At 52.3% G+C, this 53021-nt stretch carries 65 protein-coding genes and 1 tRNA gene (2 of these 66 cut by a window edge); 39 read left to right on the forward strand and 27 right to left on the reverse strand.

What is annotated here, in order from left to right:
* Positions 1–54 carry the 3' end of a hypothetical protein gene (locus A3K92_RS01590; RefSeq protein WP_088884602.1) on the forward strand. It extends 1113 nt beyond the left edge of the window, so only the last 54 of its 1167 coding nucleotides appear in the window; the start codon falls outside the window, past its left edge; its stop codon occupies positions 52–54.
* Positions 55–222: 168 nt separating this feature from the next.
* On the opposite strand, the gene gdhA is transcribed toward A3K92_RS01590, so the two are convergent.
* Both gdhA and A3K92_RS01600 read right to left on the reverse strand, forming a co-directional pair.
* Positions 223–1488 carry a glutamate dehydrogenase gene (gene gdhA, locus A3K92_RS01595; RefSeq protein ID WP_088884603.1) on the reverse strand — a complete coding sequence of 422 codons (1266 nt, stop codon included), beginning with the start codon at positions 1486–1488 and terminating at the stop codon, positions 223–225.
* 333 nt (positions 1489–1821) lie between these two features.
* Positions 1822–1898, reverse strand: a tRNA-Thr gene (locus tag A3K92_RS01600).
* 100 nt (positions 1899–1998) lie between these two features.
* Here A3K92_RS01600 and A3K92_RS01605 point away from each other — a divergent pair.
* On the forward strand, positions 1999–2436 hold the full coding sequence (locus A3K92_RS01605; RefSeq protein ID WP_088884604.1) for a Tfx family DNA-binding protein: 438 nt from the start codon (positions 1999–2001) through the stop codon (positions 2434–2436).
* On the opposite strand, the gene A3K92_RS01610 is transcribed toward A3K92_RS01605, so the two are convergent.
* Both A3K92_RS01610 and A3K92_RS01615 read right to left on the reverse strand, forming a co-directional pair.
* Complete coding sequence (locus A3K92_RS01610; protein ID WP_088884605.1) at positions 2398–3072, reverse strand: CidB/LrgB family autolysis modulator; 675 nt, start codon at positions 3070–3072, stop codon at positions 2398–2400. The genes A3K92_RS01605 and A3K92_RS01610 overlap by 39 nt on opposite strands.
* A complete protein-coding gene (locus A3K92_RS01615; RefSeq protein WP_088886004.1) occupies positions 3069–3416 on the reverse strand; it encodes a CidA/LrgA family protein in 348 nt (115 codons plus the stop codon). Before A3K92_RS01615 ends, A3K92_RS01610 begins: the two co-directional genes overlap by 4 nt.
* An 80-nt stretch (positions 3417–3496) precedes the next feature.
* Here A3K92_RS01615 and A3K92_RS01620 point away from each other — a divergent pair, with 80 nt between their 5' ends.
* Positions 3497–4963, forward strand: a complete 1467-nt coding sequence (locus A3K92_RS01620) for a DUF2139 domain-containing protein (protein ID WP_088884606.1) — start codon at positions 3497–3499, stop codon at positions 4961–4963.
* Between the two features lie 7 nt (positions 4964–4970).
* On the opposite strand, the gene A3K92_RS01625 is transcribed toward A3K92_RS01620, so the two are convergent.
* Both A3K92_RS01625 and tes read right to left on the reverse strand, forming a co-directional pair.
* Positions 4971–5288, reverse strand: coding sequence for a DUF3213 domain-containing protein (locus A3K92_RS01625; RefSeq protein ID WP_394335179.1), 318 nt, complete (start codon positions 5286–5288; stop codon positions 4971–4973).
* On the reverse strand, positions 5288–7060 hold the full coding sequence (tes, locus tag A3K92_RS01630; protein WP_088884608.1) for a tetraether lipid synthase Tes: 1773 nt from the start codon (positions 7058–7060) through the stop codon (positions 5288–5290). The genes A3K92_RS01625 and tes overlap by 1 nt, the downstream gene beginning before the upstream one ends.
* A 164-nt stretch (positions 7061–7224) precedes the next feature.
* On the opposite strand from tes, the gene A3K92_RS01635 reads away from it, so the two are divergent.
* The 3 genes from A3K92_RS01635 (at position 7225) to A3K92_RS01645 (ending at position 10136) form a co-directional block, all read left to right on the forward strand.
* Entirely contained in the window at positions 7225–7575 is a 351-nt protein-coding gene (locus A3K92_RS01635) for a hypothetical protein (RefSeq protein ID WP_088884609.1), read from the forward strand.
* A 5-nt stretch (positions 7576–7580) separates the two neighbouring features.
* Positions 7581–8168, forward strand: coding sequence for a type-4 uracil-DNA glycosylase (gene udg, locus A3K92_RS01640; protein ID WP_088884610.1), 588 nt, complete (start codon positions 7581–7583; stop codon positions 8166–8168).
* 309 nt (positions 8169–8477) lie between these two features.
* Positions 8478–10136 carry a Na+/H+ antiporter NhaC family protein gene (locus tag A3K92_RS01645; RefSeq protein WP_088884611.1) on the forward strand — a complete coding sequence of 553 codons (1659 nt, stop codon included), beginning with the start codon at positions 8478–8480 and terminating at the stop codon, positions 10134–10136.
* Positions 10137–10179: 43 nt separating this feature from the next.
* On the opposite strand, the gene A3K92_RS01650 is transcribed toward A3K92_RS01645, so the two are convergent.
* The gene (locus tag A3K92_RS01650) at positions 10180–10644 is read right to left on the reverse strand and encodes a LuxR family transcriptional regulator (protein ID WP_088884612.1); all 465 of its coding nucleotides are present in this window, start codon (positions 10642–10644) and stop codon (positions 10180–10182) included.
* Between the two features lie 184 nt (positions 10645–10828).
* Between A3K92_RS01650 and A3K92_RS01655 the strand changes: the two genes are divergently transcribed.
* Positions 10829–11251 (forward strand): hypothetical protein, encoded by a 423-nt coding sequence (locus A3K92_RS01655; protein WP_088884613.1) that lies wholly within the window; start codon positions 10829–10831, stop codon positions 11249–11251.
* Here the strand turns inward: A3K92_RS01655 and A3K92_RS01660 are convergent.
* Positions 11248–12249 carry a TIGR00341 family protein gene (locus A3K92_RS01660; protein ID WP_088884614.1) on the reverse strand — a complete coding sequence of 334 codons (1002 nt, stop codon included), beginning with the start codon at positions 12247–12249 and terminating at the stop codon, positions 11248–11250. The genes A3K92_RS01655 and A3K92_RS01660 overlap by 4 nt on opposite strands.
* Before the next feature lie 149 nt (positions 12250–12398).
* Between A3K92_RS01660 and A3K92_RS01665 the strand changes: the two genes are divergently transcribed.
* Both A3K92_RS01665 and A3K92_RS01670 read left to right on the forward strand, forming a co-directional pair.
* Entirely contained in the window at positions 12399–13052 is a 654-nt protein-coding gene (locus A3K92_RS01665; RefSeq protein WP_157722402.1) for a hypothetical protein, read from the forward strand.
* Between the two features lie 428 nt (positions 13053–13480).
* On the forward strand, positions 13481–14806 hold the full coding sequence (locus tag A3K92_RS01670; protein ID WP_088884616.1) for a TrpB-like pyridoxal phosphate-dependent enzyme: 1326 nt from the start codon (positions 13481–13483) through the stop codon (positions 14804–14806).
* Positions 14807–14820: 14 nt separating this feature from the next.
* On the opposite strand, the gene A3K92_RS01675 is transcribed toward A3K92_RS01670, so the two are convergent.
* The 4 genes from A3K92_RS01675 to A3K92_RS01690 all read right to left on the reverse strand — a co-directional run bounded on the left by A3K92_RS01675 (position 14821) and on the right by A3K92_RS01690 (position 17302).
* Complete coding sequence (locus A3K92_RS01675) at positions 14821–15504, reverse strand: Ribonuclease P protein component 3 (protein WP_088884617.1); 684 nt, start codon at positions 15502–15504, stop codon at positions 14821–14823.
* A complete protein-coding gene (locus A3K92_RS01680; protein WP_088884618.1) occupies positions 15501–15956 on the reverse strand; it encodes an RNA-binding protein in 456 nt (151 codons plus the stop codon). Before A3K92_RS01680 ends, A3K92_RS01675 begins: the two co-directional genes overlap by 4 nt.
* A 92-nt stretch (positions 15957–16048) precedes the next feature.
* On the reverse strand, positions 16049–16633 hold the full coding sequence (locus tag A3K92_RS01685) for a 50S ribosomal protein L15e (RefSeq protein ID WP_088884619.1): 585 nt from the start codon (positions 16631–16633) through the stop codon (positions 16049–16051).
* 99 nt (positions 16634–16732) lie between these two features.
* Positions 16733–17302, reverse strand: coding sequence for a hypothetical protein (locus A3K92_RS01690; RefSeq protein WP_088884620.1), 570 nt, complete (start codon positions 17300–17302; stop codon positions 16733–16735).
* A 100-nt stretch (positions 17303–17402) separates the two neighbouring features.
* Between A3K92_RS01690 and A3K92_RS01695 the strand changes: the two genes are divergently transcribed.
* Together A3K92_RS01695 and A3K92_RS01700 are read left to right on the forward strand one after the other, a co-directional pair.
* Entirely contained in the window at positions 17403–18110 is a 708-nt protein-coding gene (locus tag A3K92_RS01695; protein ID WP_088884621.1) for a PrsW family intramembrane metalloprotease, read from the forward strand.
* 7 nt (positions 18111–18117) lie between these two features.
* Positions 18118–18333 (forward strand): hypothetical protein, encoded by a 216-nt coding sequence (locus A3K92_RS01700; RefSeq protein WP_088884622.1) that lies wholly within the window; start codon positions 18118–18120, stop codon positions 18331–18333.
* 172 nt (positions 18334–18505) lie between these two features.
* On the opposite strand, the gene A3K92_RS01705 is transcribed toward A3K92_RS01700, so the two are convergent.
* From A3K92_RS01705 to A3K92_RS01730, 6 genes are all read right to left on the reverse strand, one after another.
* Entirely contained in the window at positions 18506–18853 is a 348-nt protein-coding gene (locus A3K92_RS01705; RefSeq protein WP_088884623.1) for a DUF1667 domain-containing protein, read from the reverse strand.
* Positions 18850–20115, reverse strand: a complete 1266-nt coding sequence (locus tag A3K92_RS01710; RefSeq protein ID WP_232460927.1) for an NAD(P)/FAD-dependent oxidoreductase — start codon at positions 20113–20115, stop codon at positions 18850–18852. Before A3K92_RS01710 ends, A3K92_RS01705 begins: the two co-directional genes overlap by 4 nt.
* Positions 20115–21605 carry an NAD(P)/FAD-dependent oxidoreductase gene (locus tag A3K92_RS01715; protein WP_088884624.1) on the reverse strand — a complete coding sequence of 497 codons (1491 nt, stop codon included), beginning with the start codon at positions 21603–21605 and terminating at the stop codon, positions 20115–20117. Before A3K92_RS01715 ends, A3K92_RS01710 begins: the two co-directional genes overlap by 1 nt.
* Before the next feature lie 159 nt (positions 21606–21764).
* Complete coding sequence (locus tag A3K92_RS01720) at positions 21765–22862, reverse strand: M20/M25/M40 family metallo-hydrolase (protein WP_088884625.1); 1098 nt, start codon at positions 22860–22862, stop codon at positions 21765–21767.
* Between the two features lie 49 nt (positions 22863–22911).
* The gene (locus A3K92_RS01725; RefSeq protein WP_088884626.1) at positions 22912–23613 is read right to left on the reverse strand and encodes a 6-hydroxymethylpterin diphosphokinase MptE-like protein; all 702 of its coding nucleotides are present in this window, start codon (positions 23611–23613) and stop codon (positions 22912–22914) included.
* On the reverse strand, positions 23610–24074 hold the full coding sequence (locus tag A3K92_RS01730) for a Mut7-C RNAse domain-containing protein (RefSeq protein WP_088886006.1): 465 nt from the start codon (positions 24072–24074) through the stop codon (positions 23610–23612). The genes A3K92_RS01725 and A3K92_RS01730 overlap by 4 nt, the downstream gene beginning before the upstream one ends.
* Positions 24075–24125: 51 nt before the next feature.
* Between A3K92_RS01730 and A3K92_RS01735 the strand changes: the two genes are divergently transcribed.
* The 20 genes from A3K92_RS01735 (at position 24126) to infB (ending at position 41756) form a co-directional block, all read left to right on the forward strand.
* The gene (locus A3K92_RS01735; RefSeq protein WP_088884627.1) at positions 24126–24551 is read left to right on the forward strand and encodes a HEPN domain-containing protein; all 426 of its coding nucleotides are present in this window, start codon (positions 24126–24128) and stop codon (positions 24549–24551) included.
* Positions 24514–24882, forward strand: a complete 369-nt coding sequence (locus A3K92_RS01740) for a nucleotidyltransferase domain-containing protein (RefSeq protein ID WP_088884628.1) — start codon at positions 24514–24516, stop codon at positions 24880–24882. The genes A3K92_RS01735 and A3K92_RS01740 overlap by 38 nt, the downstream gene beginning before the upstream one ends.
* A 52-nt stretch (positions 24883–24934) precedes the next feature.
* A complete protein-coding gene (locus A3K92_RS01745; RefSeq protein WP_088884629.1) occupies positions 24935–25684 on the forward strand; it encodes an MBL fold metallo-hydrolase in 750 nt (249 codons plus the stop codon).
* A 105-nt stretch (positions 25685–25789) separates the two neighbouring features.
* Positions 25790–27010 carry a bifunctional 3-hexulose-6-phosphate synthase/6-phospho-3-hexuloisomerase gene (hxlAB, locus tag A3K92_RS01750; RefSeq protein ID WP_088884630.1) on the forward strand — a complete coding sequence of 407 codons (1221 nt, stop codon included), beginning with the start codon at positions 25790–25792 and terminating at the stop codon, positions 27008–27010.
* 42 nt (positions 27011–27052) lie between these two features.
* Positions 27053–27805, forward strand: a complete 753-nt coding sequence (locus A3K92_RS01755; RefSeq protein WP_088884631.1) for an FtsZ/tubulin family protein — start codon at positions 27053–27055, stop codon at positions 27803–27805.
* 1 nt (position 27806) lies between these two features.
* Positions 27807–28457, forward strand: a complete 651-nt coding sequence (locus tag A3K92_RS01760) for a TIGR02253 family HAD-type hydrolase (RefSeq protein WP_088884632.1) — start codon at positions 27807–27809, stop codon at positions 28455–28457.
* A complete protein-coding gene (locus A3K92_RS01765) occupies positions 28454–28645 on the forward strand; it encodes a hypothetical protein (protein ID WP_088884633.1) in 192 nt (63 codons plus the stop codon). The genes A3K92_RS01760 and A3K92_RS01765 overlap by 4 nt, the downstream gene beginning before the upstream one ends.
* Positions 28642–29454: a glutamate cyclase domain-containing protein gene (locus A3K92_RS01770; protein WP_088884634.1), complete on the forward strand. Its 813-nt coding sequence runs from the start codon at positions 28642–28644 to the stop codon at positions 29452–29454. The genes A3K92_RS01765 and A3K92_RS01770 overlap by 4 nt, the downstream gene beginning before the upstream one ends.
* Positions 29455–30075, forward strand: coding sequence for an HD domain-containing protein (locus A3K92_RS01775; protein ID WP_088884635.1), 621 nt, complete (start codon positions 29455–29457; stop codon positions 30073–30075).
* 94 nt (positions 30076–30169) lie between these two features.
* The gene (locus A3K92_RS01780; protein ID WP_088884636.1) at positions 30170–30682 is read left to right on the forward strand and encodes a KH domain-containing protein; all 513 of its coding nucleotides are present in this window, start codon (positions 30170–30172) and stop codon (positions 30680–30682) included.
* Positions 30683–30746: 64 nt separating this feature from the next.
* Positions 30747–32063 carry an aspartate--tRNA(Asn) ligase gene (gene aspS, locus A3K92_RS01785; RefSeq protein WP_088884637.1) on the forward strand — a complete coding sequence of 439 codons (1317 nt, stop codon included), beginning with the start codon at positions 30747–30749 and terminating at the stop codon, positions 32061–32063.
* 65 nt (positions 32064–32128) lie between these two features.
* The gene (locus A3K92_RS01790; protein ID WP_088884638.1) at positions 32129–33631 is read left to right on the forward strand and encodes a COG1361 family protein; all 1503 of its coding nucleotides are present in this window, start codon (positions 32129–32131) and stop codon (positions 33629–33631) included.
* A 53-nt stretch (positions 33632–33684) separates the two neighbouring features.
* The gene (gene pth2, locus A3K92_RS01795) at positions 33685–34044 is read left to right on the forward strand and encodes a peptidyl-tRNA hydrolase Pth2 (RefSeq protein WP_088884639.1); all 360 of its coding nucleotides are present in this window, start codon (positions 33685–33687) and stop codon (positions 34042–34044) included.
* 3 nt (positions 34045–34047) lie between these two features.
* Entirely contained in the window at positions 34048–35298 is a 1251-nt protein-coding gene (gene truD / locus A3K92_RS01800; RefSeq protein WP_088884640.1) for a tRNA pseudouridine(13) synthase TruD, read from the forward strand.
* Positions 35299–35376: 78 nt separating this feature from the next.
* Positions 35377–35748 (forward strand): 50S ribosomal protein L7Ae, encoded by a 372-nt coding sequence (gene rpl7ae, locus A3K92_RS01805; protein WP_088884641.1) that lies wholly within the window; start codon positions 35377–35379, stop codon positions 35746–35748.
* A gap of 80 nt (positions 35749–35828) precedes the next feature.
* Positions 35829–36041, forward strand: a complete 213-nt coding sequence (locus A3K92_RS01810; RefSeq protein WP_088884642.1) for a 30S ribosomal protein S28e — start codon at positions 35829–35831, stop codon at positions 36039–36041.
* Positions 36042–36043: 2 nt separating this feature from the next.
* Positions 36044–36247, forward strand: coding sequence for a 50S ribosomal protein L24e (locus A3K92_RS01815; protein ID WP_088884643.1), 204 nt, complete (start codon positions 36044–36046; stop codon positions 36245–36247).
* Between the two features lie 125 nt (positions 36248–36372).
* Positions 36373–37524, forward strand: coding sequence for a hypothetical protein (locus tag A3K92_RS01820; RefSeq protein ID WP_088884644.1), 1152 nt, complete (start codon positions 36373–36375; stop codon positions 37522–37524).
* 173 nt (positions 37525–37697) lie between these two features.
* Positions 37698–38222, forward strand: coding sequence for a nucleoside-diphosphate kinase (ndk, locus tag A3K92_RS01825; RefSeq protein ID WP_088884645.1), 525 nt, complete (start codon positions 37698–37700; stop codon positions 38220–38222).
* A 102-nt stretch (positions 38223–38324) separates the two neighbouring features.
* Positions 38325–41756 (forward strand): intein-containing translation initiation factor aIF-2, encoded by a 3432-nt coding sequence (gene infB, locus A3K92_RS01830; protein WP_088884646.1) that lies wholly within the window; start codon positions 38325–38327, stop codon positions 41754–41756.
* Between the two features lie 2 nt (positions 41757–41758).
* Here the strand turns inward: infB and A3K92_RS01835 are convergent, their stop codons facing one another.
* The 4 genes from A3K92_RS01835 to rlmD are packed head-to-tail and all read right to left on the reverse strand — an operon-like array spanning position 41759 to position 45536.
* Positions 41759–42490: a hypothetical protein gene (locus A3K92_RS01835; protein WP_157722403.1), complete on the reverse strand. Its 732-nt coding sequence runs from the start codon at positions 42488–42490 to the stop codon at positions 41759–41761.
* A 35-nt stretch (positions 42491–42525) separates the two neighbouring features.
* Positions 42526–42795, reverse strand: a complete 270-nt coding sequence (locus tag A3K92_RS01840; RefSeq protein WP_157722404.1) for a hypothetical protein — start codon at positions 42793–42795, stop codon at positions 42526–42528.
* A 3-nt stretch (positions 42796–42798) separates the two neighbouring features.
* Complete coding sequence (locus A3K92_RS01845) at positions 42799–44211, reverse strand: ATP-binding protein (RefSeq protein ID WP_088884649.1); 1413 nt, start codon at positions 44209–44211, stop codon at positions 42799–42801.
* A 59-nt stretch (positions 44212–44270) separates the two neighbouring features.
* A complete protein-coding gene (rlmD, locus tag A3K92_RS01850; protein ID WP_088884650.1) occupies positions 44271–45536 on the reverse strand; it encodes a 23S rRNA (uracil(1939)-C(5))-methyltransferase RlmD in 1266 nt (421 codons plus the stop codon).
* Positions 45537–45611: 75 nt separating this feature from the next.
* Between rlmD and A3K92_RS09375 the strand changes: the two genes are divergently transcribed.
* The 7 genes from A3K92_RS09375 to A3K92_RS01880 all read left to right on the forward strand — a co-directional run bounded on the left by A3K92_RS09375 (position 45612) and on the right by A3K92_RS01880 (position 49937).
* On the forward strand, positions 45612–45797 hold the full coding sequence (locus A3K92_RS09375) for a hypothetical protein (RefSeq protein ID WP_157722405.1): 186 nt from the start codon (positions 45612–45614) through the stop codon (positions 45795–45797).
* 46 nt (positions 45798–45843) lie between these two features.
* Positions 45844–46848 carry a glyoxylate reductase gene (gene gyaR / locus A3K92_RS01855; protein ID WP_088884651.1) on the forward strand — a complete coding sequence of 335 codons (1005 nt, stop codon included), beginning with the start codon at positions 45844–45846 and terminating at the stop codon, positions 46846–46848.
* A 129-nt stretch (positions 46849–46977) separates the two neighbouring features.
* Positions 46978–47799: a carbohydrate kinase family protein gene (locus A3K92_RS01860; protein WP_088884652.1), complete on the forward strand. Its 822-nt coding sequence runs from the start codon at positions 46978–46980 to the stop codon at positions 47797–47799.
* Positions 47800–47883: 84 nt separating this feature from the next.
* Positions 47884–48387, forward strand: a complete 504-nt coding sequence (locus A3K92_RS01865) for an NUDIX domain-containing protein (protein ID WP_088884653.1) — start codon at positions 47884–47886, stop codon at positions 48385–48387.
* Positions 48388–48392: 5 nt separating this feature from the next.
* Positions 48393–49064 (forward strand): nuclease-related domain-containing protein, encoded by a 672-nt coding sequence (locus A3K92_RS01870; RefSeq protein WP_088884654.1) that lies wholly within the window; start codon positions 48393–48395, stop codon positions 49062–49064.
* A complete protein-coding gene (locus tag A3K92_RS01875; protein WP_088884655.1) occupies positions 49061–49417 on the forward strand; it encodes an Mth938-like domain-containing protein in 357 nt (118 codons plus the stop codon). The genes A3K92_RS01870 and A3K92_RS01875 overlap by 4 nt, the downstream gene beginning before the upstream one ends.
* 58 nt (positions 49418–49475) lie before the next feature.
* Positions 49476–49937 (forward strand): 6-pyruvoyl trahydropterin synthase family protein, encoded by a 462-nt coding sequence (locus A3K92_RS01880; RefSeq protein WP_088884656.1) that lies wholly within the window; start codon positions 49476–49478, stop codon positions 49935–49937.
* On the opposite strand, the gene A3K92_RS01885 is transcribed toward A3K92_RS01880, so the two are convergent.
* Entirely contained in the window at positions 49934–50515 is a 582-nt protein-coding gene (locus A3K92_RS01885; RefSeq protein ID WP_232460887.1) for a hypothetical protein, read from the reverse strand. The genes A3K92_RS01880 and A3K92_RS01885 overlap by 4 nt on opposite strands.
* 47 nt (positions 50516–50562) lie before the next feature.
* On the opposite strand from A3K92_RS01885, the gene A3K92_RS01890 reads away from it, so the two are divergent.
* Positions 50563–50985 carry a PPC domain-containing DNA-binding protein gene (locus A3K92_RS01890; RefSeq protein ID WP_088884657.1) on the forward strand — a complete coding sequence of 141 codons (423 nt, stop codon included), beginning with the start codon at positions 50563–50565 and terminating at the stop codon, positions 50983–50985.
* A gap of 2 nt (positions 50986–50987) precedes the next feature.
* On the opposite strand, the gene A3K92_RS01895 is transcribed toward A3K92_RS01890, so the two are convergent.
* From A3K92_RS01895 to A3K92_RS01910, 4 genes are all read right to left on the reverse strand, one after another.
* A complete protein-coding gene (locus A3K92_RS01895) occupies positions 50988–51551 on the reverse strand; it encodes a DUF998 domain-containing protein (RefSeq protein WP_088884658.1) in 564 nt (187 codons plus the stop codon).
* Positions 51552–51593: 42 nt separating this feature from the next.
* On the reverse strand, positions 51594–51902 hold the full coding sequence (locus A3K92_RS01900; RefSeq protein ID WP_088884659.1) for an antibiotic biosynthesis monooxygenase: 309 nt from the start codon (positions 51900–51902) through the stop codon (positions 51594–51596).
* Positions 51903–51974: 72 nt separating this feature from the next.
* Entirely contained in the window at positions 51975–52766 is a 792-nt protein-coding gene (locus A3K92_RS01905; RefSeq protein ID WP_088884660.1) for an SDR family oxidoreductase, read from the reverse strand.
* Between the two features lie 87 nt (positions 52767–52853).
* Positions 52854–53021: the 3' portion of a diphthine--ammonia ligase gene (locus A3K92_RS01910; protein ID WP_088884661.1), read on the reverse strand. The gene runs 507 nt beyond the window's last position; only the last 168 of its 675 coding nucleotides appear in the window; the start codon falls outside the window, past its right edge — the gene reads right to left on this strand; it ends in the stop codon at positions 52854–52856.

Here is a 53021-nt window from a genome sequence, read left to right on the forward strand (position 1 = left end):
GACGAGATGATAAGGGCGATGGTAGAAGAGAAAGAATACTGGACAAAGGCCTGACCGTTCTGGCTATCCGCTACGGTTACTTTAAAAGCTTCAAAAGTAGCGGATAACATTCCTCAATCTAACTTCCATCGGGGAGCTTTCGGACAGTAACTTCTCACGTCTTCAGGGCTTCCGCAACTAAAATAAAACTCAGTCAAAATTTTAAACAGAAAAGAGAGAAAATCACTTCTTGACCCATCCGCGGTGCTTCATGGCCTCGTAGACCCTGCCAACGGCGACGACGTAGGCAGCGTCACGCATGTGGATGTTCTTCTCCTTGTGGGTGTTAAAGACGTCCCAGAAGGCCTTGGTCATCTTGTCGTCGAGCCTCTTCCTGGTCTCTTCAACCGTCCAGTAGTAGCCGTTGATGTTCTGGACCCACTCGAAGTAGCTGACGGTAACACCACCGGCGTTACAGAGGAAGTCCGGAATCTGGAGGATACCCTTCTCGTAGAGTATCTCGTCGGCCTCGGGTGTAACAGGTCCGTTGGCAACCTCGGCAACGATCTTGGCCTTGACGTTGTCGGCGTTCTTTTCGGTGATGACCTCCTCTATTGCCGCGGGAGCAAGGATGTCCACCTCAAGCTCGAGGAGCTCCTCGTTGGTTATCGGCTGGGTTCCGGGCATGTCTTTGACTGAGCCGTGCTCCTTCTTCCACTTGAGAACCTCGTCAGCCGGCGGGAGCCCGTCGGGGTTGTAGATACCACCCTTGCTGTCGCTGACCGCGACGACCTTCATGCCGTACTCCTCACTCATTATCTTGTGGAGGTAATAACCTGCGTTACCGTAGCCCTGTATGGCTATGGTCTTGCCCTTGAGGTCGTCCCAGCCGAGGGCCTTGGCGGCCTCTCTGATGGTGAACGCCGCACCACGGGCGGTTGCGTCCATTCTGGCGACGATACCACCGACTCCGGGCGGCTTGCCTGTGATAACACCAAAGGCTGGGCCTTTGCGCCTCATTATGGTCTCGTACTCGTCCATCATCCAAGCCATGATCTTCGGGTTGGTGTAAACGTCAGGGGCTGGAATGTCGGTCCATGGACCGATGACGTCGTAAACGGCCCTTATGTATGAGCGGGCAAGCCTCTCCTGCTCCCTCTCGGAGAGCTTCTTCGGGTCAACGATGATACCACCCTTACCTCCACCGTAGGGGAGGTCAACGACTGCAACCTTCCAGGTCATCCATGTTGCCAAAGCCTTAACGGTGCTGAGGGTCTCGGCCGGGTGCCAGCGAATGCCACCCTTGGTCGGACCGCGGGCCCAATTGTGCTGAACGCGGAAACCAGTGAAAACCTTGACAGAACCGTCGTCCATCTCGACGGGAACGCTAACCTCAACAATCCTCATGGGCCTCTTGAGCCATTCAAGGGCCTCTTCACTTATGTCCATGAACTGGGCAGCCCTCTCAAGCTGCTGAACTGCCATCTCAAAGGGGTCAATCTCGACCATTCTTACCACCTCAAATTTCGGTAATCTGCGAGGTTACCTTAGGCGTTTGCATATATAAACCTTTCGATAAACGGGCAGGAAAACGGTCTGTTTAAAACAAAAAGTGAATTACTGAAATTTTCTGGAAAAAGAACCTTTCTCGTTAAATATTCGGCCAAAAGAAGTGATGTGCATCGAGAATTTTTTATACATTAAAGCTCATAGTGGGGCATTGAAGTAGTTAAATGGAAAAGTGCCGTCCTCAGCGAGAAGTCGGTCATCACCCTTCAGCTCACTCTCGTTTCAATCATCGGACAAGAATGGTAGAGTCTATCGGGTTAAAATAGTTTTGGCTGGAGCCCCGGGCGGGATTTGAACCCGCGACCTGCGGATTACAAGTCCGCCGCCCCGCCAGGCTAGGCTACCGGGGCACCGGCTCTAGAAGGAGATAATAGCATATAAATTTTTCGACGTCATCTACGTCAAAAAAGTTTTTAATAATCTTTGAATTGTTAAACTATGGTGTTCAAGATGAAAACTTTCTTAACGGAACAGCAGATTCGGATCCTTCGTCTCCGCGCGAAGGGCCTGAAGCAGAGTGAGATTGCCGAGATGCTGGGTACGAGCAGGGCAAACGTGAGCATCCTCGAGAGACGGGCACTTGAGAAGATAGAAAAGGCCCGAAATACGCTATTGCTCTGGGAGCAGATTAACTCGAAGATAAGCCTCGAAGTCAAAGCCGGTGAGGACATCTTCACCGTACCGGAAAAGCTGTTTAAGAAGGCCGACGAGCTCGGGGTTAAGGTCCCCTACAGCACTGCCGAGATAATAGCTTTCCTCGTGGAGCACGCTCCCGTCGAGGACAGGCTCGCCAAAAGGGACTTCACGCTCTTCCTCGACGCCAGAGACCGGCTTAGGATAAGCGAGTGCTTACTTGAGGACTTCGATGAGGTAGGGAAGAAGGAGTGAGGTGAAGACCCCGTTTAGGGCCATGGCTAAACCACTCACCGCTCCCGCCAGTTCATCATCGAGGATTATTCTGGCTGTGCCAAGGCCGTGCGAGGTAACGCCCATCGCAAGCCCCTTTGCTATTCTGTCCCTAACCCCTGCCGCGTTCAGGAGTTCAACTCCGACCGCGTTGCCTAGTATCCCCGTCAGAATGACCAAAACCGCTGTTAGCGCCGGGATTCCGCCTATCTTCTCACTTATCCCTATCGCTATCGCCGTGGTCACGCTCTTCGGGGCCATGCTGAGGAGGACTTCCTCCGTTCCGCCGAAGAGCTCCGCGGTGTAGAAGGCGCTCAGAATCGCAACCATTCCGCCGATGACTATCCCAGCGGTTATCTCGCGCGCGTAGGCTTTTATCGTCTCCCTACCCTTGTAGACGGGAACCGCGAGACTCACCACTGCTGGCCCAAGGAGGAACTTGAGTATAGCCGCGCTCTCCATGTAGGACTCGTATGAGTATCCACCCGCCCACAGAAGAACCGCTATCGTGGTTATCGAGAGCAGAACGGGGTTTGTGTAGAAGGCCCTTTTCCTTTGGTGAACCTCTGAGAAAGCATAGAAGACCACTAATGTGAGCGCTATTCCGTAGGGGTTCATTCCTTCCCACCCCTCAGCAACTCGACGATCTTCGCGGTGACGAGGAGTGTTATCAGGAAGCTGATTATCAGCGCACCGAAGACCGGAACCGCCTGGCTCTTCAGCAGGCCGATATATGTGATTATCCCAACCCCTGGCGGCACGAACATGATGCTCATATTCCTCACGAATAGCTCGGCATCGTTCTCCACCCAGTCGAGCTTCACCGCGCCGCCGAGCAGGGCGGCGAGTAGGTAGAGCATCCCCAGCACGCTTCCAGGAATGGGAAGGTCCAAGGCCGAGCTCGTGAACTCGCCCAGTGCGTAGAAGCCGAAGATTATCGCCAGTCCGCGGTAGGGCTTCATGATTCCAATTATGACCTTGAAGTATAAAAGCTTCCCGAAAGGGCAATAAACCCCAAGCACGTAACACCAGCGGTGATATCATGTTCCTTAGAAACTACCTCTTTCCCGGCAGATACGGCCCCGAATGGGGCAGTGGGGGAATATTCGGGCTGAGGTACCACAACGGGACGCTTTACTTTACCCTCGCCTTCGAGGCGGAGGCTCACTTCATCGACGTTAGTAGCGGTGAAGAGAAGACCTACGACTTCACGCTCCTCGGTGAGGCCCCAACGAGCGGCGGCGACACCTACAACGCGGTCGAGACGGTTGACGAGTTCATTTACTTCGGCGGCTGGGTTCACGCCCCGGCCGTTTACAGGGAAGACCGGAGGATACTCTTCAACAACAAGTATTCCCACGTTCACGCCTACGACACCGAAGAAGGCTCGGTAAAGCTCCTATGGAAGGACTCCATCCACCACGAGACCGACTGGGCCGGTGAGGTGAGCGATATAATCTACGACCCCTACGGCGATAGACTTTTGCTCGCGAGGGAGGACGGCCACGCGAACCTCGGCGTTTACTCCCTCGACAGAAAAACCGGGAGGGCCGAGGCCCTAATCCACGAGCCGTCTCCAAAGGGAACCAGGGTGCACGATACCGCCTTCTTCGGAATCGGGAACAACTTCACGGAAGGGCTGAGGGAGTTCATGGCGCTGGATTTAATAAGCGGAAAGTGGGAAACCTTCAAACCCGGTGAAAGCGCCGATGGAAGGCCCTACATACGGCCGGAGCTCGGGGCTATGAGTTCAGCCTACAACCGCGCTTTCGCCTTTGTCCGCGGTGGAATCCTCGCCGGAAACCCGTTCATGGGTGAGGAGTTCAGCTTTTACCGCCTCTTCGACTTCTACACCTTCTACGCGCCCTTCAGGGTGAACGCTATCAACGTCGGCGGGGGAATTTTAACGGCATTCAACGCCCACCACGACGCAGTTTACAGGCCGGATTCAAACGATTCTGGAATCGGCTGGACAAGCACGAACACGATAGCTGGCCCGAGCGTTCTGGTTTACATCGCTCCCCCTATGGTCAAGATAGTCGGAGCCTTTGGGGCGAGGGTTACCAGCATCGAGAAGATGGGCGGGAAGCTTCTTGTTGCCACTAACAGCGCACCAAACACCGGCGCTAGGGAGGCGACGCCCTTCGACACCGGCAACAGGGACATCGTGATTCTCGACGAGAAGATACTTCAGGAAAGGCCCCCCGCGGTGAGCTTCTCCCTACCGCTGGCACTGCCGAGCATGGCGAAAGAGCTTGGCGCCGGAACCTTCGGTGGCTTTCCCCTCGACGGCTACCGCGATCCGAGAGCCCTCTTCTACCTCAGCGGGGACAACAGACTGACCGTTTACGAGTACGACCTCTCGCTTCCAGCGGGAGAAGCGACGGTTGAAACCTTCGAACTCAAGGCGGGCAAAAACATCCTCGACCTTAGTTCCTTCAGCGGGATAGTGAGCTTCGAGCTTGAAAAACTAGAGAAGAAGGGAAAGGTAAGGGTGGAGCTCCGCTGAGCTCTCTTTATGATTCCATTTTTCCAAAGATGTTGTTCCATGAATAGCTGGACTCTATGAGCTCGCTCACTGTGAGTTCCTTTTCCTCCACTATTACTGGCTCAAGCTCATGGAGGACCTCCATGATTTTCTCTCGGGAGATGGTTTCCTCGTCAAAGACAACGAAACCGTTCTTGGCGTAGCCGTTGAGGAATATCCTCCAGACGCCGAGTTCTTTCTCAAGCTCGTACTGCTTTATCGTGGCCTTCTCCCAGTTGATGTTCCCGAACTTGAAGTTGAGTCTCGTGAGCTTTTTGTTGAAGACCCTCTCCGTCGTCATCTTCATCACCCCTTGTTCAGGCCGAAGTAGTCCTCGATGTCGATGTAGGTCTTCCTGTAGAGCTCGCTGTTCCTCATCTTTTCAACGAACTCCTTGCTCCTGAAGTACTTGTCCTTCTTGTAGTCCCAGTCCGGGTGAAGGGCCTTCCACTCGTCCCAGGTGTAGCTGAACTGAGCTTGGACCTTGTCGCGGTAAAGCTCCGGAATCACGTTGAAGGTACAGAACGGGACGATTCTTCCGTCGGGCATCGCGTAGTGGATGACACAGCGCTCAACCCTCTCAACGTCGTAGTTGTACTCGTCCATGAAGTGCATCATGCCCACGAAGAGCGCGTTCTCGTGGAACTTTCCAAGGGCATCGTAGTTGCCGTGCATGAACGCGTTCTTTATGAGGTCTAGGACGCTGATGCCCTTCGGGGCGTACTTGTCGTCGTAGAAGCTCTTGAACTTCATGAATATCTCTGCACCAAGTTTGAGCTTCCTGAGCTTGCCCATGGTCTTCCACTGCTCTATCTCCTCTGCCTTGCTCTCAAGGTACTCAACGAAGCCCTCAACGTCTATGAACCTCGGGATTGGAACGACGCGCTTGTTCTCCCGGTCGAGGAAGACGTAGGTTGCCGCACCGCATCCAAAGTGGCTGGTCATGTAGTATCTGCTTCCTGTGAAGGCCTCAAAGAACCTGGCTATATGGCCTGCTATCGGAATCGGGTACCAGTCTTCCTTCGCGATGGCACCGTTGGTCTGCTCCTCAATCCTCTTGATGGCGCCGGGTATTGTTATCCTAAAGCGCTGGCGCTCCTTCTTCGGAACCCTTCCGACCTGGGAAATCGGCTGGAAGTTCACACCGCGGACGATGTCGAGGTGGTTGAGGCCGAAGTTGATTATGGCCCCAAGTTCGTGGTCGTTGACGTTCCTTATGGTCGTCGGCACGAGAACTATTCCAGGTCCGCCGGCCTTCCTCACGTTCTCAAAGATGAGCGGGATTTCCCAGTGGTTCTTCCAGTTTGTCTGCGGGGTCATTCCGTCGTAGCTCAGGTAGAGGGTGTTGGTTCCGGCCTCGCGTATCTTCTTGACGAGTTCCGGATCAAAGGCAAGCTTTATACCGTCGGTGTTGAGCTGAACGTGGTCGTAGCCTTCCTCCTTGGCGATTTTGATTATCTCGATGAGATCCTCCCTAAGGGTGGGTTCACCGCCCGTGAACTGGACAGCGTTAGCACCTATCGGGTGCTCCTTCTTGGCATTTCTGAGCATCATGCGTATCTGCTCAAGCGTTGGCTCGTATATCGGCTGGCCCTCTCTGGCGTAGAAGAAGCAGTACCAGCAGCTCAGGTTGCAGCGGTTGGTGAGGACGATGTTAAGTAAACTTGTATGTGAGCGGTGCCTCGGGCAGAGACCGCAGTCCAGGGGACAGTTAACACCCGTGTTTTCAACGTTTGCACTGAAGAGTTCTTTCTCCGGCCAGAGCCACTTCTTAAAGCGGTAGTACATCTCAACGTCTTCATAATAGAGATCAGTTATCATTCCCTCCGGGCACTTCTTGGTTATCCATACCTTGCCATCCTTTTCCCACACAAGGGCAGGGACGACTCTCCTCGTCTCAGGGCAGAGCGAGTACGTCCTGTGGGGAAGATCACCGCCATAGGCCCTGCTGGCTTTCTTGAGAAGTGCGTGGAATTCCTCCTCGCTTATCTCAGGGAACTCCACTATATCCCTGACTCTCTTAGTTGATTCCGCAAACTCTTTTTCGCCACTGGGGATTTCACCAAGATTTTCAGCCATGTCTATCACCCGTTTCAACAACTTATACTTCTGGTTGTGGTTCCATCCAGAAGTATAAAAGCTTTTGCGTAAATATGAAGATTTTCCTTCATAGGTATGGGGCAAAGTGAGAAATCTGCAGGTTAAGGTTAAAAGGGAACCAGAAAAGTATTGCCGGTGGTTGAATGCCGGCCAGGGACATGAGAATGGAGATGTTCGTGAGGGCCATAATGAGGAGGGACCTAACTAAGGCAAAGAACCACATGGAGAAACTTATCAAGATGGTTGGAAGCGACGACTGGGGAAAAGGCTACTCTAGGGCCGTTGAGGGAATAATGAACGCAATAAAGGACAACGACACCGACTCGTTAATAGTCCAACTCCTCAACAGCCATGATAGGGTAAAGGCAAAAGAGCTCTTGGAACTTTACTCTGAGATGGCAACCCAAGACTTTAGGGATGAATACGAGAAGGGCTACTACACCGCCTGGAGTGAATTTCTTAAAGCGTATCTCGGCCAGAGGACGTTAACGTGATGCATATGGGTAAAGAAGAACTAATGAAAAAACTTGAGGAAAAGATCAGAAACTGTCAGAAATGCCCACTGGGTCAGCTCAGAACCAATGCAGTCCCCGGTTCTGGAAGCTACGACGCCAAAGTGATGTTTGTCGGGGAAGCACCGGGCTACTGGGAGGACCAAAAGGGGCTTCCTTTCGTCGGCAGGGCAGGAAAGGTGCTCGACGAGCTTTTGGCTGAGATTGGGCTTACCAGAGAGGAAGTTTACATAACCAATATCGTCAAGTGCCGCCCACCAAACAACCGAGACCCGACGGAGGAAGAAATTAAAGCCTGCTCGCCCTACCTCGACATGCAGATAGACATAATCCGGCCGAAGGTCATCGTTCCGCTTGGCAGGCATTCGATGAACTACATCCTGAGAAAGTTCGGATTTGAGCCAGAGCCGATAAGCAAGATCCACGGAAAGACCTTTGAAGCCTACACGCTCTTCGGGAAAGTCATCATTATGCCGACCTACCACCCGGCTGCAGCCCTTTACAAGCCGCCGATAAGGGAGGAGCTCAGAAAGGACTTCATGAAGCTTAAGGAACTTATAGACTCTTCTCCATGAATCTCCCTTCACGTTTCAATTACTTTTTCGGATGTGTGGAAAAACATCTGGCGTTTTTAAAAGCCCATATCGAATTTATCTAAAGCTTTTCTGGGAAAGGTTTTTATGGTAGTAGTGAGCATTATTGTACTTGAGAGTATCTATAATGCCAGTGAGGCATAATCATCACCGAAAGGCAGAACTGGGGTCAGTAAAATACAGGGAAGAGCAACGGTATTTTCGAAGAACTGCAAAAACGCCAAAATTATTTCCGAAAAATTTATATTTCCTCGATTATTGTTGGGATAAAACCCCTCTGGAGGTGAAAGCATGTCGGACTTTGGTATACTGTCCTTGTTGCCGCCGTTGGTGGCAATTATTCTAGCGATATGGACGAAGAGAGTTATACTGGCTCTGTTCGCTGGAGTCTGGATTGGTGGCTTAATGGTGGAGGGATGGAACCCTATAACTGGAACCACCCAGAGCCTAGAGTGGGTAGTTGGCAGCGTGACGAATGACTGGAACGCCAGGATACTGGTATTCGACTTCCTCATAGGTGCGGGAGTTGGATTGGTCTACAAGTCCGGTGGAGTCCATGCCCTGGCCAGGGCGCTCTCCAAGCGGGTGAAGACCAGCAGAGGTGCCTCCGTTCTCGGATGGCTCATGGGAATTCTGGTTTTCTTCGACGATTACACCAACACAATCATAGTCGGAAACACGATGAGGCCGATAACAGACAGGACCAGGGTTTCTAGGGAGATGCTGGCCTACATAGATGATTCAACCGCCGCTCCAGTTGCGGGACTGGCATTTATCTCGACCTGGATCGGCTACGAGCTGGCTATGATAGGAAGGGGTTTTGACGGCGCTAAAGTGACCTACAACTCCTACGACGCGTGGCTCTCAAGCGTTCCCTTCAGGTTCTACTCGATACTGGCCATAATCCTCGTTTTCATCGTCGCCTACACCCACAGGCACTACGGTCCGATGCTCAAGGCCGAGTACCGGGCCAGGACTACCGGAAAAGTCCTCCGCGACGGGGCAAAACCGCTGATGACGACCGAGGTCGACCTCGGCATGCCAAAAGAGGGCGGAAGCCTCTGGGACTTCGTCATACCGATTCTATCTTTAGTCGTTGTGTCCCTGCTGGGGCTCTGGTATACCGGTGCGGCGAACCTCTACGCCTACAGCCAGGACTTGGATTGGTGGACCGATTTGGAGAACCCGTTTGGCGTGAACTTCCTCAACTACAGCTTTGTGGACTCATTCCGCGAGGCCGACGCGGCAACTGCTTTGCTGTGGGGAAGCTTTACCATGGTTCTAGTCGCCAGCATAATGCTCCTCGGAAAGAAAAAGATGACCGTGGATGAGTGGGAGGACACGGTTATTAGGGGAATGAAGCAGATGCTCTTTGCCAACACCATCTTAGTTCTCGCCTGGAGCCTTGGAACAGCAGCCGAAACCGTTGGAACCGGCACCTACATAATCAACCTTGCCACGAGCTCCGGTGCCAACCTCGGCCCGTGGATGCCGCTGATAATGTTCCTCGCAGCAATGTTCGTGGCCTTCACCACTGGAACCAGCTGGGGTACCTTCGCAATAATGGTTCCCCTCGGCGTCCAGCTCAGCCTTGCTTTCACCAACGGCCAGGTCAACGAGATAGTCTTTGCCACCATCGGCGCTACTTTCACCGGTTCGATCTTTGGCGACCACTGCTCGCCTATAAGCGATACAACCATCATGAGCTCCATGTTCAGCGGTTCCGACCACATAGACCACGTTACAACGCAGATTCCATACGCCTTCACGGTTGCAGCAATAGGCGCGGTGCTCTACGTGCTCTTTGGCCTCGGGGTCAGGAGCTGGGTCATTCTTCTGCCTCTGGGAATAGTGCTCCTAGTGGCCGCTTGGTATGTCCTCAGCGAGTGGTACGGCAAGAAGTACGGCATCCCGCACGGCAAGGTGCCGGTATACGTTGTCGAGGAGTGATCCGCTCTTTTTCTTTTTTGATCCAGAAAAGCGGGGTTTGGGACTATTTTGAGACCACAGCCGATACCAGTCCCACCGAGAAGCCAACCCACGCAAGCAGATAGCCGAATCCTATTCTAAGGCTTACCTCCTCGCCGCTCCCGTACACTAGGGAGAGCGTGAAGATCACCATCCCGATCAAGCCTATCGCATGGCCGAATTTACCTTTAAACAGACCTATAAATGCTCCCAGGATGATGAGGGGAAACGCAACAAGTGAGAGGAATATATTCGATACTCCCTTATTCCCACCGATCATAAGATCCTGCTTGAGGACGTCCTTTTTGAGATAGACATCCCTGACGATATCGACAAAGCTCAACCCCTGGTTACTCTCTTCCGCGGAACTCCTTTCGAGCGAGGTTATCCCGAACATCTGCACCTCTGGGTTCTTTGACTCAGGGGTGAACCACGGCATAGTCATTGCAACGATGACCAGGAGTGCTGCCATGAATGGTACTGGTTTCATCCTCTATCACCTCCCTGCTGAACCCTAATTTAGCGGGCTGTTTATGAGTTTTTCGGCCTGGTCGTTACTCGTTTGATCTTTGAGAGAAATACTAAGCCTTAGAGTTTTAATCGGTACACAGGAAACGTAGTTTACATCCAAAACACTTTTATTGGCCAGCATTTTCATTCCTACTGGTGGGCATATGAAAAAAGTCCGGGAGGCGCTCATGGGTCTGCTCTCGGCTGTGGATCCAGAAGAGACCGGTCTCCGACTGGTCGGTGTACTTGTGACCCATGAAAAGAGGCCAGCTTACAACTTCTCCCTTTTCGACGTGACCGAGAATGAGATGGTCTTAATGCTCCAAATCGGGGACACCGTTGTCTACCTAGCTTTCGAAAGTGAGGAGGAGATCGATGAAGATGAGTATCCGGAGCTGGTAGAGGAACTCATAAAACTCACTTTACCTGGAGTCAAGGATCTCATCAAGGCTGTTAAGGAAGAGAACCTTCCAAAACCGGGGATAGTGTACGATGAGATGAGCCCCGAGCTAAAGGAATTCCTCTATGACATCCTTATGAAACATATGCACGGCAGGTCGGTCTACGACCAGACCGAGGCTGCCTAAACGACCAGCTCCAGCAGGACGAGTGCAAAGATCATCAGCGCGAGCACCGCCATCGTCCTCTTTGTGTATATTTTCGCCGCCCTCTTCTCGTAGTAGCTCCTGGGGGAGACGTTGAGGACGTAGAGGCCCAGCAGGGAGCCTGTCAACAGGCCAAGGATGTTCTCCAGGGTGAGGACGAGAGAGCCCTTAAAGATTCCCCACCAGCCCATCGCAAGTGAGATTCCTATCACGGTCGTTGGCGGAACCAGCGCCGCCGCTATCGAGACGCCGGCCAGTATCTCCGGAATCCTGCTCACTATCGCCACTATCCCGGCGTAGCCAAGAATGATGGCCAAGAGTATGTAGACAATGCCGGACTGGCCGCGGATGAGTATCTCGTGGGTCGGCTCTCCCGGCATAACCCCGAAGACCTTCAGGAGGAGAGAAACTATGAGGGCTGATGCAAAGATGACCCCGAGGAGCTTGAGGATGGAGTAGACGGCACCCACCGCGTCCCTGCCTTTGCCCATGACGATGTTGATGGAGAAACCGTAGAGTGGGCCAAGTATTGGCGAGAGCAGCATCGCGGAGATTATCATGACTATGCTGTCTTGTATAAGGCCGAAGAGCGCTATGATCGACGCGACTGCGCCGAGTGTGAGCTGAATAGGGTCAACGCGGGCCTGGTTGTTGGCGTTCTCGATTAGGCCCTCTATATCTGCGAGCGTCCAGCGGCGCTTGTACTTGGCCAGCGACTTGACGGAGCTGGAGTATTTGACGGATTTTCCGCTCACTGACGCCCAGGTTATTGAAGAGTAGCCCTTTCGAAGGTCTATAGCCTTCATGAGGTCGTCTGCTATGTCGTTTATGACGAACTCCGGAACGAGGGCGGTGAAGCGCAGAACTTTTTTCCCGTTGCTCCGAACCTCCTCGGTGTAGTACTGCACGTTCCACTTCCTCAGGACTTCCTCTACCCTCTCCCCCTCATCCTCGTCGCAGTTGACCTCAAGCCGGAGCATGCCTCATCAGGATTCCTACGCCTCCCCCACTAATAACCTTTCCGGAAATGCTTCAACCGGGTTTGAAGCCGTGGAGAGGCTTTTAAGTGGAATGCCGTACTTCAGAGGGGGATGAAACCATGGGCTGGAAGCTGCCCCTATCGGTGCTAATGTCAGCAGTCATCTCATTCTTTGCGTGGATAGCCGTCCAGCTCAACCGCCCGCTGGGGCTTGCGACGTTCGTCCTGGCGTTTCTCCTTCCGGTTGTCACGTTCAGGCGGTACTACTCACGGAAACCCAGGATGCTCGTCCCCTTCGGGATTCTTGCCATCTTAATCGCAATCTTGCTGGCTCCACCTCGGGCAACAAGCCTGAACCTCGTCTCGGGGCTCCATCTCGAAACCGGATGCTGGGGCGTCGAGGGCAGCCTCTGGCCACTCAACGGGAGCGCCGACGTTTCACAGTCCTGCTCCTACCTCGTGGAACCTGCCGGAAAAGTCGTCCACGTCTCCGGAATGGCCTGGAAAAATCTGGAGGTTAGAATGCCAGTAACCAGCTACCCTATCATCCTGAGGAGACCTGCAGAGAATGCTGATGGAGCATACCTCAACGGGGTTCAAAATGCCCTGGAAAATGGTTATATGGAGGCCCCCAGTGACTTCGGATCACGGGAAAGCGTGGTTCGAGAGGCCCTGATGAGAAAGGGAAACCACTGCGTTTACATCGCAGAGGTGAGAATAGCTGGTGGCCTCGCGGTTGTATCTGCCAGGGGAGATTGCAGGGCTGTTGATGAGTTCGTTCAATCGCGGGTGAGAAGGTTTTAGCTCGCGGCTTTTCTGATGTGCCCACGAGTCTCGGCGTGGCCCCCTAGTCACGAAGCACGGCTGGTGGCAGTGGGGCCGTAAGCCCAATCTTTGGACTAGTGACGATTTCAAAGCGAATACCGAAGAAAGTTCGTCAGATCTTCAAGGCACTGGCCGAAAACCCTATAAGGTATGCACTTCCCCTATGTCCGATGCCCCATGATATGCAGAAGTGAGTGTTTTTGGCCCCTGTAAGGGTTTCGTGAATAACGTGGTTAGTCCACTAATTTTAGGACGGGATTGCTTTTGGCATGATTGAAAGGGGGGACCGTTTTTGGTCGGGCCGTTCTCCCACTTGAACTTGGCTTAGCCCTCACGCTAATTATTCCCTCGCTTTTGGGATTTGTTGAGACGGTTAGTGTGGAGGTTCTTGAAAAGGAGGTGTTAGAATGAAAGCTGTTCTTCCCGATTCGAAGATTCCAAAGAAGTGGTACAACATCCTGCCAGACCTGCCAGAGCCTCTGGCGCCTCCCCTCGACCCGGAGACGGACGAGCCAATGGAGCCTGAGAAGCTTCTGAGGATTTTCGCGGCAGAGTTGGTTAAGCAAGAGATGAGCAACGAGCGCTACATTGAGATTCCAAAGAAGGTCAGGGAACTTTACGCCAAGATTGGAAGGCCAACGCCGCTTTTCCGGGCCACCAACCTTGAGAAGGTCCTCGGAACTCCAGCCAGGATTTACTTCAAGTATGAAGGAGCAACCGTGACGGGGAGCCACAAGATAAACACGGCATTGGCACAGGCCTATTATGCCAAAGAGCAGGGAATCGAGAGGCTCGTCACAGAGACGGGAGCCGGCCAGTGGGGAACTGCCTTGAGCTTAGCAGGAGCGCTCCTTGGCCTGAAGGTCAGGGTCTACATGGCGAGGGCGAGCTACCAGCAGAAGCCATACAGGAAGACGATAATGCGCCTCTACGGTGCCGAAATCTATCCAAGTCCGAGTGACAGGACAGAGATAGGAAGGAAGTTTTTAGCCGAGGATCCGAACCACCCCGGTGGCTTGGGTATAGCGATAAGTGAGGCCATCGAAGACGTTTTGGGGGATGAGAAGGCCCGCTACGCCCTCGGAAGCGTGCTGAACCACGTTCTCATGCACCAGACGGTCATAGGGCTGGAAGCCAAAGAGCAGATGAAGGAGTTCGAGGGGCCGGACGTTATAATCGGCTGCGTCGGCGGCGGGAGCAACTTTGCCGGCTTAGCTTATCCGTTCGTGAAGGACGTCCTCGGGGGCAAAGCCGACTACGAGTTCATAGCGGTCGAGCCAAGGGCCACGCCAAGCATGACGCGCGGTGTCTACAAGTACGACTACGGCGATTCTGGCGGCTACACTCCAAAGATGAAGATGCACACCCTCGGTCACACCTACTGCGTCCCGCCGATTCATGCCGGTGGTTTACGCTACCACGGCTTAGCGCCGACACTGAGCGTTCTGATAAACCACGGAATCGTCAAACCAGTCGCCTACCACCAGAACGAGGTCTTTCAGGCGGCCGAGCTGTTCGCGAAGACCGAGGGTATAATACCCGCTCCGGAGAGCGCCCACGCGATAAAAGGAGCAATAGACAGGGCCCTGAAAGCCAAGGAGGAAGGGAAGGAAGAGGTAATACTCTTCAACCTCAGCGGGCACGGCTTCCTCGACCTCCAGGGCTACGAGGACTACTTAAATGGAAAGCTCAAGGACTACGAGCCGGACTACTTCCCGGCCTTAGAGGAGTGAGCTTTGCTTTTTCCTTACTCCAGCTTTCTTAGAATCCTCCTCGGATGGAAGTTCAAACTCGCCCTCGCTTCGGGGATGTCCATTCCCAGGTTTATCCCTAAACTCATCAAATCCCTCGGCCCGCGAACTTCCCACTTACTCTCGGCGGAACTCGTTATAAAGCGCGGAACGTCGTACTTCCTCACGAGCTGCCACGTCTTGGTCATGAAACGGAGGAGTTGAACCCTCTCGTAGGAGTTGATCCTCAGGAGCGGTGAAAGGGAAAACCCCACCGCAACCCCTCTCCTCGCGGCTATTCCCGCTAAGATGTGATCAAAGCCCGGATCCTTCCTCCCGAGCCAGGGGCTTATCAGAGCATCGACGCCTGTTTCAAGAGCGGCACGGTTCACTCGCATGTCGCCGCCCTGAACGTAGATTAAAGCACGGAGATTTCTGTTTTTGACTTCCCGAATGAGGCTCGGCTTTTTGGTAACGATCAGGAGGGCAACTTTGCCGTAGGTCTCACGGAGGGCCTTCAGCTCTTCCTTGAGCGCGCCCCAATCGGGAGAGCTTTCAAGGACGAGCTTTTTAGTGAAGACCACTTCGTCGAACCACTCGCTCGCGAGTTCGTAGGCTTCCCCACTCCTCACGTCCATCTCGACGAAGTAGTCCCGCGAGAATGAAAGCTCCTCTGCTTCACTTATTTGCTCTGCGCTCATTCCTCCAGCCACTCCCTAACGGCTTTAACGACGGCCTCTTTTCTCATAGGAAAGGCTTTGACCTTTATCCTGACCTGTATCACGTCGGGGCCTTCGTCAACTTCCGCCTCGCCAAGATATGCCTTCTGCTTGTTGAAACGGACGTAGAGGGTTCCCTCTTCATCAACCTTCTCATCGAGGTGGTCGAGGAGGTACCTCTTGTCTTCATCGCTCAGCAGTTCCTTGAAGTGTTTGAGAAAAGCTCTTACTGCCTTGCTCCTTTTTATCTCGACGTTGACGACCTTGATTGGGTTGCCGAAGTACCCTTCCGTCTCAACGACGTCGAAAATAATGTCTTCCTCGTCTATCTCCTCAGGAATAAAGGCCGCTATCGCCTCGAGAACCTTGTCCTCGTCCTCGGTCGCCTGGATGAAAGTGGTGAGCCTAACGTGGTGTGCCCTTATCTCTGCCATTACTCTCACCGAAGAATTGAACCGCTAAAGGGTTTAAAAAGTTGGCCAAAACGAGGATTCCAGTTGAGAGAAATGGAATGGAAGCAGAGCCTTCACTTGCCCTTGCCCTTGTTGGCCCTTATGCTGGGCCTTATCTTTTCGGCGCCCTTGCCCTTGTTCAGCAGGCCGCGGCTCCTCTTTCCAGCGCTGGTAAGTCCTCTAAAGACCCTACCCTTGTGGGCCTTGCCGGCTATCCAGGCTATCTTCGGGTCGCTCTTTATGACCGGGTGGTGCGGGTCAACGAGAATGACCTCAAACCACTTGTACATACCGTCCTCTCCGACCCAGTAGGAGTTGAGAACCTCAAGGTTCGGGAACTTTCTCGCTGCCTTCTCCTCGGCAATCCACTGGAGGCTCTTCTTTGGTGAGTACTTGACCATACCCATCTTGCTCGGCTTCCTTCCGCCCTTCCACCTGGGCCTCTTCCTTCCTCCGCGCCTGACCCTCACGCGAACGACGACGTACCCCTGCTTGGCCTGGTAGCCTAGACTCCTAGCACGGTCAAGCCTTGTCGGCCTCTCGATTCTCTTAACTACCGGGTCCCTTCTCCACTGGATCATCCTCTTCTTGAGGAGCTCACCGACGTAGCTCTTCTTGGGGCTCTTCCAGGCTTCCCTAATGTACTTGTACATTCCCATCTTTCACACCTCTTCCTCGTTTGTGGTTCCCCCTCCCGGGGACATCCCGCGGGTTCGCCCCGCCAAGTCGAGCCGAGTTCGAGAATTGGTTTTTAAGGATTATGGTTTCACGACAAAGAGGCCGTTCTCTTCTACGAATTTTTTTAGATCTGAGAGGCTCATGACTTTTGAATCTTCGCTGGGATTCGGGTGTATGAAGATCACAGTCTGGTTTTTTGTTATCTGCCATGTTCCAATGAGCTGAAACCACACGTTTTCTCCGTTGTATGCTGTTTTCCCCACCCATATGGAAACCGAAAGCGATTCCAGTGGCTGATCGAACTCCAGTTTTACTGTTCCATCCATCATGGAGTGTGAGCAGTTGATAGTGATGTTCTTTCCGGTAAGCAATTTATACGCCTCAGCGTCTAGCTCATATACGTTTACTACACCAACATCGGGGACATCATATGTGTAGGCAGCGGCGCAGTCCGAGAGTACGGGCCCCTCAATGAAGTACGTGCCATCTGTTTCGGCCTCTTTGGACAGGCCCTTCTGTACTGAAAGGTTCAGAAGCTTTGGATAGGATGGATTGGCCGTTTCAAGTATGTCATTCCAGAATATGCCAAGTAGAAGAATAGTAGTGAAGAATCCAAGGGTGAGAGCTACAACTTTCTTTTCCGTGCCCATGCTCGCGTCCCCACCAAACATATTTTAAGGCGGCGAAATAAATATACTTTACGGCGCACTGCTTAAAAAGGGATGATGTTGAACACCTCGAGGTGATAGCATGAATCTGCTGACACAGCTGGTGTTTTTCGCTTACACCCCGGCATTGATTCTCCTGTGGTACTTCTACCATGAGGACAGGCTTGAACCCGAGCCCAAGAAGTACGTTATAGGGACGTTCTTTCTTGGGGCAACGCTCTCGGTGGGCGTGGCTTTTATAGTGGAAGTATTGCTAACGCCTAGATGGGGTATCGGGGGTTATATACTGCCTGCTGGAGCATTCTACATGGCTCTGGTTGCCGGTGTAGTCGAAGAACCTTCCAAGGCCCTTGCTATTCTGTTCCCCTTCAGGGCTGGCCAGATGGACGGCATAATGGACGGCGTTGTCTACGGTGTAGCGGCTGGCCTTGGCTTTGCGGCAACCGAGAATCTCCTCTACGGGCTCGGTTATGGGCTTCAAGTCACGGTATTCAGGGCGTTCTTAACGCCCTTTGCCCATGGGACCTGGAGTGCTATAGTTGGCGTCGGCTATGGGCTAGTGGCAGAGGGAAAGGTAGATTCGGCTGGGGGATTTCTTCTGACAGCTATGTTCCTTCACTTCCTATGGGACTACTTTGCCTTCCTGAGTACGGCTGTCCCGGCGTACGACATCATGCTGATCCTCCTGCTCTTCGTTAACGTCGCCATCTTGAGGTACCTGCTGATCATGGGCCGTGCCGAGGACGAGCAGAAGATGTGGTACTACGTTTTGAGGGGGCTGTGGAGGTGATGGCATTATGGATAACGCTGAAAAGCTTATAGATGAGGCACTCTTTGAAGCCAGGCCTTACGTTGAGTACTACGACAGGCTGAAAAGCCTTGTGAGAAACCTTTGGGAGAAGTCAAGGGACATGCAGGATTTCCTTCGTCTCCTGCAAGAAGAGCTCAGAAGGGCGGAGGAGCCCTTCAGGACAGATATTAGGATATTCCTCCAAAAACTCGAGGTCATCTAGTTTTTTCTTATCCTGGATGTCTAGATTATTGTTGAGTATTTCCAGTGAAAATTAGGATGTACAAAATTGTCCATAACCTGTCGCTCTCTCAAACATCAACGAGCCCATTGAAATCGCTGCATCCCAGGGCTCGAGAACGCCGGGGACTTTGAGGAAATATTCTGGTGAGGGGCTAGGCGCCCCTCGTTGCCACTATTTTTATCCCCTCCCACTCGGCAACAACGTCCCCTATCTTCACCGGCGCCTTTACCTTTATCCCAGCGAGGAACTTCATCAGCTCTGGTATCTTCTCCTTTGGAACCGGCTCTGCCGTTTTGACGCTCACCGTCGGAAGGGCGCCCCCTTCAACGGGAACAACGCTCATAACAACCCTCCTGGGATTCGTGACCTCCTGAACCGCCCACTCCTTACCGCGCGGGCAGGTGTGCCCCTTGACCTCCAGGACTTTTCCGTCCTTGACCTCGACCTCAATGGCACAGCTCAGGGGGCAGACGATGCAGATAAAGCGGTAGGTGGTCATGCCTTAACCACCTCCACGGTTAGCTTTTTGTTGGCCTTCTGAATCTCCTCTGCCTTCAGCTTGAGCCTTATCATCTCCGCAGGCTTGACCACAGGGAGCTTGAGCCTCTTGCCTATCTCTGGAATCCTCAACTCAACGTCCTCCATTGGCCTTGCAACGCGGAGGTATAGATAGACATCTCTCTCCCCGCTCAGGTAGTGAGGCACGACAAGACGGACGTTGGAGCCTTTCTCAACTTTTATCCACTTCCTGCTCTCGATTCCACCGTTGTCTATGAACTCCTTGGTCCCTTCGGCGGCAAGCTCGCCCTGCTCTGCAACGTAGTCCACGAGGTCGTTGATTACCAGCGAATTCCCGGCCACGAATATTCCGGGAACGGTTGTCTCAAGCCTGTCGTTGACCACCGGGCCACCTGTTGCGGGGTCTATCTCGACGCCGATCTTCTTCAGCTTCTTCACTGCCGGAACCAAACCCGCTGAAATCACAAGCGTGTCGGCCTCTATCCAGAGCTCACTTCCCGGCACTTCGTTGATATTCTCATCAACCTTGACCACCTTAACGCGCTGAACGCGGCCCTTTCCGCGCACCTCAACGACCTTGTGGCTCAGGTAGAGCGGAATGTTGAAGTCCTTGAGTATCATAACGTTCCTCGCAAGTCCGCCGGGATAGGGCATAAGCTCTATCACAGCCTTCACCTTCGCCCCCTCGAGGGCAAAGCGGCGCGCCATGATGAGGCCAACGTCGCCAGAACCGACTATGACTACCTCCTTGCCCGGAAGAACTCCGTAGATGTCCATCAGCGTCTGCGCCTCTCCGGCCGTGTAAATGCCCGAAACTCTATCGCCCACTATGCCTATCTCGAAGGCGTGCCTTTCTCTCGCTCCGGCCGCGTAGATTACCGCCTTCGCCCAGACCTGATATACACCGCTTGGAGAGGTGAATATCACGACCTTTTCGAGGTCAGAGTAATTCCTGATTTCGAGCACACGGGCGGCCGTCCTGTACTCCACTCCAAGCTCAACGAGCCTCTTCGCGAGCCTTGCTGCGAACTCCGGCCCGGTAAGTTCCTCCTTGAAGTAGTGTATTCCAAAGCCGGAGTGGATGCACTGCGGGAGGATTCCTCCGAGGTAATCGTTCTCGTCGAGCAGGAGAACGCTCAAACCAAGTTCCTTGGCCCTGGCAGCGGCGGCCATTCCCGCGGGCCCGCCCCCGATGACGACGACGTCATAGCCCAGCATCGGGATTTCTGGGAAAGGCTCCATCATGCCTCATCCCTCCTGAGAAGGGCCTTGACGTCCCCTATTCCGATCTCGCTTCCCTTACCCTTCAAAGTGATCTTCCACGGCTCGACGCCGTATTCTCTTGCCAAAAGCTGGACTATCCTCGGCCTGCAGAAGCTTCCCTGGCACGTTCCGGTGGTTGCCTTCGTCCTGAACTTGACGGAATCGACGCTCGGCGTCTTAACTCCTATGAACTTCATCCTTTCTATTGCCTCAAGGATGTCGCCCTCGCTCACGTTGTTGCACCTGCAGACTATCTTTCCGTAGGATGGGTTCTTCTTCACCATCTCGTTGGCCTTCTCCGGCGGGAGCATGAAGAAGTGCGTGATTTCCCTTCTGTAGGGGTTCCACTTCTCTTTCTCCACGAGCTTTATTCCAAGGTCGCGCTGGATTATCTCCGCGACCTCGTAGGCTATCGCCGGAGCGCTCGTGAGTCCCGGAGAGCGTATTCCTGCGACGTTTATGAAGCCCCAGACTTCTTCCTCTGCCTTTATTATGAAGTCCCCACCGGTTGGCTCGGGTCTCAGGCCGGCGAAGGTTCTTATCACCTTGCTCCTTGGGGGTAACTGTGGCCAGAGCTTCTTTGCTCCTTCCCAGACCTCCTCAAGCCCTTCCTTCGTTGTGGCGAAGTCCTCCTTCTTCTCCGGTGGCAGATCCTGGGCGTTCGGCCCTATCATGAGGTGCCCGCTTATCTCGGTTGTAACGACGATTCCCTTGCTTATTGGGGTAGGCGTCGGGAAGAGAACCCTCCTCGGACCGGGAACGTCGTCGTCAAAGAGGAAGTACTCGCCCTTTCTCGGGTGAATCTCAAAGTAGTCTATCCCTGCCATCCTCGCTATCTCATCAGCGTGGAGACCAGCCGCGTTGATGACTATGTCGGCCTCTATGAAGCCATTGTTGGTCTCAACCCCCTTGACCTCGCCGCCCTCGACTTTTATTCCCCTGACCTCGGTCTCGAGGTGGGTCTTTACTCCGTTCGCCACGGCGTTCTCAACGAGCGCTATAACCGCTGGAATTGGCCCTATCTGGCCGACTATCGGTACCCAGAGGGCGCCTATTGCCTCCCTTGTGAGTCCCGGCTCAAGGTGGAAGAGCTCTTCCCTGTCAACAATCCTCATCTCCGGCACGCCGTTCCTTCTCCCGCGCTCCAGAAGCCTCTCCAGCTCGTCGAAGTCTTCCTCTTGCAGAGCAACTATAAGCGCCCCATTCCAGACGTGGGCTATCTGGAGCTCTTTAACCCACTGGTGCCACAGCCTGTTTCCCCTGATGCAGAGCTTTGCCCTCATAGGGTATTTATCCGGGTCGTCGTCGTAACCCCCGTGGATCAGGGCAGTATTGGCCTTGCTCACGCCCCAGCCCACATCTGGAGCCTTTTCAATGAGGTGAACCTCCAAGTTCTCGTATTTGCTCAGGACGCGCGCTATGCTCGCACCGCTTATTCCAGCCCCTATTATGGCGACTTTTATTTTCATGTCTACACCCCCGAACTAAAAGGAGAAATCGCTTATGTCATTTTAAAGCTTTCTGTAACCTTTAGTTTCCTGTAGAAGGGATTAGGGAACAGTTAAGGACATAAAAAGGAAGGACAGTGGCGGACATAAGCTCAGTGAACAAATCTGTCCATTAATCTTTCATTTCTTGTCTGAGATAGCCTCAAGCTCCCTCTCGACGCGTTCAATTCCCTCTGCGTACACTTCGTTTAGCACCTTGAGGAACTCGCTGGCAGTAACAACATCTCTGACGTCTATCCGCTCATGTTTTGTGTGTGAAATATCAAGGTTGCCCGGTCCGAAGACTATCGTTTTAGTGCCGTTGTACATGAAGTTTATGGCATCTGTCCAGCTTCTCATCCCGCCGAACTCGTCGAGGCCCACCCTGTCCATGGCTACTTTTGCCAGCTTAACAATCTCCTCGTCCTCGCTAAGCTCGTAACCGTCCCATATCTCGGTGTATTCGTACTTCAGTGTGTATTCATCGAGTATAGGATCCATGAGGTCAAGAACGTCCTCAACTTCTTGATTGGGTAGAAGCCTCGCCTCAAGCCTGCCTCTGCAGAGGGCGGGGATTAGATAAACTGGGTTCTCGCAGACGAGCTCCTGTATTCCAATGTGGGGGTCGAAGTATTTCCCCTTCTGCTTGAAGGGTTCGAGGTTCTTTAGGTCGTTGAGCATCTTGTAGGTTTCCTCTATGGCGTTGACTCCGCTTTCGGGACACGCTCCGTGGGCCTCTTTTCCGTCAACCTCGAAGTAAGCCTCGATGTTACCAGCGTGGGCTATGTGGACTTCCAGATCGGTCGGCTCCAGAACGACGGCCATCTTTGGCCTGTAACGCTCCATGAAGAGTGCACTTCCTCTTCCCCCAAGCTCCTCGTCGCTGACGAAAACAACGCCAACGTTGAGGTCTTTTCCTTCCTTCTTCAGGCTCTCCATCATGAGGAGTATTGCCGCTGCTCCCCCTTTTATGTCGCTCGACCCGGTTCCGTAGATTATGTTGCCCCTGACGAAGGGTTCTGCTCTAACAGGAATCGTATCAACGTGAACCTCGTAGAAGAGGTCGGCATCGGGGTTTACAACAAGGTCGATTATCTCGCCGTCGCTCTCGATGTGGACGTCGTAATCGAGCCTGTGGAGGAACTCCATGATGTGGAGCATTATCCTGTCCTCTCCGCCAGAGGGGGAGGGTATTCTCAAAAGCTGAAGGAGTATCTCCTTCGCGCGTTCGGTCTTCATTTGGGTCACCTAATTAACTAAAGGGAAACCGGTTTATAAACACTCCCTCCTAGGGGTGAAGGTATCTCAGCCTCGCCCTTCCGTTTTTCTCCAGCCAGTTGAGGAGCTCCCGGGCAAAGGCAAACTTCTTCCTCTTGCTTTCCCATACCGGTGAATGGTCCTTAAGGCCCGGCTTGCTCCACTTTCCAACCACATCGCCGAAGTCGAAGCCAACCATGATTATATCCCTTGCCCCCAGAGCTTCCGCAAGAAATACCGCCCTGTCGCCGTCGGTGAAGCCGCCGAAGTTGTAGACGATGTCCAGCGGTTCAGTCTGGCAGGTTCCGAGGATCCTTGAGAGGAAGGGCACGTAGGAGACTAGTTTATCCATGTTGTCGCCGTGGGCGTGGACGACCATGAATGAACCTTTGTCATTGGCTATCTTGATGTCGGAAATCCTCCCGTCAAGGTCAGTAACTATTACATCGGGCAAAAGGCCGGCGTCGAGCAGAGCGGAGGTTGCACCATCTGCCGCTATGAGTGTTCCGTCTGAGAAGTCGAACCGCTTTAGAGCATCTTCCAGGCTCGGGCCGGCGCCGAAGACGTAGGCTTTTTTCCCAATAACGGCCTCAAGCTCCTCCCTGGTTATGTAGTCATCGCCCTCAAGCAGGAGAGCCCGTAAAAGCTCCGCAGATTTTCTGTCCTGTTCAATTGAGTAACCCATCTCGCGGACTATGCGGAGGTAGAAGGGCTTCCATTGCTCCCAGTTCATTTCTCATCCCTCAGCTTTTTGTCCATCTTAAGCATTTCTTCCCATTGCCTCCCGGGCCAGTAGATTTGACCACAGTCCTGGCAGATGTAAAACTCGTCGTAGAGCTCGTAAACCTTTGGAGGAACTTTCCCCCTGACTTCTTCCTTCGGGACTGGTCTTATAAGACCATTGCACTTAGGACAGCGGGCGTTTGGTGGAAAAAGTTCTCTAAACTCAATTCCAAGGTTTTTGAGCTCCCTTACCTGCTCTTCGAGGGAATTCGATGAGATGAGAATTACATCCGCACCGAGCTTTTTAGACTTTTCCGCTAAGCCAGAGTCCCTCGTCAGGATTATTCTGTCTTCTCTGAGTGCTACACTGACTATCTCATCGTCGTCTTTCACACCATAGAGGGTGTCGTAGCCGTAGAGACGCAACCAACGGGCCAGGCGGCCCAGCATCATGTCCGCTATAAAGCGCATGGGCATCGAAAGGTATTAATTCGATTGAGTTAAAGTGTTTCCGGTGGTGGAATGCACTACGAGGAAGTTGAGACGCTCCTGAGGCGCTCAGTGGATTACCTGGAACTTGCGAATTCCGCTTTTGAAAGTGAGAAATACGACGCCGCAATATTCCTCGCGGAACAGGCCCTTCAGCTCCACCTAAAAGCCCTCTTAATCAAATATGCCGACCTGAGGATAAGGAGCCATTCACTGAGAGAGCTTTTGTATCGCCTTGGACAGGTCTTTAAACTGGAAGACCGCGTCGAGGAGTTCATAAGGGCTAACAGGAAGCTCTTGCGGGAGCTTGAGGACGCTTACATTGGAACAAGATACGAGGCCAAGTCATATTGCCGGGAAGATGCAGAGGAACTTATCGAGTTCGTTACCAGAGTTATGGACTTCGTGGAGGGCCTGGCGGATGAGTTCGAGAGAGGCAGTAATCTCCAGGATGATTGAGGAGGGAAGAAAGCGCTACCTGATGATAAAGCACTACAGGCGATACCTCCCCGCGATAAAGCGCGCCTGTGAGGAGGTTTTCGGCGAGTGCGAACTCTACGTCTTCGGAAGCGTCTTAACAGGTAAGTTCACAGCCGGGAGCGACGTTGACCTCCTGATAAAGGTGAGAAAGGCCCCAAAAAGCCTCCGCGAGAGGGCCGAGCTTGAGGTTAAAATCGAGGAGCTCGCAAACCTCCCCTACTATCATCCTTTTGAGTTCCACATAGTTGATGAGGAGGGCTTCAGGCGGTACGTCGAGGTTCTCAAGGTGAACCCCGTTAAAGTCGAGTGAGGGAATGCTTTTTAAGCGGAAATATTTCACAGCCATAAAACAGGTGGTAGCTATGCTGGTTTATTTCATCGGCACCGGCGGGAGCGAGGGAATTCCGGCCCATCTGTGCACCTGTTCGACCTGCAACGAAGCAAGAAAGTTCGGCTTCGCCCAGAGGAGGCCCTCAACTCTCGCTGTAATCACCGAGAACAAAAGAGCAGTTCTCTTCGACGTTGGGACGGATATAAGGGACTTCCTCAACGTCCCTCTAGAGGCCATCTTCCTGACCCACTGGCATCACGACCACATTTACGGCCTCTATAAGCTCCGCTGGATGGCGAAGGAGACGAGGCTCTATGCTCCAGAGGGGCACGCCGATGCCCTAATCCTCAACGACCCGAAGAACCTGAGGCCCAACGTGATAAAGCCCGGTCAAACTCTGAAGGTTGACAGCCTGAAAATCACTCCCATAAGGCTCAATCATCAGATCGAGACCCTGGGTTATCTGGTAGAGGAAGATGGAAAGAGCGTTGCAATCCTCTACGACACGAAGGGCCTTCCAGAGGAGACGAGGGAGTTTTTGAAGAGCAAAGTCCCACTGAGGCTGGTGATAATCGATGCCACATATCCACCCGATTTCAACGACCCCTATCACAACAACGTCGATGAGGCTGCTGAAATAGGCCTTTCTCTCGCTGAGAGGACTGTTTTGAGCCACATATCCCACAAGAACCTGCCCTTCCTTGAGCTCGTGGAGTACGTGAGGAAGAGATGGAAAAATAAAGTCCTCGTCGCCTACGATGGGATGGTGTTCTACGTCTGAGAACCATTCACTTCGTGCTTTTACATTTGGATGTCAAAAATAATCCAGGAAAGCTTTAAAAGCAGCCATCCAAGTTTCAACTGAAAAATTTCCGGGGGTTTTGCTATGATACTCCAGGTGGCACTTGATTTGACCGATATTGAGCAGGCCATTTCTATAGCTGAGAAAGCCGCTCGCGGTGGCGCCCACTGGCTTGAGGTTGGAACTCCTCTCATCAAGAAGGAAGGCATGCGTGCCGTTGAGCTTCTCAAGAGGCGCTTCCCTGACAGGAAAATCGTTGCCGATCTCAAGACGATGGACACTGGAGCACTGGAGGTGGAGATGGCAGCCAGACACGGTGCCGACGTTGTCTCAATCCTTGGCGTTGCCGACGACAAGACGATAAAGGACGCGGTTGAGGTTGCAAAGAAATATGGAATACGGGTCATGGTTGACCTCATAGGAGTTAAGGACAAGGTGAAGAGGGCCAAAGAGCTTGAGAAGATGGGGGTTCACTACATACTCGTTCACACGGGCATAGACGAGCAGGCCCAGGGTAAGAACCCTCTCGAGGACCTTGAAAAGGTCGTAAAGGCCGTTAACGTCCCGGTTGCAGTTGCAGGTGGGCTTAATCTCGAAACGATTCCGAAGGTTATTGAGCTCGGTGCAACTATAATAATCGTCGGAAGTGCAATAACGAAGGCAAAAGACCCTGAGGAAGTCACCAGGAAGATAATAGACCTCTTCTGGGGGGAGTACATGCAGACGATCAAAAAGGCCATGAAGGATATCGTGGAGCACATAGACAACGTCGCCGACAGCCTCAAGCTCGAACAGGTTAGGGGCTTCGTTGATGCCATGATAGGGGCAAACAAGATATTCATCTACGGCGCCGGAAGGAGTGGTCTCGTTGGCAAGGCTTTCGCGATGCGCCTCATGCACCTAGACTTCAACGTCTACGTCGTTGGAGAGACCATAACGCCCGCCTTCGAGCAGGGTGACCTCCTCATAGCGATCAGCGGTTCCGGGGAAACCACGAGCATCGTTGATGCGGCGAAAATAGCCAAAAAGGAAGGTGGAAAGGTCGTCGCAATAACCTCCTACGCGAACTCGACCCTTGGAAAGCTTGCCGATGTCGTCGTTGAGATACCGGGCAGGACGAAGGCCAACATCCCCACCGACTACATAGCCAGACAGATGCTCACGAAGTACAAGTGGATTGCTCCAATGGGAACCCTCTTCGAGGACTCCACGATGGTCTTCCTCGACGGCATAATAGCCCTCCTAATGGCGACCTTCCAGAAGACCGAAAAGGATATGAAGAGGAAGCACGCGACCCTTGAGTGAAAGGTTTATTAGTTCCCTTTCATTATCCTTTCGGGGAATGGCATGCTTAACTTTACCCACGTTTTCGTTGGAATAGGGAAAGCCGGCGGAAGCGTCGTGGATGGAATAGAGAGCGACGTTGTTAAGGTTCGAATAAATCCGGGCTATTATATTCTTCGTACCGAGGCCTATTCGGAAAAAATAGCTTCCTTTTTTTCCAGGCTCCCGGAGAACTCCTTAGTGTGGATTGTCTTCGAGGACAAGCCGGTGAACGTTGAGATAGTTGAGCTCATATCCGAAAACCTCCCTGAAGGCACGATGAGCTTGGCCTATGCCTTTACTCCCTCCCGGGAGCTTTTTGAGGAGAGCAAGCCTTCATGGGCCGAGAATTTTGAGACCGTTTTCTACGACTCCCTGTGGGAGTTCCTGAAGAGAGATATTCCCCTGCTCGAGGCATATGAAGAAGCCTCTACGGTTATTTCCCGCGCTCTTACTCTGCTCCACAGGAGCCTTGAGGGGGAGATGGTCATAAACGTTGATTACGCTGATTTCTTTTCAACTGTCAAAGGAGGTAACGTTGGAATTCTGCGCCTCCTGAGCAGGATTGACTTCGACTGGCACTGGGGAGTCTGGGACAGGGGGATAGTTATAACTATAGTCGATGAAGGGGTAGCGCTCAGGGATGCCCATACCGTCCTGGAGAGGTTTCACGATCTTTTAAAGGAGAAGGACATAATATGGGGGATGATCTCGAGAAAAACTGCCGGGACAGGGATTGAGACTCTCACACTGCTCGTTAGAAAATGGGGGGAGTAGAATGGTACAGGCCCTGCTCTTTGACATAGATTACACCCTACTCACCGAAATGCCGCTTATACAACTTTTCCTCCCTCAGGTTTACGAGAAACTTGCAAAAAAGCTGGGAGTAAATAAGGAGGAGGCCAGAAACAGGTTTCTATCGGAGATATTTTTAAGAAAGGACACCTATGAGTGGCATGACTGGAACTTCTTTTTCAAGCTCTTTGATCTCGACATGAAGTATGAAGAACTGATTGAGAGATATCCCCACAAGATAACCGTCTACCCTGACGTTCCCCCCGTTCTTGAGTGGCTTAAGGAGAGGGGTTATCTCCTGGGGGTAGTTACCAGCGGTCCAGAGTACCAGAGGGTGAAGCTAAAAATAACTGGTCTGGATCGTTATTTTGACGTCGTGGTTACTCGTGATGACGTTGGTGAGATAAAGCCGAATCCAAAAATTTTTCTCCACGCCCTCGAAATGTTGGGAGTAAACCCAGAAGATGCCGTTATGGTGGGGGATTCCCTCTGGCAGGACGTCTACGGTGGGAAAAACATCGGCATGAAGACAGTTTGGATAAATCGTTCTGGAAACGATACCGATTATTATTTTGCTGACTTCCGGATAAGGACGTTCCACGAGCTTAGAAAGATAGTGGGGGTGTTGCCATGAGGGAGGTGTTCAACAGGGAAGGGGTTTTTGTAAGGTACGAGGAGAAAACCGTAAAGCTGGAAAACGGGCACGAGCTCGTCCACAGGTCGGAAAACCCGACTGAGCTGTGGTGGGAACTGAAGGAGGCCATCAAGGGCAAGAGGGTTAAGGTTGTGGTCTATGAACTTGGGGAGAGCGGGGAGAAGTGATAGCGCACCTCATAAATACTGACGTTGGTGGTAGGGGAATAGGAAGGGTTTACATGGAATACAGGCTGTCCAACTTTAATTTTATGGAGAAAGCAGCCGAAACTTTCCTTGACAATCTGGATAGAACGCTCGTAATAACCGGGTTTCCAATACCTCCTTTTATGGTTCCTGAAACTGACGGTCCGCCGGGGGCCCTTGCCGTTGTTCGGGCTGTCGAAGACCTTGGCGGTAGAGCAGAGGTTCTCAGCTATCCGGAGGTTCTGGAGGCCCTCAAGGGGTTTGGCGTCAATGTTGCCAGAGACGTGGAGGTCTCAAATTACTCCCTTATTATAGCCATCGAGACCCCTGGGAGGGCCTCCGATGGAAAATACTACTCAATGAGTGGTACAGAGATAACCAGAGAAGTCTTTGACGGCATTTTTCTCGAGGCCAGGGAATACGGAATACCCACGATAGCCATCGGTGACGGTGGCAACGAGGCTGGAATGGGCAGTATCAGAGAGCTGGTTGAGCGCCACATTCCTTTGGGGAGAAAAATAGCCAGCGTTGTTGAGGCGGATCATCTGATAACCTCGGGAGTCTCGAATTGGGGTGCTTACGGGCTTATAGCCCAGGCATCTCTAATGGCCGGCAGAAATCTTCTCATGAACTGGGATGAAAGGAAAGTTCTCGCCGCCCTTAAGGCCGGGGGAATAATCGACGGGGTTAGAAAAAGAGCTTGCCTGAGCGTTGATGGCATCGGCCTTGGGGTTCACGAGAAAATAGTAGAGCTTTTAAAAGCTATAGTGAACGATGCCCTCGGTGGTTGAATGAAGCTGGAGGAGTTCATATCCAGCCCTCAATCCAGACAGCTTATAGAGTCCGTTAGAAACTTCGCCAAGAGCTTCTTTGAAAGGGACGGAACCCATGGGTTTAGTCACGTTGAGAGGGTGTTTAACCTCTGCATGCACATCGGGAGGGAAGAGGGTGCCGATTTGGAGGTTCTGGCCTTAGCGGCCCTCCTCCACGATATAGCCAGGCCTCTGGAGGATGCGGGGAAAGTTGAGGATCACGCCGCTGAGGGAGCCAGGATTGCCAGGAGGTATCTCAAAAGCCTTGGCTATCCCGATGAGAAGGTGGAGGCAGTTGCTCACGCCATAGAGGCCCATCGCTTCTCCCGCGGACCGGAACCTAGAACGCTCGAAGCCAAAATCCTCAGCGATGCTGACAAGCTCGACGCCATTGGAGCTGTGGGCATAGCGAGGGTCTTTATGTACTCCGGAGAGCAGGGGAGGGACATAGAAGCTTCGATAAAACACTTTGAGGAGAAGATATTGAAGCTAAAGGACCTGATGTACACCAAAACGGCCAGAAAAATAGCCAACGAGAGACATCGCTTTACCGTGGAGTTCCTGCGCCGGTTAAGGCTTGAAATAGAAGGAGAACTCTGATATTTTTGCCGGTTTTCCTCAAATAATAAGGTTTTTAAATGCCTTCTTGAATTTAGTCTAGCCCTTTCATGGTCATTCTGGAGGAGGTGAGCGAATGAAAGCGCCGATCTGCGAGGTGTGCCTGAAGACGGATGACATTCTCTGCCCGGCCGATGAGAAAAAGCTCCAGGAGGGAATAATAACGGAGCTGGATGTGAAGATCGCCAGGTTGCTTTACAGGCTTCTCGGTGATGTTGAGGTCGAGTTTAGAAAGGCCGTTGAGGCTGGCGATCTCGTTGTTATAGTCGTTGGTAAGGGCGACGTTCCCATAGTCATCGGTAAAGGTGGCAAGAACATAAAGACCCTCGTCAAAGAGCTCGGAAAGCGCGTGAGGGTCATCGAAGGTTTGGAAGCAAGCACAGTGGACGACCTCAAGAAACTGGCAACCGATCTGTTCTATCCAGCCAGTGTGTTCGGAGTCAACGTTGTCTACAGGCCCGGTGGCGAGCACGCCTACAAGGTCCTGGTTCTTGGAAGGGAAAAGAAGAGGCTCCCCGAAAAGCCTGAGATTCTGGAAAGCGTTCTTTCCCAGATTACCGGAAAGGAAGTCAGGATAGCATTTGTCTGATTTTTGTCCTTTTCCCCATCGAATACCTTTAAAAGCTTGTCCCAACTCCTTCTGGGGGATGACCATGTACAGAACGCACTACTCTAACGAGATTACCGAGGAACTCAACGGCCAGCGTGTTAGAGTGGCTGGCTGGGTATGGGAGATCAAGGATTTGGGCGGAATAAAGTTCCTCTGGATAAGGGACAGGGAGGGCATAGTCCAAATAACGGCCCCAAAGAAGAAGGTCGATCCGGAAATATTTAAGCTCATCCCAAAGCTCAACAGCGAGGACGTTGTGGCGGTTGAAGGTATCGTCAACTTCACGCCAAAGGCCAAGCTCGGCTTTGAAATCCTCCCCGAGAAGCTCGAAATACTCAACAGGGCGGAAAGCCCGCTCCCGCTCGACCCCACCGGGAAGGTCAAAGCAGAACTCGACACCCGCTTGGACAACCGCTTCATGGATCTGAGAAGGCCTGAGGTAATGGCGATATTCAAGATACGCTCGAGTGTCTTCAAAGCGGTTAGGGACTTCTTCCACAACGAAGGCTTCATAGAAATACACACGCCCAAGATCATAGCAACGGCTACCGAGGGCGGAACCGAGCTCTTCCCGATGAAGTACTTCGAGAAGGACGCCTTCTTGGCTCAGAGTCCTCAGCTCTACAAGCAGATTATGATGGCTTCCGGCCTGGACAGGGTCTACGAGATAGCGCCGATTTTCAGGGCTGAGGAGCACAACACGACCAGACATTTGAACGAGGCCTGGAGCATCGACGCGGAGATGGCCTTCATCGAGAACGAGAAAGAAGTAATGAACCTCCTCGAGAGGCTGGTAGCTTATACAATCAACTACGTCCGCGAGCACAACGCAAAAGAACTTGAAATCCTGAACTTCGAGCTTGAGGAGCCCAAACTGCCCTTCCCGCGCGTGAGCTACGACAAAGCCCTTGAAATCCTCTCCGACCTCGGCAAAGAAATCCCGTGGGGAGAGGACATAGACACCGAGGGAGAGAAGCTCCTCGGAAAGTACATGCTGGAGAACGAGAACGCGCCGCTCTACTTCCTCTATCAGTATCCCAGCGAGGCGAAGCCGTTCTATATCATGAAATACGACGACAGGCCCGAAATCTGCCGCGCCTTCGACCTCGAGTACCGTGGGGTGGAGATAACCTCCGGCGGCCAGAGGGAGCACAGGCACGACGTTCTGGTGGAGCAGATTAAAGAGAAGGGGTTGAACCCAGAGAGCTTCGAGTTCTACCTCAAGGCCTTCCGCTACGGCATGCCCCCACACGGCGGTTTTGGTCTCGGTGCAGAGAGGCTAATAAAGCAAATGCTTAACCTGGCGAACATCCGTGAGGTCATCCTGTTCCCGAGGGACAGGAGAAGGCTGACGCCATGACCAAAACCTCTTTATACCATTTTTACCCATAGGTTTCTTGAAACAGTACCTGGAGGTGGAAGAAGATGAAAAAGCCTCTAATGGCTTTGACTGTATTTCTACTCGTCCTCTCTGTATACGGAACCGCTGGATATACTCAGGGGGCTGAAGAAATAGGTTCTTTAAAGCTCATATACTCCGGCTACGTCCTTAAAGGGCAGGTTCTCAAAGTCGGTACGGCAGCGGAGGTCATAACTCTCACTGTGAAGGACGTTACCTCTACTTCATTGATTCTTAGGGTTGTCTCAATTAATGTGTCAACTGATCTGACCCTTTCCCCTGGAGAATTTAAGGACATTCCTCACATCAATCTTGCTGTCTCTCTCAAGTCGCTTAGGGCAGATGATAAAGTGGCCTACATAGACGTCTATTCCCAGAACGGCGTGCTTATTAACCCCCCAAAGAACCCGCCGAAGGTAAGGGTTTACCTGAACACAACGGTTCCGGATGCCGTTGTTGGGCAGGTTGTACCGGTAAAAGTGAACGTGGAAAACCTCGGGCCGGGTGAGATAAGAAACGTGACCATCGAAATGCCCTCAATACCGGGATTGAAGTTGGCCGGAACTTCGGGAAGCAGGACAATTGAAACGCTGTCCGGATACAGTTCAGCTTCCCCGGTGGTGTTCCTTCTGACCCCCACAAGGCCCGGTGAGTTTAACGTTTCAGTAAGGGTTACCTACTACAATGAATCCCTGTCCAAGGTTACAACCGTTAGCGAGCCCCTTACGATAAAGGCTTACACTTCTCCAAGACTCACCGTCAGCATTGGAGGAACAAACTCGAGCCGGATAAACGTTCCTCAAAAGTACGTGGTGTCCAAAAATGGTTCTTTAGCTTACATTTTCATAACCGTTTCCGCCGCCACCGGAGATCCAAACTTTGAATTCGCTAAGAACGTCAGCGTTGAGCTGAAGTACCCCGAGGAAATAACCGGGGTTGAGAAAGTTTACTTTGGCACCATAAAAGCCGGTCAGTCCGCGGACAAGGCCGTCGAGATAAAAATAAACGGTGAGGGAATATACCCAATTGGGGCCGTTCTCCACTACAAGGATCCCCTGGGAAACAGCCATGATTTAGAGCTCGGCACGGCCTTGATAGTTGATTCGACCCCACCGAGGATAGTCGTCAAGAAGGTTCCAGTAATTCCAACCGAAGAACAGGTTCCCGAGGTACTTGAGAACACTCTCGAGAATTCTAAGAACCCCAAAAAGATAGCCGAAAGCGTTTATGCTGTTATATCTCCTTACCTAGAGACCGAGAAGACCATTAAATCCCTTGAGAGAACCATTAAATACCTGGAGGCTTCAGTGGTTGTGCTCCTTCTACTTCTCCTGATCCTCGCGTACCTTGCAGTGGGCTACTACCGGGAGGTCAAGACCTTCAGAAGGCTTCTCCTCAGGAAGAGAAAGTACAAGACGGGCGGATTGCCCAAAAAGTGGAGCAGGGACGAACTTGAGAGCCTGGTAAGGGAACTGAGACTCGAGAAGGTGAAAGAGAACCTCCCACCTGAGGAAGGTTTCAGGCTCTGATCTCTTTTTTAAAATTTTTAAAGGCCTTACTAAAATTCTTGGGGGGTTGGGCTGTGACGTTCAGGTTCAAGCAGGTTATAGTGTCTAGAAAGGACCTAAAGCTCAGCAAGGGCAAGTTCGCGGTCCAAGTTGCCCACGGCGCGGTTACAGCCGCCATTAAGGCCCAGAAAGAGAAGCCGGAATGGTTCAAGGCCTGGTTCCACGAGGGGCAGAAGAAGGTCGTTGTTAAGGCGGAGAACCTTGAAGAACTCTTCAAGCTTAAGGCAGAGGCAGAAAAACTTGGTCTCCCAACGGCCCTGATACGGGACGCCGGGCTAACTGAGATTCCACCCGGGACCATTACTGTCCTTGCGATAGGACCCGGCCCAGAGGAGATTGTGGACAAGGTCACCGGACATCTGAAGCTGGTGTGAATCATGGACTACCACGAGTTCTTTTCTCAGTTCCGCTATCTGAGTGAGAAGCCCGGGATTGGTGGCAGGATTAAGGTTTTCCCCGAGGACTTTGTGGTAGTTGAGGAACCGCTTCCTCAGGTGTTTGAAGGGAGAAAGTATGCCATATTCCTCCTCAAAAAGCGCAACTGGGAAACCATGGCTGCCGTGAAGGAGATAGCCAAGCGGGCAGGGATAAGGCACAGCGATATCGGCTTCGCCGGAACAAAGGATCGGCACGCCGTGACCTACCAGTACATAAGTGTGCCCGCTCAAGCCAAGGAGAAAGTTGAAGGCGTTCAAATAAGGGACATCAAGTTGAGGTTCGTTTCCTACGGGAGGTTCATCAAGCTTGGTCATCTCCTCGGCAACCACTTCAGGATAATCGTCCGCGACGTCGATGAAAAGGCTTTTGGGAGAACTAAGGAGATAGTAAAGGAACTCAGGGAAAAAGGAGGTTTTCCCAACTACTTCGGCTACCAGCGCTTCGGGGAGAGGCGCGTTACCAACCACCTCATTGGAAAGCTACTCCTTCAGGGGGACTTTGAAGGGGCGGCAAGGCTCTTCCTCGGCGCCCACGAAGGTGGAATGGAAGGGGATGAGGCAAGAAGGCGTTTCTGGGAGACTGGAGACGTTGACAAGGCACTGGAGGAGTTCCCGAACTTCCTGAGGTACGAGAGAACTCTGCTCTACAGATACAAAGAAACGGGGAGCTGGAAGAGGGCCTTCCTTTCTCTACCGCTCCCGATAATGCGTATCTTCATTCACTCTTACCAGAGCTATCTCTTCAACCTATACATTTCGAGGCGCATTGAGGAGGGGTTGCCACTCAACGAGGCCTTAGTCGGCGACATCGTAGTTCAGGTAAAAGGCGGCATTCCATACCGCGACAGAACCTACCGCGTAACCGAGACAAACGCTGGTTTTGTTAATGAGAAAATAAGAAAAAATAGAGCCATGGTCTCGGGCCCGGTATTCGGGTTTGCAATGAGAAGGGCGAAAGGACTTCCCGGGAGACTCGAAGGGGAGATCCTTGAGGCTGAAGGCATTTCACTCGAGGACTTTAAGAGGCTCCCGAAGCCAATGAGGGAACCAGGGGGAAGAAGAGAGCTTTTGATAAGACCCCTCGGGCTGACCTATGGCTACGTCCCGGAGGAGGGCATGTGCTTCCGCTTTTTCCTCCCCAAGGGTGTTTACGCCACCAGCGTACTAAGAGAGATTATGAAGGATCACTAAAAAGGAAAGGTTTAAAAACGGAATCCGCTTTCCTAACTTGACAACCGGATGAACGATGAGGTTTCGGAGGGATGAAGGATGGCGAAGCCGAGCTACGTGAAGTTTGAGGTTCCCCAGGAGCTTGCTGAGAAGGCCCTTGAGGCCGTTGAGATAGCCAGGGACACCGGTAGGATAAGGAAGGGCACGAACGAGACCACCAAGGCCGTCGAGAGGGGCCAGGCCAAGCTCGTTGTAATCGCTGAGGACGTTGACCCCGAGGAGATAGTTGCCCACCTCCCGCCGCTGTGCGAGGAGAAGGAGATCCCTTACATCTACGTCCCGAGCAAGAAGGAACTCGGCGCTGCTGCCGGGCTTGAGGTTGCAGCTGCCAGCGTTGCCATAATCGAGCCGGGTAAGGCCCGCGAGCTCGTTGAGGACATTGCCATGAAGGTCAAGGAGCTCATGAAGTGAGCTCCTTTTCCTTCCTTATGCTCACGGAAAGGTTTAAGTTCATCTCTGCGTGGAGAGTTTTGAATTTAGGGGTGTGAGATATGAGCGACGAAGGCTTCCCCGCTGAGGTAATAGAGATCGTTGGAAGAACTGGCGTCACCGGTGGCGTTACTCAGGTCAAGGTTAGGGTCCTTGAGGGGCGCGACAAGGGCAGGGTCATAAGGAGGAACGTTAAAGGCCCGGTCCGCGTTGGCGACATAGTCATCCTCAGAGAAACCGAGCGTGAGGCCAGAGAAATCAAGAGGAGGAGGTAAAGATGGCCCGCTGGAACGTCTGCTCCTACTGCGGAAAGGAGTTCGAGCCAGGAACAGGAAAAATGTTCGTCAGGAACGACGGCAGAGTCCTGTTCTTCTGCTCCGGCAAGTGCGAGAAGCTCTACTTCATGGGCAGGAACCCGAGAAAGCTCAAGTGGACCAAGGCCTTCCAGGAAGCTAGACTGCAGAGGGCTAGGAGAGATTGATTTCTTTTTTCTTTAGTAATTTTGGTTCAATGTACACTTCTTTGAATCCTTAGTTTTGAGAGAACGAAACACTTAAATACTAAAAACCAGTTAGTTCCAATTGACAATCCTGTTGGGGAGGTCGGATGCGACAGAAAGTGGTATGGTTCATACTTGGAGTTTTGGTTGGGAGTCTTTTTGTTGTTTCAGCGTATCCAATGAACGGGAGCGTCCAGTATAGTGCCCCGACAATACAGAGAATACCTGGAGAGAACTACACCACCTACCTTCTCTATCCCAAGAATGGTCTGCCCATAAGCGCTCAGTTCCTGAAGGAAACAATTCCAAAGCTCCTTGAGAAGAGTGCTCCAAACGCCAAGTTGCATGCATATGCAATTCCAGAGCTTCCTGAAGGCGCGGTTATATCAGGATATGGAATTAAAGTAACGAAAGATGGAAGGGTGAATATTCTAGTCACTGCAACAAGAAATGGAGCTCCAATACTGCCCGACAAAATCAGGAGTGAGCTTTTAGAGTGGGGTAAAAAGGCACCTGAGTTCAAGCCCGACGTAATCCCCAAGGAGAAAGTTGGTGTTCCGAAAGGATGGGAGGTTAAAATAGTTGACAGCAACGGTAACGTAAAAGTTTACAGCGGTGAAAGTTCACCATACTGGCACAACTTCGGCAGAGTTGAGATGTCTCTTGATTATAAACCCTACGGGAGACTTTATGGAATGTTTTATGTTTGGGGGCTCTGGAATGACAATGATCCCAAAGAAGAACGGTTCATGATAACTCCCTACGGTGGTAGCTCCAACAGTGTCGGCGTATATCGTGTGACACCGGGAACAGCCATCGATAGCTACGGCCGTTATTTTACAAACGACTTTAAGATAATCCACAACTGGGGAATAGATCCAGAACTCAATGGTAGACTTGGACCTATGTATCCCGCAGGTATTATTGGGGGTCATGATACACTCACCTTAAACTTTGGCCCCTCCCCAGGCGTTTCTTACACCATCGACGTTGATGGATACAAGGTTTATGGTGATGCCCTTAACCCCAAGGCCGTGTGGGATTTTGATATACCCTATAACGAAGATGCATCCCATCACACGATTGCGTTCAATGGATATTCCGAGGGAGCTGTGGATGAGGGGGCACTCCACGATGGTGAATGGCATACAATATTTCAGGTTGAATTGTGGGCCAGGTTCCGTGATAGATCGATATTGGGTCTATTATATCACTATGACGGTTCAGTTTCAGTTAATTGGCTTTTGAAAATAGGATAAATAAGGCATAGTGAATAGAGGCCCACTTTTCATTCTTCCTTCTTTAAATCTTCTTATGCAACTCCGGAAATATTAATAGCGATAAAAGCAACCTATAAGTTAAACTAAACCCCTATGAGACACCCTACCTAAACCTTTTTTAAATTCCGCTCAGACTAACTCAGGTGTTGCCGATGGCTGATAAGCAGATTGAAAGAACCCTCGTTATTCTGAAGCCCGACGCCGTTGTTCGCGGACTGATTGGGGAAATAATCTCCCGGTTTGAGAAGCGCGGGCTTAAGATTGTCGGAATGAAAATGATATGGATTGACAGAGAGCTTGCCGAGAAGCACTACGAGGAGCACAGGGGCAAGCCCTTCTTCGAGCCTCTCATCGACTACATAACCAAGGCCCCGAGCGTCGTCATGGTCGTCGAGGGCAGATACGCGATAAGCGTCGTCAGGAAAATGGCGGGAGCAACTGACCCAAAGGACGCCGAACCGGGAAGCATACGCGGCGACTACGGCCTCGACGTTGGCGATGCAATCTACAACGTCATCCACGCCTCGGACAGCCCTGAGAGTGCAGAGAGGGAGATAAACCTCTACTTCAAGCCGGAAGAGCTTTTCGAGTACTGTAAGGCCGCTGACTGGTTCTACCACACCCACGCAAGGGCAAAGAAGGAATACATGGACAGCACGAACTGTCTGGAGCGCTAGACGTTTTCTTCCTATCTTTTTATGTCGATTTTTCTTCTGAGTCACTTGGCATGCCGAACCCTTTAAAAGCCCCCGCCGGAGTTAGGGTCAGAGGTGAGGAAAATGACTAAGAGAATTAGACAGCCAATCATCGCTGTCCTCGGACATGTTGACCACGGCAAGTGCCTCCTTCCAGAGGAGAAGGTAGTGCTCCCAAGCACTGGAATTGTAACACTTAAAGACCTCTTTGAGAGGGGTAAAGGCGTCGTTGAAAAGGACGAGGAGAAGGAGGTAAGGTTCTTCGGGGAGAGGATAATAGGCGCCGTTAGCGACGGAAGGCTGGCCCTTCTCAAAAGCCCGTACGTCTGGAGGGTGAGGCACAGGGGCAAAATCGTGAGGGTTAGGCTTAAAAACTGGCACAGCGTCGGCGTAACCCCCGAACATCCCTTCCTCACAACGAGGGGGTGGGTGAGAGCTGACCAGCTCAGGCCCGGAGACTACGTTGCCGTCCCAAGGTTCATCCATGGGAACGAGGATAGAAATGTCTTTCTTTCCTACGTGTTCTCAAAGGTTTCAAACGAATTGCTCATAGCAAAGCTCGACGAAGAGGGCCTGAAGAAGGCTAAAGAACTGTTCAAGGGAGAAAAAGCGTACAAAGTGAAGAAAAACGTCTTCCGCGCTGAAGATATTGAAAGGATTGGCTGGAAACACGTTGAGAGAGTGGCCTTTACCCCCAGGCTCCACCGCTCGGGAAAGCCGCTACACTACGTGAAGCTCCCCAAGACTGATGAGGAATGGAAGGCCCTCTTCTACTTTGCAGGGGTTATGTTCGGTGACGGAAGCCAGGAGAAGATAGCGAACAACGACGCTGAAGTCTTTGAGAGGCTTAGGAAGCTTGAAGCCCTCGGAGTCGAGCTTAGGCGCGTCAGAAGGAAAACCTCGTGGGAGATAGAGATAAGGAAGGGCAAAAACGCCCTTCTGCGCCTTCTCAGGCACCTCTTCGAGTTTCCAGAGGAGAAGAAGGCCCACAGGATAAAGGTTCCCAACATCCTCTTCATGGCACCGAAGGAATACACCGCCGAGTTCCTGAGGGGCTACTTTGACGCCGATGGCTACGTGAGCCTGAAGGATGCAAGAATCGAAGTGACCAGTGCCTCCAGGGAGTTCATCGAGGACCTCTCGCTCGTTCTCCTTCGCTACGGCATCGTTTCCAAGATATACCGCTCGGAGTACACCACACTGGTAATCTCCGGCAGGAGGAACCTTATAACCTTTGAAGAGCACATCGGCTTCACGGTAAGGGAGAAGGCTGAGAGGCTTAAGCGCGTCATAGAGAAGAGCAAAAAGAGCGAGCCGTATCCAGTCTTTGAGGAACTCAGGAGGCTTAGACTGCTCTTCGGGTTTACAAGGACAGAGCTCAACACCTTCGTTCCATTCTACAGCAAATATGAGGGAAGCCAGGCTCCCAGCTACGAGACGCTGATGAAAATACTCGATGCTATAGAGAAAGGCTCACCAACACTACTCCATAAGCTGGCGGTCCTTGAGGGGCGCTCAGGGGATTACAACTACCTAAAGGCCCTTGAAAAGGACGGCCTGATCAAGGATGGAAAATTGACGGAGCTCGGCAGGGAGCTTCTTGAGGTCTGGCGCAACAGGGAGTTCGACTCCAGCGATGTGGAATACCTCCGCAACATAGCCGAGAACTTCGTTTTCATCCCGGTCGAGGCGATTGAGGAAGAGGAATACGACGGCTACGTCTACGATTTAACAACCGAGACCCACAATTTCGTGGCCAACGGAATACTCGTTCACAACACGACACTTCTCGACCGCATAAGGCACACGAACGTCGCCGGAAAGGAAGCGGGCGGAATCACCCAGCACATAGGTGCGACCGAGGTTCCAATAGATGTCGTTAAACAGCTTGCTGGGCCGCTCATCAAGCTCTGGAAGGGCGAGATAAAGCTCCCCGGTTTGCTCTTCATAGACACACCGGGCCACGAGGCATTTACCAGCTTGCGCGCAAGGGGAGGAAGTTTAGCGGATCTAGCTGTCCTCGTCGTTGATATCAACGAGGGCTTCCAGCCGCAGACCATAGAGAGCATCGAAATCCTGAGGAGGTACAGAACGCCCTTCATAGTTGCGGCCAACAAGATAGACAGGATAAAGGGCTGGGTCGTTGAGGAGGACGAGCCGTTCTTGGTGAACATCAAGAAGCAGGATCAGAGGGCTGTGCAGGAGTTAGAAACAAAGCTCTGGGAGCTTATAGGGAAGTTCTACGAGATGGGCTTCCAGGCAAACCGCTTTGACCGCGTCCAGAACTTCACGCGTGAGCTTGCCATAGTCCCAATCTCGGCCAAGTATGGAATAGGCGTTCCGGAACTGCTCGTCCTCATAGCTGGCCTTTCCCAGAAGTACCTTGAGGAGAAGCTCAAGATAGAGGTCGAGGGGCCGGCGAGGGGAACGATACTTGAAGTTAGGGAGGAGCTTGGCCTCGGCACAACCATAGACGTCATAATCTACGATGGAACACTCAGAAAGGACGACACGATAGTGGTTGGCGGAAAGGACAAGGCGATAGTTACCAAAATCCGTGCCCTTCTCAAGCCCAAGCCCCTCGACGAGATCAGGGACCCGCGCTTCCGCTTTGATCAGGTTGACGAGGTTACGGCCGCGGCTGGTGTTAAGATAGCCGCTCCCGGCCTTGAGGAAGCTTTAGCAGGTTCGCCGGTGATAGCAGCACGCTCGGAAGAGGAAATAGAGAGGGCCAAGCAGGAAATCCTGAGCCAGATACAGAGCGTCGTCATAAACACCGGGAAGCTCGGCGTCATAGTCAAGGCTGACACCCTCGGAAGCCTTGAGGCCCTAAGCAAGGAGCTCCAGGAGAAGGGAATCCCGATAAGGAAGGCCGATGTTGGAAACGTCAGCAAAACAGACGTAATGGAGGCCTTAAGCGTTAAGGAGGAGGAGCCGAAGTACGGCGTTGTCCTCGGCTTCAACGTGAAGGTGAATGAGGACGCCGAGGAAGTGGCAAAGGCCAAGGGCGTTCCAATCTTCGTTGGCAACATCATCTACAAGCTCATCGAGGACTACGAGGCGTGGGTCAAGGCCGAGGAAGAAAAGCGGAAGCGCGAGCTTTTGAAGAACGTTACCTTCCCGGGCGTTATTCGCCTCTACCCGGACGAGCGCTACGTCTTCAGGAGGAGCAAGCCGGCCATAGTCGGCGTCGAAGTCCTTGAGGGCAGGATAAGGCCGGGAGTCACGCTCATCAAAGAAACCGGCGAGAAAGTCGGCGTGATTAAGTCCATCAAGAACAAGAACGACTTCGTGCAGGAGGCGAAGAAAGGCGACGCTGTTGCCATAGCAATCGAAGGAGCGATAGTCGGCAGGCACATCCACCCCGGTGAGACCCTCTACGTTGACCTCAGCAAGAACGACGTCATCATCCTTGCCAAACAGCTCAGAGACGAGCTGGAGGAGACCGACATAAAGGCCCTCAAGATGACGGCGAAGGTGAAGGCGAAGCAGGATCCGTTCTGGAAGGCGGTTTGAGGTTAGCCCATGCCTCCCTTAAGGCCCTCTAAAAGCCTCTCCGCCTCCTCAAACTTTCCCTTTTCCATGAGGGCCATGACTGCGAAGTACAATCCAAGGAGTTTGAGGTTTTCCTCCGGCCTCTCAAGGAGGGCCTCAGCCTTTTTCTCAAGCTCCTTCCTCGCCTCCTCAACGGCCTCCTTGGAATAGCGCGCATACTTTAAGCCCCTCAGCACGCCGAGGAGCTCGCGGGCCTCGGCACTCAACGGCGAGGTGGTTTCACCTTCGCGGGGTTTTGGCTTTGCTTTCTTCCCGCTGATCTCCGCCAAGAACTGCCTGAACTCCTCAAGTTCCGGCTCAATGTCGATGCCATTTCTTTTGAGGATGTACAGGGGGTCTTCCGTTTCTTCAGCCAATGCCTGATACAGTGCGTCAAGTCGCTCTTCGGAGGTGTCTGCCACCATTTTGTCAACTATTTTTGCCGCTTTCTTAAACGCAGTCACTAGCTTGTCTTTATCCTCCTCCTTTACAGGGATTCCCCTGTCCTTCGCGGATTGAATAATCAACTCTGCGAGCATTTCTGGGTTACTCCTTAGTTTTTCAAACTCATGGCCCTCAACAATAAGCATATCTAGTGCGTCTCCAACCGCATGTCCCACGTGTTTTGACGTGCTCTTTGCTAGGTGTGACAACGTGAGCGCCAGGAAGGGGTGGACGACGTGGATTTTTATTGCGTCTGGATGTGTCGCGCCCACTCCTTTCTTGTGGTGATCATGCTTTGCTATGCTCTTTATATATACTTTCTGCCTTCCTCGTCCGGTAGACGTTCTATATCCAGGATCTTGTACATCCTTCGAACGTCCTTTTTTGGGTCCGCGTTTGCGACAAGTTCTGGCAGGTTTTTGGTCATCTCTACAATGAGCCGCCCTATTTTTTCCACCTGTTCCACCGTCAGCCCGTACTTCCTGGCCAGCCGCCGGTATATTTCCCTGAAGTCCTCTTCTTTTTTCCTCCCGAAGATGAGCATCCCGGCCAATGGCAAGAGCGACAACGCCACCACCCGCTAAACTTCACCTTTGGAGGAGATAAGCCTTTCGAAGTCAGCCAAATCCCAGACCAAAAACCCCTCCTCCCTCAGCCCTTCCTTTCCCTCAACCTTCTTGGCAACCAGCCCATAACTTTTCTTCCAGTCCTCGAGTCCAACAAGCCCAGCCTTTCTCTCCGAGTCCCTTAAAACCCCTCTTGCCTCCCTTTCGCTGGGCTCTTTCCACTTGGCCTCAACGAAGAGAGCCTTCTTCTCCCTCTCGTTCAAAGCCACCAAATCAATCTCTTCGCTCTTGTGCCACCAGCGGCCGAGCTTGGTGAAGCGGAAGCCGGTGAGCCTTAAGAAGACCTCCTGGTTCCCAATGAGCTTCTCGAAGACGGAACCCATGTAAGTGTTAAAGTCGCCCTTCGAGCGTTCCCAGACCTCCTCGGCGAGGCCCGCCTCTAGATAGCCCTTGTTCGGCAGTACATACCGGAACCAGAAGGCAAAGTAGTTATCACTTATCGAGTACAGCCCCCTCTTTCTCGCTTCTTTGATGGTTGCGGTAACTGGGACTTCCCTTTCCACTATTCTGAGCCTCTGGAGAACTGACAGGTACTTCGACACGAGACTCTTGTCAAGTCCCGTGGAGCTCACAATCTCCCCGAACCTGCTCCTTCCGCTTGCTATGGCCTGGAGTATGGCGAAGTAGTTGGCAGGTTCGCGGAGTTCTTCCCTAAGCAGGAACTCCGCCTCCTCGTAGAGGAAGGCGCCCTTTGAGAGAACGTTTTCAACCACGTTCTCGTCGAAGGTCTTTTTCGGATCGAACTGGAGCAGATACGCCGGGATTCCGCCAACAATCCCCCAGGTCTTTATGAGGTCGTCGATGGTGTAGTCCGGCAGGAACTCCCCGATGTGGAAGAACGGGATTTCGGTCAACTGCCACTGCCCTGTTCTCCTTCCGTAAAGTGGACTTCTGTAGGCTAGAACCTCGCTCTCCATTGCCGAGACGCTTGAACCGCAGAGGACGAGCATTATTTTCGTCCGGGACAGCTTCAAATCCCACGCCTTCTGGAGGAGTGAAAGGACTGGACGGTGATGTTCAACCAGCAGGGGAAACTCGTCGATTATCAGGACTACCCTCTTGTCCCCAATCCTTTCGGCAAACGCCATGAGGAGTTCGTCTATGTCCTCGAAGGTCACCTTCCCGAAGAGCTCATCCTCCAGGAATTCCGCCAAAAGTCTTTGAAGCTCCCTCAGGTTGTCGCGGTAGGGCCTCTCCGTTGCCAGGAAGTAGACGTGAGGCTTATCCCTGGCGAAGTGCAGCAGCAGTTCGGTCTTGCCTATTCTCCTCCTGCCGTAGATCACGAGGAACTCCGCTCTCTCGCTCTTGTATGCCCTCTCAAGGAACTCCATTTCGCGTTTCCTGTCAATGAACTTTTGTCTACTCATGAGTATAATACTTGCGTTTCAACTATTTAAAAGTTGCGGAGGCGATACCTACTGGGCCCTTAGTCTTTCCTCACGAGCTCAACCACAGCCTCCACGTGCGGCGTGTGCGGAAACATATCGATAAGAACGGCGTTTTCAACGCGGTATGCATTCTCCAAATGCTTCTCGTAGTCGAGTTTAAACGCTTTGGGATTGCAGGAGACGTAAACGACATTCTCAACGCCGCCTTTCACGAGAATCTCGGCCGCATCCTTCAGCCCCTTCCTCGGCGGGTCGACGATTACGGTATCGTAGTCCCCAATGGGCGTCTCCTCAGCATTTCCAACCTTAAAGGTGGCATCAACACCGTTGAGCTCGGCGTTTCTGTTTGCCATCTCCACTGCGAAGGGATTCAGCTCGACACCTTCAACTTTGAACCCCTTCTTCGCGAGCCAGACGCCGAAGGTGCCGACGCCGGAGTAGAGGTCTAGAACCCTCTCGCCTTCGGTGAATCCTTCAACGGCCTTAAGGAGGAGCGGCAAGGCATAGCTGTTCGTCTGGAAGAAGGAATTAGGATGTATCAGGTAGACGACTTCCTCAATACGCTCGCGTATGAAGGGTTCTCCCGCTATAAGTCCCGCTTCACCGCGTGGGTCGTCCCTTGTATCGCTCTTCAGGCTCCAGTAAAGCGAATTTGCGAAGGAGAAGTGGCCCTTGAAAGCCTCCAGAACCACTTCCGAAGGCTTCAGGTGGGCTACAAGATTAACCATAACCTCGCCCGTGAACTTGCCCTCCTTCACCTGGAGGTAGTGAACTTCACCGGTTTTCTCCTTCAGATCCCAGGGCTTGAGATGGGTTTCATTAAGGAATTCGCGGAGAGAGTGGAGGTATTCCGGTGTTCTCTTTGAGAAGACGGGACATTCTCTCAGGTCGGCGATGCCCACAGGGTTCCCATACTCCTTGAGACCTATTCCTTCGCTGGTCACGATGAAGTTGCTGACGTTTCTGAAGCCCCAGATCTTAGGCGAGCCTTTGATCGGCGCGCTTATCCTGGTAATCCTCTCAAAAAGCTCCCTCTTGAGTTGGAGCTGCTCCTTGTACTTCAGTCCCTGCCAGAGACAGCCGCCGCAGGTTCCGAAGTGGGAACACCGAGGGGTCTGCCTCAGATGGGACAACTCAACAAGCTCAAAATCGAGCGCGATTTTCCTGCCAAAACGACGCTTTGCCTTCCTGATTCTCACAACATCGCCTGGATAGGCAAACGGGACGTAGAACCTTTTCCCGTTAACTTTAATCACGCCGAGGCCGTCGTCGCCTATGCCTGCAATCCTACCTTTCAGGCTCATGTATCCAGCTTGGGTGAGGTTTTTAAGAAACTTTCCCGGCAAAAAGCTTTTATAGTTTGAATCCTACTAAACATGGTGGTAACTATGGAGAAGCGTCAGCTGGTGTGTCCCCTCTGCGGAAGCACTGAGTTTCAGGTCGAGGAGGGCAAGCTCGACAGCAAGTGGGGCTTTACGGCCCACAAAGTCAAGATAGTCATCTGCAAGAACTGCGGCTACGTCATGCTCTTCTACGAGGGAAGAACGATATGGGACTTCGACTGAGTGATAACCCTTAAATTTTCGTTTCTACTTTTCTCCGGTGAGTGAGATGAGACCGAAAGTTTTCATAACACGCAGGATTCCAGAAAACGGTATAAAACTCCTCAGGGAACACTTCGAGGTCGAGGTCTGGGAGGAGGAGCATGAAATACCGAAGGAGCTCTTCCTCGAAAAGGTCCGGGACGCTGAAGCTCTGGTTACAATGCTCAGTGAGAGGGTTAATAAAGAAGTCTTTGACAGCGCGCCAAGGCTTAGAATCGTTGCTAACTACGCCGTCGGCTACGACAACATAGACGTTGAAGAGGCAACAAAGCGCGGAATCTACGTCACCAACACACCGGACGTACTCACGAACGCCACGGCCGACTTCGCTTGGACGCTTCTCCTAGCTACTGCTAGAAGACTTATCGAAGCGGACAAATTCGTCCGCTCCGGAGAGTGGAAGAGGCGCGGTGTTGCATGGCATCCGTTAATGTTCCTTGGCTACGATGTCTACGGTAAAACTATCGGAATAGTCGGCTTTGGGAGGATAGGACAGGCCATAGCGAGGAGGGCAAAGGGCTTCGGCATGAGAATACTCTACAACTCCCGCACAAGAAAGCCCGAAGTTGAGAAGGAGCTTGGCGCGGAGTTCAGGTCGCTGGAGGAGTTGCTTAGGGAGAGTGACTTCGTGGTCTTAGCGGTTCCACTCACGAATGAGACCTACCACATGATAAACGAGGAGAGGCTTAAGCTCATGAAACCGACCGCGATTCTGGTGAACATAGCGCGTGGAAAGGTAGTGGATACCGAGGCACTAGTAAAAGCCCTGAAGGGTAACTGTCTCGCCGGTGCTGGCTTAGATGTCTTCGAGGAGGAGCCCTACTACAACGAGGAGCTCTTCAAGCTGAAGAATGTGGTTTTAGCGCCTCACATAGGAAGCGCGACCTACGGGGCCAAGGAAGGAATGGCTGAGCTTGTCGCTAAAAACCTCATAGCATTCAAGAACGGCGAGGTTCCGCCGACGCTCGTGAACAGAGAAGTGGTGAAGGTAAGAAAACCCGGCTTTGACTGAGTTCCGTTTAATCTCTCCCAGATAGCGGCGGGTCACGTTTATAACTTTCCCCTCCAACCGCGATGATGATTTCGAGGTCTCCCCGGCTGAAAGTTGATGAACTGGACCCGTGCCTGAGCGGTGGTGAATATGAAGTGCCTGGTTGCAGGTCACGTCGTCAGAGACGTTATTAGAAAAGGAGGAAAGACCCTTGAACGGCTTGGTGGTGGTGCCTACTACTCCGCCCTTGCCCTCTCCAGGTTCTGTGACGTTGAGATACTGACTTCCTTTGCCGATCTGCCGGAGGAATGGGTGAACCAGCTGGAATCAATAGGGAAGCTTAGAGTCGTTCCTTCGGATTCTACAACAACTTACGAGCTTACATACTTGGACGGGAACACCAGAAGGCTTAAACTCCTCGACAGGGCTTCCTCACTGGAAACATTGCCCTCAAAGCATTACGATGCCGTGCTGCTGAACCCGGTTGCCTCCGAGATTTCCCCCGATGTAGTTGCCCTTGCAAAGGAGCGCTTTTCTCTTGTGGCTGCCGATTTGCAGGGATTCATACGCTTGCCGAATCCCGGACCGGTCAGTTATACGCCCGTTGATGGTTCGGTCTTTAAAGGACTCTCAATACTGCACTCAGACGCTATGGAGTTCAATTACCTCAAGAACTTCTCCCCCGCGGATGTGGAGGTTCTCCTGATTTCCAATGGTCCCGGGGTGGGACGGGCTTTCTTGCGGGGCAGAGAACATTCCTTCCGCCCGCTCCCCAGAAAAGTGGACGAATCGACTGGAGCGGGAGACGTTTTCCTGGGTTCTTTTACTGGGTTCTATCTTAGCTGTCCTTTTATCCAGTCACTGAAGAGAGCAGTTGCCTTTACGGCGCTCTTCCTGGAGAGGAGAAGCGTGGATTTTGCCCTGGGTGAAGTCAATGAACTTGCCATGGAGGTTGAGGTGAAAAGGGTATAAAGTCCAAAACTTAATTAGTACGCCGATGAGGAGACGTCAGCACGCTGAACGGTGATGAGAAGGGACTTCCCCGAGGTGATTGATATGGAAAGGCACCTCCTGGTTGTCAAGGCACCGGATGGTGCCGAGATAGGGTCCTTCGCTGAGGAGGTTAAACGGCTTGCTGAAGAACACGGCCTCAAAGCAGAGCTTCACCGCTGTGTTGGTCTTACCGTTGATGCCGTCATAATCTACAACAATGGCATCGTTCTCATTAGGCGGAAGAACGAGCCCTTCAAGGATCACTATGCCCTCCCTGGAGGCTTCGTGGAGTACGGGGAAACCGTGGAGCAGGCGGTTGTACGGGAGGCCAGAGAGGAGACAGGTTTGAACGTTAGACCGATTAAGCTGGTTGGGGTTTACTCAAAACCCAACAGGGATCCCAGGGGGCACACCGTTACTGTAGCCTTCCTGTGCATCGGGGAAGGGGAACTGAAGGCCGGTGACGATGCCAGGGAAGTCTTTGTATTTCCTGTGGATGAAGCTCTGAAGCTTCCCCTGGCCTTTGATCATGGAAAGATACTCCACGACGCATTGGAATTGAGGTGAGTCGGTTGATACATACTGCCGAGGAGGCAATTCTGTGGAAAAAACTTGCCACCCTCTTTTTTTGGAGCGGGATAGTCACAACAATCCTTAGTTTTATTGTGAATCCCCTGTTCCTTTTGGGGTCAGTTTTACTTTTTGGAGCATGGAGGTACGCCGGAAGGATGGCATACCAATGGGGGACAGGTTTCGAAGGAGAATACTACGTAATAGAGGCCCTTTCCCATTCAGAGAGGATAAAGGGTATATTGCTCTCTGATATAGTCCTACCAGGTCGAAGAGCAAACATTGACCATGTCTTAATATGCGAGCAGGGTATATTTGCCATTGAAACAAAAGCATACACTGGAATATATTTTGTATCAGGTGACGCGTGGTATTCAGAAACTCCATCGGGAAGGCACGAAATAAGGAGTATATCAAAGATTGCAAAAAGAAACGCTGCAGTGCTCTCTAGGTTTTTATGGAAGAATCTCGGCGAAAATTATTTCGTGAAACCCTTGGTGGTGTTTGCTGGAGCCGGAATAGTTGAGGGAAGATCTACAATTCCAGTTCTATACCCCAACGAAATTGAGACTTACGTGTTGTCTTTACCGATAGAACTATCTCACGAAGATATAACCAGATTGGAAAATCTTCTTGAGGGTTATTCAAGACATGTCATGGTGATCAATTTATGAAGATTGAATATCCTTCCTTTGGCAGGATAACCGTTGATGGAAATGTCTACGATCACGATATTGTGGTTTATCCGAGCGGGAGAGTTGAGAGGCGGAAGAAGTGGATAAGCAAAGAGAAACACGGTACCAGTCATAGACTTGATCCCGAGGAGCTAAGGGAATACCTGACCGAGGATTTCGACTTGCTGCTAGTCGGAACAGGCATGTACGGGAAGCTCTCACTCCTTCCGGATAGCAGAAAGCTGGTTGAGGGGAAGGAAGTCATAGAACTCCCAACTGGCGAAGCGGTGAAGGTTTTCAACGAAGATAGCGGGAAGAAAAGAATTTTGGCAATATTCCACGTTACCTGCTGAACCATTTTTGTCCAGCAAGAGTTATAATGGCCTGGCCCAAGTCCCCCTGGTGGGAAAGATGGCCTTCAAAGTAAGCGAGAGGAAGATAGGCTGGCACAAGGACTTCGACAGCTCTCACTTTCTTGCCCTGCCCTACGAGAGCAAGTGCCTCAGGATCCACGGCCACACTTACAACGTTGACGTGGAGATATGGGGTGAGCTGAACGAGAACGGTATGATCTTTGACTTCAACCACCTAAGTAACCTCGTGAAGCTCCTCGACCACAGGATCCTTGTGAGTGAGAACTGGGTGGCAGAGAGAGGAAACGGAAAGCTCGTCATCGAGAAGAACGGGAAGAGGATAGAGCTCCCTGAGAACGAAGCGGTCGTTCTCAACAAGCCGAACGTTACAGCTGAATACATAGCCGAGTGGTTCGCGGAAAAAATAGCCGAGAAAGCCGGAAACAACGTGAGAAAGATAAGGGTTAAGGTATGGGAAGATCCGAGGAGCTATGCTGAAGTAGCCCTGGAGAGGTCTTAACAGCCCTGAGCGTCCTTTTTGAACTTATGGCCTATTTTTCCACAACTTTCGCGGAGGGAGTCCAGTTTCTCCTCGACTGTCTCTAAAAGCCTTCTGAAGTACTCTTCGGTGAAGTTTTCACTGGCCTCTTTGGTCAGTCTGTAAACAACGGTCAGATACGACAACGCGGTTTCACAGTCCTCCCTTTCCTCGATCTTTGTCGCCATGTCCACAAGGTAACCTACGAAGTTGTGGAGAAGGAGTCTCCACTCATTCTCGAAACCCTTTTCGTTGAGCCATCCCTTTAGGGTTAGGAACACTTTGATTGCTGGTTTGACGACGGAATACTCCCCATAGCGGCGGTAGCGGATTAGAAGGTACTGGAAGAGTGAGATTAAGAAGTTGCCAGCGGTTGACTCGTCGAGTCCCTTCTCCCTAATGAACTCCTCAAATTCTGCCAGTCCGCTCTTTCCGCTCTCTCCGAAGGCCTTTACAAGGGCCAAGTGCTGGCTGGAATACTTTGAGAAATCAACCTCTTTCAGTTCCTCGAGCTCTGGAAGAACTTTCATGATCGCTGTTTTTGTGTCCACTCTCTTCACCCAAACTGTTAAATCAAGGCCCACTTATTAGAGTTTAGGTGATCAGCATGAGGTTCTCGAAGGGGAGGAGTTTTATGTTCAGGGTCCCCGAAGGGGAAGAGCTTTTGTCCTATATAAACCGCTTCGCAGAGAGGCAGAACGTCCTTATCGGGACGGTCAGCGGTATAGGGAGCCTAAGAAATCCAAAAATCGGTTATTTCGACAAAACCGCTGGAGAATACAAGGTCATTGAGCTGAGCGGCCTCTACGAGCTCGTCTCCCTGAGCGGGAACATAAGCCTGAAAGATGGAAAGCCTTTTGCCCACATTCACGTCGCCCTCGGGAGTCCGGATGGAAAGCTTTACGGAGGACACCTCATTGAGGGTGAGGTCTTCGTTGCAGAGGTCTTTATTCAGGAACTTCTTGGGGAACCGCTGGAGCGGAAAAAACAGGAAAACGGGCTGGTGCTGTGGGACGCTGAGGAAATCTGAGGCTATTGATCAGGCTTGACCTTTAGGAGTATGGCGTAGTGCCAGACCGTTATCGCAATGGCACCGATGAACTCGGGGATGGCGACCCCTTTGAAGGTCCTCATCGCCCAGATGGCGAGAATCCAAGCCAGGACGAAGAGGGCCACCGTGAAGTAGAGGATTTTTCTGTCCCCTGCAATGCCCATGCCAACCCCGGCTATGAGCAGCCCAAAGCCGGCCGTGAGGAAGAAGCCCCAGCTGACGTAGTAGTGCGGTGAAGTCCCTTCAGGGAAGATTCCTATCAGGGCGAGAAACACGAAGCCCGCTACCAGGACCCATATCCCGACTTTTTCTACTTTGTTTCTGGCCTTTTCAAGCAGTCCCGCCGCGTAGTAAATGGCCAGGACGGCCGTAAGGACCAGTGGGACGTTGAGGAGCCAGTTGTGCTGGAGGCCGACCTTTCCGAGGTCGCTTATCGCGTTGTCGGTAAGCCTCCACCAGGAGCGGTTGACGTATATCGCGGTTAGTATTCCCGAGTAGGCAATTAAAGGTGCAATTAACCCCGCCCAGAACTGGGATCGCCTCATGGACCTCACCGACTAAAAGTTGGAAGGGGAGTATTAAAGCCTTCACTTCTCGTAGAAGATCTCGTAGTGCTGGACGTACTTCTCCTTTTCGAGGAGGAAGTCGTCATCTTCGGGGTAGTATTTGGCCAGCTCGGGGTTCTCACCAGCGAACTTCTTGATTGACTCCCACGAGTCCCAGATGGTCACCAGAAGGAAGTGGGTCTCGTTTTCCTCGTCCCGCCTCGTGAAGTAGAGCTTTAGAAGATCATCGACTGAGCTGTAGTCGGGAACGGCCCTCTCTATCAGAAAGCGCTCGTAGGCGTCGCCCTTCTCCCTCGGTAGCCTTCCGTGCCAGAGCCTCATAATCGGCATGGTATCACCTTAGAAGGTTTCGTCTTGGAGGGATATTAAGGGTTCCGAAAATCGAAGAAAAGGCGAAAAACTTTAGAACACCGAGTTGAGCCTGCCCCCATCGACGGGGATCATTGCTCCGTTTATGTAGCTCCCGAGGTCGCTCGCGAGAAATGCAACGAGGTAGCCTATCTCCTCCGGCTCCCCAAGGCGGCCGAGGGGTATCGGCTTTGCGTACTCGGCAAGGGCTTCCTCAACTGTCTTCCCTTCCCTCTCAGCTCTATCCTTAGCCAGCTGTATCATCCTGTCAGTTCTTATTATGCCCGGCATTATGCCGTTCACGGTTATGCCCTTTGGTCCGAGCTCCTTCGCCAGAGTCCTCACGAGGCCGGCCATCGAAATTCTGACCACGTTGCTTAGGGCTATGTTCGGAATAGGCTCCTTTATGGCAACACTCGTGGAGTAAACTATCCTGCCGAACCCCTTCCGCTCCATGGCTGGAACGAGGGCCTTCGTCAGATAGACCGCTGGATACAGGAGGAGCTTTACGGCATTTTCCCAGTCGGCCATGTCCATCTCCATGAAGTAGCCGGGCTTTGGCCCGCCGGTGGAGAAGAAAAAGATGTCCGGCTCGCCAATGCTCTCAAGCTCTTTCACCGTTCTCTCTAGGTCTTCGCGCTTCGTCAGGTCGGCGACGATGTAGTTAACTTCCACGTCGCTCTCGGCCCTTATCTTCTCCCTCGCCTTCCTCAGGTTCTCCTCACTCCTAGAGAGGAGGATAACGTCGGCTCCGGCCTTGGCTAAAACCCGTGCGACGCCGAAGCCTATGCCCCTGCTCGAGGCGGTTGTAAAGGCAAGCTTGCCAGAGAGATCGATTTCCAGCATGGGAATCACCGGGATTAAATGGAGTTTTGTTCTAAAATAGTTTGTGGGCATACCCGTTCAAAAGGGAAAACGAGAATCAAGGCGTGTTTACTTTGGTTCCAGATGTGCCCTCTTAATATCCAGAACGCCCGAGTAACTGCATCCGTCCCACTTCTTCTCCACTTCGTCGAAGACTATCCTAGCCTTGAAGAACGGCGCGTCCCTCACGAAGGTCTCGAATTCCCCGCCTTCCCCGGCCACATGAATCCCATACTT

Origin of the sequence: Thermococcus gorgonarius (assembly GCF_002214385.1) — an archaeon.
Classification (GTDB): Archaea; Methanobacteriota_B; Thermococci; order Thermococcales; family Thermococcaceae; genus Thermococcus; species Thermococcus gorgonarius.

What these genes read in the sequence shown, in the direction of transcription:
- A3K92_RS01720 (WP_088884625.1), bottom strand. Translation starts at nt 22,862, where the DNA reads ATGAAGACCGAACGCGCGAAGGAGATACTCCTTCAGCTTTTGAGAATA.
- rpl7ae (WP_088884641.1), top strand. Translation starts at nt 35,377, where the DNA reads ATGGCGAAGCCGAGCTACGTGAAGTTTGAGGTTCCCCAGGAGCTTGCT.
- A3K92_RS01635 (WP_088884609.1), top strand. Translation starts at nt 7,225, where the DNA reads ATGCCGGCCAGGGACATGAGAATGGAGATGTTCGTGAGGGCCATAATG.
- A3K92_RS01730 (WP_088886006.1), bottom strand. Translation starts at nt 24,074, where the DNA reads ATGCGCTTTATAGCGGACATGATGCTGGGCCGCCTGGCCCGTTGGTTG.
- A3K92_RS01890 (WP_088884657.1), top strand. Translation starts at nt 50,563, where the DNA reads ATGAGGTTCTCGAAGGGGAGGAGTTTTATGTTCAGGGTCCCCGAAGGG.
- aspS (WP_088884637.1), top strand. Translation starts at nt 30,747, where the DNA reads ATGTACAGAACGCACTACTCTAACGAGATTACCGAGGAACTCAACGGC.
- A3K92_RS01905 (WP_088884660.1), bottom strand. Translation starts at nt 52,766, where the DNA reads ATGCTGGAAATCGATCTCTCTGGCAAGCTTGCCTTTACAACCGCCTCG.
- A3K92_RS01610 (WP_088884605.1), bottom strand. Translation starts at nt 3,072, where the DNA reads ATGAACCCCTACGGAATAGCGCTCACATTAGTGGTCTTCTATGCTTTC.
- A3K92_RS01670 (WP_088884616.1), top strand. Translation starts at nt 13,481, where the DNA reads ATGAAAGCTGTTCTTCCCGATTCGAAGATTCCAAAGAAGTGGTACAAC.
- A3K92_RS01780 (WP_088884636.1), top strand. Translation starts at nt 30,170, where the DNA reads ATGAAAGCGCCGATCTGCGAGGTGTGCCTGAAGACGGATGACATTCTC.
- A3K92_RS01725 (WP_088884626.1), bottom strand. Translation starts at nt 23,613, where the DNA reads ATGAACTGGGAGCAATGGAAGCCCTTCTACCTCCGCATAGTCCGCGAG.
- A3K92_RS01810 (WP_088884642.1), top strand. Translation starts at nt 35,829, where the DNA reads ATGAGCGACGAAGGCTTCCCCGCTGAGGTAATAGAGATCGTTGGAAGA.
- A3K92_RS01900 (WP_088884659.1), bottom strand. Translation starts at nt 51,902, where the DNA reads ATGCCGATTATGAGGCTCTGGCACGGAAGGCTACCGAGGGAGAAGGGC.
- A3K92_RS01620 (WP_088884606.1), top strand. Translation starts at nt 3,497, where the DNA reads ATGTTCCTTAGAAACTACCTCTTTCCCGGCAGATACGGCCCCGAATGG.
- gdhA (WP_088884603.1), bottom strand. Translation starts at nt 1,488, where the DNA reads ATGGTCGAGATTGACCCCTTTGAGATGGCAGTTCAGCAGCTTGAGAGG.
- A3K92_RS01895 (WP_088884658.1), bottom strand. Translation starts at nt 51,551, where the DNA reads ATGAGGCGATCCCAGTTCTGGGCGGGGTTAATTGCACCTTTAATTGCC.
- truD (WP_088884640.1), top strand. Translation starts at nt 34,048, where the DNA reads ATGGACTACCACGAGTTCTTTTCTCAGTTCCGCTATCTGAGTGAGAAG.
- A3K92_RS01675 (WP_088884617.1), bottom strand. Translation starts at nt 15,504, where the DNA reads ATGAGCGCAGAGCAAATAAGTGAAGCAGAGGAGCTTTCATTCTCGCGG.
- gyaR (WP_088884651.1), top strand. Translation starts at nt 45,844, where the DNA reads ATGAGACCGAAAGTTTTCATAACACGCAGGATTCCAGAAAACGGTATA.
- A3K92_RS01685 (WP_088884619.1), bottom strand. Translation starts at nt 16,633, where the DNA reads ATGGGAATGTACAAGTACATTAGGGAAGCCTGGAAGAGCCCCAAGAAG.
- A3K92_RS01760 (WP_088884632.1), top strand. Translation starts at nt 27,807, where the DNA reads ATGGTACAGGCCCTGCTCTTTGACATAGATTACACCCTACTCACCGAA.
- A3K92_RS01740 (WP_088884628.1), top strand. Translation starts at nt 24,514, where the DNA reads ATGAGTTCGAGAGAGGCAGTAATCTCCAGGATGATTGAGGAGGGAAGA.
- A3K92_RS01695 (WP_088884621.1), top strand. Translation starts at nt 17,403, where the DNA reads ATGAATCTGCTGACACAGCTGGTGTTTTTCGCTTACACCCCGGCATTG.
- A3K92_RS01880 (WP_088884656.1), top strand. Translation starts at nt 49,476, where the DNA reads ATGGCCTTCAAAGTAAGCGAGAGGAAGATAGGCTGGCACAAGGACTTC.
- A3K92_RS01735 (WP_088884627.1), top strand. Translation starts at nt 24,126, where the DNA reads ATGCACTACGAGGAAGTTGAGACGCTCCTGAGGCGCTCAGTGGATTAC.
- A3K92_RS01865 (WP_088884653.1), top strand. Translation starts at nt 47,884, where the DNA reads ATGGAAAGGCACCTCCTGGTTGTCAAGGCACCGGATGGTGCCGAGATA.
- A3K92_RS01700 (WP_088884622.1), top strand. Translation starts at nt 18,118, where the DNA reads ATGGATAACGCTGAAAAGCTTATAGATGAGGCACTCTTTGAAGCCAGG.
- A3K92_RS01765 (WP_088884633.1), top strand. Translation starts at nt 28,454, where the DNA reads ATGAGGGAGGTGTTCAACAGGGAAGGGGTTTTTGTAAGGTACGAGGAG.
- A3K92_RS01745 (WP_088884629.1), top strand. Translation starts at nt 24,935, where the DNA reads ATGCTGGTTTATTTCATCGGCACCGGCGGGAGCGAGGGAATTCCGGCC.
- A3K92_RS01605 (WP_088884604.1), top strand. Translation starts at nt 1,999, where the DNA reads ATGAAAACTTTCTTAACGGAACAGCAGATTCGGATCCTTCGTCTCCGC.
- A3K92_RS01755 (WP_088884631.1), top strand. Translation starts at nt 27,053, where the DNA reads ATGCTTAACTTTACCCACGTTTTCGTTGGAATAGGGAAAGCCGGCGGA.
- A3K92_RS01790 (WP_088884638.1), top strand. Translation starts at nt 32,129, where the DNA reads ATGAAAAAGCCTCTAATGGCTTTGACTGTATTTCTACTCGTCCTCTCT.
- A3K92_RS01615 (WP_088886004.1), bottom strand. Translation starts at nt 3,416, where the DNA reads ATGAAGCCCTACCGCGGACTGGCGATAATCTTCGGCTTCTACGCACTG.
- A3K92_RS01710 (WP_232460927.1), bottom strand. Translation starts at nt 20,115, where the DNA reads ATGGAGCCTTTCCCAGAAATCCCGATGCTGGGCTATGACGTCGTCGTC.
- A3K92_RS01680 (WP_088884618.1), bottom strand. Translation starts at nt 15,956, where the DNA reads ATGGCAGAGATAAGGGCACACCACGTTAGGCTCACCACTTTCATCCAG.
- A3K92_RS01660 (WP_088884614.1), bottom strand. Translation starts at nt 12,249, where the DNA reads ATGCTCCGGCTTGAGGTCAACTGCGACGAGGATGAGGGGGAGAGGGTA.
- A3K92_RS01775 (WP_088884635.1), top strand. Translation starts at nt 29,455, where the DNA reads ATGAAGCTGGAGGAGTTCATATCCAGCCCTCAATCCAGACAGCTTATA.
- infB (WP_088884646.1), top strand. Translation starts at nt 38,325, where the DNA reads ATGACTAAGAGAATTAGACAGCCAATCATCGCTGTCCTCGGACATGTT.
- A3K92_RS01845 (WP_088884649.1), bottom strand. Translation starts at nt 44,211, where the DNA reads ATGAGTAGACAAAAGTTCATTGACAGGAAACGCGAAATGGAGTTCCTT.
- A3K92_RS01715 (WP_088884624.1), bottom strand. Translation starts at nt 21,605, where the DNA reads ATGAAAATAAAAGTCGCCATAATAGGGGCTGGAATAAGCGGTGCGAGC.
- A3K92_RS01625 (WP_394335179.1), bottom strand. Translation starts at nt 5,288, where the DNA reads ATGAAGATGACGACGGAGAGGGTCTTCAACAAAAAGCTCACGAGACTC.
- hxlAB (WP_088884630.1), top strand. Translation starts at nt 25,790, where the DNA reads ATGATACTCCAGGTGGCACTTGATTTGACCGATATTGAGCAGGCCATT.
- A3K92_RS01655 (WP_088884613.1), top strand. Translation starts at nt 10,829, where the DNA reads ATGAAAAAAGTCCGGGAGGCGCTCATGGGTCTGCTCTCGGCTGTGGAT.
- A3K92_RS01815 (WP_088884643.1), top strand. Translation starts at nt 36,044, where the DNA reads ATGGCCCGCTGGAACGTCTGCTCCTACTGCGGAAAGGAGTTCGAGCCA.
- A3K92_RS01875 (WP_088884655.1), top strand. Translation starts at nt 49,061, where the DNA reads ATGAAGATTGAATATCCTTCCTTTGGCAGGATAACCGTTGATGGAAAT.
- A3K92_RS01820 (WP_088884644.1), top strand. Translation starts at nt 36,373, where the DNA reads ATGCGACAGAAAGTGGTATGGTTCATACTTGGAGTTTTGGTTGGGAGT.
- tes (WP_088884608.1), bottom strand. Translation starts at nt 7,060, where the DNA reads ATGGCTGAAAATCTTGGTGAAATCCCCAGTGGCGAAAAAGAGTTTGCG.
- A3K92_RS01860 (WP_088884652.1), top strand. Translation starts at nt 46,978, where the DNA reads ATGAAGTGCCTGGTTGCAGGTCACGTCGTCAGAGACGTTATTAGAAAA.
- udg (WP_088884610.1), top strand. Translation starts at nt 7,581, where the DNA reads ATGGGTAAAGAAGAACTAATGAAAAAACTTGAGGAAAAGATCAGAAAC.
- A3K92_RS01690 (WP_088884620.1), bottom strand. Translation starts at nt 17,302, where the DNA reads ATGGGCACGGAAAAGAAAGTTGTAGCTCTCACCCTTGGATTCTTCACT.
- ndk (WP_088884645.1), top strand. Translation starts at nt 37,698, where the DNA reads ATGGCTGATAAGCAGATTGAAAGAACCCTCGTTATTCTGAAGCCCGAC.
- A3K92_RS01705 (WP_088884623.1), bottom strand. Translation starts at nt 18,853, where the DNA reads ATGACCACCTACCGCTTTATCTGCATCGTCTGCCCCCTGAGCTGTGCC.
- rlmD (WP_088884650.1), bottom strand. Translation starts at nt 45,536, where the DNA reads ATGAGCCTGAAAGGTAGGATTGCAGGCATAGGCGACGACGGCCTCGGC.
- A3K92_RS01665 (WP_157722402.1), top strand. Translation starts at nt 12,399, where the DNA reads ATGTCAGCAGTCATCTCATTCTTTGCGTGGATAGCCGTCCAGCTCAAC.
- A3K92_RS01645 (WP_088884611.1), top strand. Translation starts at nt 8,478, where the DNA reads ATGTCGGACTTTGGTATACTGTCCTTGTTGCCGCCGTTGGTGGCAATT.
- A3K92_RS01650 (WP_088884612.1), bottom strand. Translation starts at nt 10,644, where the DNA reads ATGAAACCAGTACCATTCATGGCAGCACTCCTGGTCATCGTTGCAATG.